The 57,158-nt window shown below is 38.2% G+C and carries 66 protein-coding genes, 1 pseudogene and 1 other annotated feature (2 of these 68 running past the window's edge); of the genes and pseudogenes, 60 read left to right on the top strand and 7 right to left on the bottom strand.

Annotation, left to right across the window (positions count from 1 at the left end; genetic code table 11):
* From recD2 to ACY3XC_RS03345, 17 genes are all read left to right on the top strand, one after another.
* Nucleotides 1-605: the end of an SF1B family DNA helicase RecD2 gene (recD2, locus tag ACY3XC_RS03425; RefSeq protein WP_464867262.1), read on the top strand. 1,810 nt of this gene lie to the left of the window's left edge; 605 of the gene's 2,415 nt are visible here — the last part of the coding sequence; its start codon lies beyond the left edge, outside the window; it ends in the stop codon at nt 603-605.
* Nucleotides 598-1,113, top strand: a complete 516-nt coding sequence (locus ACY3XC_RS03420; RefSeq protein WP_464867261.1) for a PRC-barrel domain-containing protein — start codon at nt 598-600, stop codon at nt 1,111-1,113. The genes recD2 and ACY3XC_RS03420 overlap by 8 nt, the downstream gene beginning before the upstream one ends.
* 12 nt (nt 1,114-1,125) lie before the next feature.
* Nucleotides 1,126-1,317: a hypothetical protein gene (locus ACY3XC_RS03415; protein WP_045517826.1), complete on the top strand. Its 192-nt coding sequence runs from the start codon at nt 1,126-1,128 to the stop codon at nt 1,315-1,317.
* A gap of 81 nt (nt 1,318-1,398) precedes the next feature.
* Nucleotides 1,399-1,533 carry a YrzQ family protein gene (locus ACY3XC_RS03410; protein ID WP_464867260.1) on the top strand — a complete coding sequence of 45 codons (135 nt, stop codon included), beginning with the start codon at nt 1,399-1,401 and terminating at the stop codon, nt 1,531-1,533.
* Nucleotides 1,534-1,628: 95 nt separating this feature from the next.
* Nucleotides 1,629-2,714: an AI-2E family transporter gene (locus tag ACY3XC_RS03405; RefSeq protein ID WP_464867259.1), complete on the top strand. Its 1,086-nt coding sequence runs from the start codon at nt 1,629-1,631 to the stop codon at nt 2,712-2,714.
* Between the two features lie 45 nt (nt 2,715-2,759).
* Nucleotides 2,760-2,977 (top strand) — a binding site (T-box leader).
* Nucleotides 2,978-3,043: 66 nt separating this feature from the next.
* On the top strand, nt 3,044-5,677 hold the full coding sequence (alaS, locus tag ACY3XC_RS03400) for an alanine--tRNA ligase (RefSeq protein ID WP_464867258.1): 2,634 nt from the start codon (nt 3,044-3,046) through the stop codon (nt 5,675-5,677).
* A 224-nt stretch (nt 5,678-5,901) separates the two neighbouring features.
* Nucleotides 5,902-6,168 carry an IreB family regulatory phosphoprotein gene (locus ACY3XC_RS03395; protein ID WP_095250076.1) on the top strand — a complete coding sequence of 89 codons (267 nt, stop codon included), beginning with the start codon at nt 5,902-5,904 and terminating at the stop codon, nt 6,166-6,168.
* Between the two features lie 3 nt (nt 6,169-6,171).
* Nucleotides 6,172-6,588 carry a Holliday junction resolvase RuvX gene (gene ruvX / locus ACY3XC_RS03390; RefSeq protein ID WP_179157219.1) on the top strand — a complete coding sequence of 139 codons (417 nt, stop codon included), beginning with the start codon at nt 6,172-6,174 and terminating at the stop codon, nt 6,586-6,588.
* Nucleotides 6,589-6,600: 12 nt separating this feature from the next.
* Complete coding sequence (locus tag ACY3XC_RS03385; protein WP_179157218.1) at nt 6,601-6,891, top strand: DUF1292 domain-containing protein; 291 nt, start codon at nt 6,601-6,603, stop codon at nt 6,889-6,891.
* Between the two features lie 343 nt (nt 6,892-7,234).
* Nucleotides 7,235-8,371: an endolytic transglycosylase MltG gene (gene mltG / locus ACY3XC_RS03380; protein WP_464867257.1), complete on the top strand. Its 1,137-nt coding sequence runs from the start codon at nt 7,235-7,237 to the stop codon at nt 8,369-8,371.
* A gap of 165 nt (nt 8,372-8,536) precedes the next feature.
* Entirely contained in the window at nt 8,537-9,178 is a 642-nt protein-coding gene (locus tag ACY3XC_RS03375; RefSeq protein WP_464867256.1) for an O-methyltransferase, read from the top strand.
* Nucleotides 9,179-9,183: 5 nt separating this feature from the next.
* The gene (locus ACY3XC_RS03370) at nt 9,184-10,113 is read left to right on the top strand and encodes a peptidase U32 family protein (protein WP_464867255.1); all 930 of its coding nucleotides are present in this window, start codon (nt 9,184-9,186) and stop codon (nt 10,111-10,113) included.
* A 17-nt stretch (nt 10,114-10,130) separates the two neighbouring features.
* Entirely contained in the window at nt 10,131-11,402 is a 1,272-nt protein-coding gene (locus tag ACY3XC_RS03365) for a peptidase U32 family protein (RefSeq protein ID WP_464867254.1), read from the top strand.
* A gap of 1 nt (nt 11,403) precedes the next feature.
* Nucleotides 11,404-12,039, top strand: coding sequence for a uridine kinase (gene udk / locus ACY3XC_RS03360; protein WP_464867253.1), 636 nt, complete (start codon nt 11,404-11,406; stop codon nt 12,037-12,039).
* A 161-nt stretch (nt 12,040-12,200) separates the two neighbouring features.
* Complete coding sequence (greA, locus tag ACY3XC_RS03355) at nt 12,201-12,677, top strand: transcription elongation factor GreA (protein ID WP_179157213.1); 477 nt, start codon at nt 12,201-12,203, stop codon at nt 12,675-12,677.
* Nucleotides 12,678-12,743: 66 nt separating this feature from the next.
* Complete coding sequence (locus ACY3XC_RS03350; protein WP_464867252.1) at nt 12,744-14,504, top strand: peptidoglycan D,D-transpeptidase FtsI family protein; 1,761 nt, start codon at nt 12,744-12,746, stop codon at nt 14,502-14,504.
* Between the two features lie 111 nt (nt 14,505-14,615).
* Nucleotides 14,616-15,278, top strand: coding sequence for a YrrS family protein (locus ACY3XC_RS03345; protein WP_464867251.1), 663 nt, complete (start codon nt 14,616-14,618; stop codon nt 15,276-15,278).
* Nucleotides 15,279-15,307: 29 nt separating this feature from the next.
* Here the strand turns inward: ACY3XC_RS03345 and ACY3XC_RS03340 are convergent, their stop codons facing one another.
* Nucleotides 15,308-15,514, bottom strand: a complete 207-nt coding sequence (locus tag ACY3XC_RS03340) for a DUF2536 family protein (protein ID WP_179157210.1) — start codon at nt 15,512-15,514, stop codon at nt 15,308-15,310.
* Between the two features lie 215 nt (nt 15,515-15,729).
* Here ACY3XC_RS03340 and mtnN point away from each other — a divergent pair, with 215 nt between their 5' ends.
* The 8 genes from mtnN (at nt 15,730) to ACY3XC_RS03300 (ending at nt 21,149) form a co-directional block, all read left to right on the top strand.
* Nucleotides 15,730-16,425 (top strand): 5'-methylthioadenosine/S-adenosylhomocysteine nucleosidase, encoded by a 696-nt coding sequence (mtnN, locus tag ACY3XC_RS03335; RefSeq protein WP_464867463.1) that lies wholly within the window; start codon nt 15,730-15,732, stop codon nt 16,423-16,425.
* Nucleotides 16,426-16,550: 125 nt separating this feature from the next.
* Complete coding sequence (locus ACY3XC_RS03330) at nt 16,551-16,799, top strand: YrhC family protein (protein WP_464867250.1); 249 nt, start codon at nt 16,551-16,553, stop codon at nt 16,797-16,799.
* Nucleotides 16,800-17,217: 418 nt separating this feature from the next.
* Nucleotides 17,218-17,358 (top strand): YrzI family small protein, encoded by a 141-nt coding sequence (locus ACY3XC_RS03325; RefSeq protein WP_179157208.1) that lies wholly within the window; start codon nt 17,218-17,220, stop codon nt 17,356-17,358.
* 30 nt (nt 17,359-17,388) lie between these two features.
* A complete protein-coding gene (locus ACY3XC_RS03320) occupies nt 17,389-17,529 on the top strand; it encodes a YrzI family small protein (RefSeq protein WP_179157207.1) in 141 nt (46 codons plus the stop codon).
* A 26-nt stretch (nt 17,530-17,555) separates the two neighbouring features.
* Entirely contained in the window at nt 17,556-17,699 is a 144-nt protein-coding gene (locus ACY3XC_RS03315; RefSeq protein WP_179157206.1) for a YrzI family small protein, read from the top strand.
* 539 nt (nt 17,700-18,238) lie between these two features.
* Nucleotides 18,239-18,955 (top strand): RNA polymerase sporulation sigma factor SigK, encoded by a 717-nt coding sequence (gene sigK / locus ACY3XC_RS03310; RefSeq protein ID WP_179157205.1) that lies wholly within the window; start codon nt 18,239-18,241, stop codon nt 18,953-18,955.
* Nucleotides 18,956-19,068: 113 nt separating this feature from the next.
* Nucleotides 19,069-19,230 (top strand): hypothetical protein, encoded by a 162-nt coding sequence (locus ACY3XC_RS03305; RefSeq protein WP_179157204.1) that lies wholly within the window; start codon nt 19,069-19,071, stop codon nt 19,228-19,230.
* A gap of 119 nt (nt 19,231-19,349) precedes the next feature.
* Nucleotides 19,350-21,149: a M3 family oligoendopeptidase gene (locus ACY3XC_RS03300; protein WP_464867249.1), complete on the top strand. Its 1,800-nt coding sequence runs from the start codon at nt 19,350-19,352 to the stop codon at nt 21,147-21,149.
* A gap of 75 nt (nt 21,150-21,224) precedes the next feature.
* On the opposite strand, the gene pssA is transcribed toward ACY3XC_RS03300, so the two are convergent.
* A complete protein-coding gene (gene pssA, locus ACY3XC_RS03295; RefSeq protein ID WP_179157202.1) occupies nt 21,225-21,764 on the bottom strand; it encodes a CDP-diacylglycerol--serine O-phosphatidyltransferase in 540 nt (179 codons plus the stop codon).
* Between the two features lie 134 nt (nt 21,765-21,898).
* On the opposite strand from pssA, the gene ACY3XC_RS03290 reads away from it, so the two are divergent.
* Nucleotides 21,899-22,699, top strand: a complete 801-nt coding sequence (locus ACY3XC_RS03290; protein WP_464867248.1) for a phosphatidylserine decarboxylase — start codon at nt 21,899-21,901, stop codon at nt 22,697-22,699.
* Nucleotides 22,700-22,752: 53 nt separating this feature from the next.
* On the opposite strand, the gene ACY3XC_RS03285 is transcribed toward ACY3XC_RS03290, so the two are convergent.
* Nucleotides 22,753-22,893 (bottom strand): sporulation histidine kinase inhibitor Sda, encoded by a 141-nt coding sequence (locus ACY3XC_RS03285; protein WP_045517793.1) that lies wholly within the window; start codon nt 22,891-22,893, stop codon nt 22,753-22,755.
* 399 nt (nt 22,894-23,292) lie between these two features.
* On the opposite strand from ACY3XC_RS03285, the gene ACY3XC_RS03280 reads away from it, so the two are divergent.
* Genes ACY3XC_RS03280 through ACY3XC_RS03245 form a run of 8 tightly spaced genes read left to right on the top strand, consistent with a single transcriptional unit; the run spans nt 23,293 to nt 28,327 of the window.
* Complete coding sequence (locus tag ACY3XC_RS03280; RefSeq protein WP_464867247.1) at nt 23,293-23,808, top strand: YqeG family HAD IIIA-type phosphatase; 516 nt, start codon at nt 23,293-23,295, stop codon at nt 23,806-23,808.
* 30 nt (nt 23,809-23,838) lie between these two features.
* Nucleotides 23,839-24,921: a ribosome biogenesis GTPase YqeH gene (gene yqeH, locus ACY3XC_RS03275; RefSeq protein ID WP_464867462.1), complete on the top strand. Its 1,083-nt coding sequence runs from the start codon at nt 23,839-23,841 to the stop codon at nt 24,919-24,921.
* Nucleotides 24,922-24,949: 28 nt separating this feature from the next.
* A complete protein-coding gene (aroE, locus tag ACY3XC_RS03270; RefSeq protein ID WP_464867246.1) occupies nt 24,950-25,789 on the top strand; it encodes a shikimate dehydrogenase in 840 nt (279 codons plus the stop codon).
* Nucleotides 25,783-26,073, top strand: a complete 291-nt coding sequence (yhbY, locus tag ACY3XC_RS03265; RefSeq protein WP_464867245.1) for a ribosome assembly RNA-binding protein YhbY — start codon at nt 25,783-25,785, stop codon at nt 26,071-26,073. The genes aroE and yhbY overlap by 7 nt, the downstream gene beginning before the upstream one ends.
* Before the next feature lie 17 nt (nt 26,074-26,090).
* On the top strand, nt 26,091-26,660 hold the full coding sequence (locus tag ACY3XC_RS03260; RefSeq protein WP_179157196.1) for a nicotinate-nucleotide adenylyltransferase: 570 nt from the start codon (nt 26,091-26,093) through the stop codon (nt 26,658-26,660).
* Complete coding sequence (gene yqeK, locus ACY3XC_RS03255; protein ID WP_464867244.1) at nt 26,650-27,219, top strand: bis(5'-nucleosyl)-tetraphosphatase (symmetrical) YqeK; 570 nt, start codon at nt 26,650-26,652, stop codon at nt 27,217-27,219. The genes ACY3XC_RS03260 and yqeK overlap by 11 nt, the downstream gene beginning before the upstream one ends.
* Entirely contained in the window at nt 27,219-27,575 is a 357-nt protein-coding gene (rsfS, locus tag ACY3XC_RS03250) for a ribosome silencing factor (protein ID WP_179157194.1), read from the top strand. Before yqeK ends, rsfS begins: the two co-directional genes overlap by 1 nt.
* Nucleotides 27,572-28,327: a class I SAM-dependent DNA methyltransferase gene (locus tag ACY3XC_RS03245; protein WP_464867243.1), complete on the top strand. Its 756-nt coding sequence runs from the start codon at nt 27,572-27,574 to the stop codon at nt 28,325-28,327. The genes rsfS and ACY3XC_RS03245 overlap by 4 nt, the downstream gene beginning before the upstream one ends.
* 61 nt (nt 28,328-28,388) lie before the next feature.
* Here ACY3XC_RS03245 and comER read toward each other — a convergent pair whose 3' ends face one another.
* The gene (gene comER / locus ACY3XC_RS03240; protein ID WP_179157192.1) at nt 28,389-29,213 is read right to left on the bottom strand and encodes a late competence protein ComER; all 825 of its coding nucleotides are present in this window, start codon (nt 29,211-29,213) and stop codon (nt 28,389-28,391) included.
* A gap of 87 nt (nt 29,214-29,300) precedes the next feature.
* Between comER and ACY3XC_RS03235 the strand changes: the two genes are divergently transcribed.
* The 3 genes and pseudogenes from ACY3XC_RS03235 (at nt 29,301) to ACY3XC_RS03225 (ending at nt 32,874) form a co-directional block, all read left to right on the top strand.
* Nucleotides 29,301-29,936 carry a helix-hairpin-helix domain-containing protein gene (locus tag ACY3XC_RS03235; protein WP_464867242.1) on the top strand — a complete coding sequence of 212 codons (636 nt, stop codon included), beginning with the start codon at nt 29,301-29,303 and terminating at the stop codon, nt 29,934-29,936.
* A gap of 79 nt (nt 29,937-30,015) precedes the next feature.
* A pseudogene (locus ACY3XC_RS03230) lies at nt 30,016-30,474 on the top strand (ComE operon protein 2); the annotation flags it as partial.
* A gap of 66 nt (nt 30,475-30,540) precedes the next feature.
* Complete coding sequence (locus ACY3XC_RS03225; protein ID WP_464867241.1) at nt 30,541-32,874, top strand: DNA internalization-related competence protein ComEC/Rec2; 2,334 nt, start codon at nt 30,541-30,543, stop codon at nt 32,872-32,874.
* A gap of 71 nt (nt 32,875-32,945) precedes the next feature.
* Here ACY3XC_RS03225 and ACY3XC_RS03220 read toward each other — a convergent pair whose 3' ends face one another.
* On the bottom strand, nt 32,946-33,080 hold the full coding sequence (locus ACY3XC_RS03220) for a YqzM family protein (RefSeq protein ID WP_179157188.1): 135 nt from the start codon (nt 33,078-33,080) through the stop codon (nt 32,946-32,948).
* 308 nt (nt 33,081-33,388) lie between these two features.
* Between ACY3XC_RS03220 and holA the strand changes: the two genes are divergently transcribed.
* The gene (gene holA, locus ACY3XC_RS03215) at nt 33,389-34,405 is read left to right on the top strand and encodes a DNA polymerase III subunit delta (protein ID WP_464867240.1); all 1,017 of its coding nucleotides are present in this window, start codon (nt 33,389-33,391) and stop codon (nt 34,403-34,405) included.
* A 172-nt stretch (nt 34,406-34,577) separates the two neighbouring features.
* Here the strand turns inward: holA and rpsT are convergent, their stop codons facing one another.
* Nucleotides 34,578-34,838, bottom strand: coding sequence for a 30S ribosomal protein S20 (rpsT, locus tag ACY3XC_RS03210; RefSeq protein WP_179157186.1), 261 nt, complete (start codon nt 34,836-34,838; stop codon nt 34,578-34,580).
* Nucleotides 34,839-35,051: 213 nt separating this feature from the next.
* Here rpsT and gpr point away from each other — a divergent pair, with 213 nt between their 5' ends.
* From gpr to deoC, 13 genes are all read left to right on the top strand, one after another.
* A complete protein-coding gene (gene gpr / locus ACY3XC_RS03205; protein WP_464867239.1) occupies nt 35,052-36,188 on the top strand; it encodes a GPR endopeptidase in 1,137 nt (378 codons plus the stop codon).
* Nucleotides 36,189-36,282: 94 nt separating this feature from the next.
* A complete protein-coding gene (spoIIP, locus tag ACY3XC_RS03200; RefSeq protein WP_464867238.1) occupies nt 36,283-37,473 on the top strand; it encodes a stage II sporulation protein P in 1,191 nt (396 codons plus the stop codon).
* A gap of 19 nt (nt 37,474-37,492) precedes the next feature.
* Nucleotides 37,493-37,819, top strand: a complete 327-nt coding sequence (locus ACY3XC_RS03195; RefSeq protein ID WP_179157184.1) for a YqxA family protein — start codon at nt 37,493-37,495, stop codon at nt 37,817-37,819.
* Between the two features lie 130 nt (nt 37,820-37,949).
* On the top strand, nt 37,950-39,785 hold the full coding sequence (gene lepA, locus ACY3XC_RS03190) for a translation elongation factor 4 (RefSeq protein WP_464867237.1): 1,836 nt from the start codon (nt 37,950-37,952) through the stop codon (nt 39,783-39,785).
* A gap of 75 nt (nt 39,786-39,860) precedes the next feature.
* The gene (hemW, locus tag ACY3XC_RS03185; protein WP_464867236.1) at nt 39,861-41,003 is read left to right on the top strand and encodes a radical SAM family heme chaperone HemW; all 1,143 of its coding nucleotides are present in this window, start codon (nt 39,861-39,863) and stop codon (nt 41,001-41,003) included.
* A 124-nt stretch (nt 41,004-41,127) separates the two neighbouring features.
* On the top strand, nt 41,128-42,159 hold the full coding sequence (hrcA, locus tag ACY3XC_RS03180; protein WP_464867235.1) for a heat-inducible transcriptional repressor HrcA: 1,032 nt from the start codon (nt 41,128-41,130) through the stop codon (nt 42,157-42,159).
* Nucleotides 42,160-42,255: 96 nt separating this feature from the next.
* Nucleotides 42,256-42,846: a nucleotide exchange factor GrpE gene (grpE, locus tag ACY3XC_RS03175; RefSeq protein WP_464867234.1), complete on the top strand. Its 591-nt coding sequence runs from the start codon at nt 42,256-42,258 to the stop codon at nt 42,844-42,846.
* Nucleotides 42,847-42,879: 33 nt separating this feature from the next.
* A complete protein-coding gene (gene dnaK, locus ACY3XC_RS03170; protein ID WP_464867233.1) occupies nt 42,880-44,712 on the top strand; it encodes a molecular chaperone DnaK in 1,833 nt (610 codons plus the stop codon).
* A gap of 188 nt (nt 44,713-44,900) precedes the next feature.
* Nucleotides 44,901-46,031: a molecular chaperone DnaJ gene (gene dnaJ, locus ACY3XC_RS03165; protein WP_464867232.1), complete on the top strand. Its 1,131-nt coding sequence runs from the start codon at nt 44,901-44,903 to the stop codon at nt 46,029-46,031.
* A 17-nt stretch (nt 46,032-46,048) separates the two neighbouring features.
* Nucleotides 46,049-46,990 carry a 50S ribosomal protein L11 methyltransferase gene (gene prmA / locus ACY3XC_RS03160; RefSeq protein ID WP_464867231.1) on the top strand — a complete coding sequence of 314 codons (942 nt, stop codon included), beginning with the start codon at nt 46,049-46,051 and terminating at the stop codon, nt 46,988-46,990.
* A gap of 104 nt (nt 46,991-47,094) precedes the next feature.
* Nucleotides 47,095-47,847: a 16S rRNA (uracil(1498)-N(3))-methyltransferase gene (locus tag ACY3XC_RS03155; RefSeq protein ID WP_464867230.1), complete on the top strand. Its 753-nt coding sequence runs from the start codon at nt 47,095-47,097 to the stop codon at nt 47,845-47,847.
* A gap of 5 nt (nt 47,848-47,852) precedes the next feature.
* Nucleotides 47,853-49,211, top strand: coding sequence for a tRNA (N(6)-L-threonylcarbamoyladenosine(37)-C(2))-methylthiotransferase MtaB (mtaB, locus tag ACY3XC_RS03150; RefSeq protein WP_464867229.1), 1,359 nt, complete (start codon nt 47,853-47,855; stop codon nt 49,209-49,211).
* A 95-nt stretch (nt 49,212-49,306) separates the two neighbouring features.
* Nucleotides 49,307-49,981, top strand: a complete 675-nt coding sequence (deoC, locus tag ACY3XC_RS03145) for a deoxyribose-phosphate aldolase (protein ID WP_464867228.1) — start codon at nt 49,307-49,309, stop codon at nt 49,979-49,981.
* Nucleotides 49,982-50,012: 31 nt separating this feature from the next.
* Here the strand turns inward: deoC and ACY3XC_RS03140 are convergent, their stop codons facing one another.
* Nucleotides 50,013-50,942 (bottom strand): Na/Pi symporter, encoded by a 930-nt coding sequence (locus ACY3XC_RS03140; RefSeq protein WP_179157174.1) that lies wholly within the window; start codon nt 50,940-50,942, stop codon nt 50,013-50,015.
* A 211-nt stretch (nt 50,943-51,153) separates the two neighbouring features.
* On the opposite strand from ACY3XC_RS03140, the gene rpsU reads away from it, so the two are divergent.
* The 9 genes from rpsU to ACY3XC_RS03095 form a co-directional block, all read left to right on the top strand.
* Nucleotides 51,154-51,327 (top strand): 30S ribosomal protein S21, encoded by a 174-nt coding sequence (rpsU, locus tag ACY3XC_RS03135; protein ID WP_007087607.1) that lies wholly within the window; start codon nt 51,154-51,156, stop codon nt 51,325-51,327.
* A 15-nt stretch (nt 51,328-51,342) separates the two neighbouring features.
* Nucleotides 51,343-51,789, top strand: coding sequence for a GatB/YqeY domain-containing protein (locus ACY3XC_RS03130; protein WP_095250131.1), 447 nt, complete (start codon nt 51,343-51,345; stop codon nt 51,787-51,789).
* A gap of 114 nt (nt 51,790-51,903) precedes the next feature.
* A complete protein-coding gene (locus ACY3XC_RS03125) occupies nt 51,904-52,536 on the top strand; it encodes an NfeD family protein (RefSeq protein ID WP_464867227.1) in 633 nt (210 codons plus the stop codon).
* Nucleotides 52,537-52,589: 53 nt separating this feature from the next.
* Nucleotides 52,590-53,555, top strand: a complete 966-nt coding sequence (gene floA, locus ACY3XC_RS03120) for a flotillin-like protein FloA (RefSeq protein WP_133367663.1) — start codon at nt 52,590-52,592, stop codon at nt 53,553-53,555.
* Nucleotides 53,556-53,588: 33 nt separating this feature from the next.
* Entirely contained in the window at nt 53,589-54,020 is a 432-nt protein-coding gene (locus tag ACY3XC_RS03115; protein WP_464867226.1) for a hypothetical protein, read from the top strand.
* Nucleotides 54,021-54,115: 95 nt separating this feature from the next.
* On the top strand, nt 54,116-54,418 hold the full coding sequence (yqfC, locus tag ACY3XC_RS03110; protein ID WP_179157171.1) for a sporulation protein YqfC: 303 nt from the start codon (nt 54,116-54,118) through the stop codon (nt 54,416-54,418).
* On the top strand, nt 54,415-55,608 hold the full coding sequence (gene yqfD / locus ACY3XC_RS03105) for a sporulation protein YqfD (RefSeq protein ID WP_464867225.1): 1,194 nt from the start codon (nt 54,415-54,417) through the stop codon (nt 55,606-55,608). The genes yqfC and yqfD overlap by 4 nt, the downstream gene beginning before the upstream one ends.
* Complete coding sequence (locus tag ACY3XC_RS03100; protein WP_179157169.1) at nt 55,605-56,573, top strand: PhoH family protein; 969 nt, start codon at nt 55,605-55,607, stop codon at nt 56,571-56,573. The genes yqfD and ACY3XC_RS03100 overlap by 4 nt, the downstream gene beginning before the upstream one ends.
* A gap of 188 nt (nt 56,574-56,761) precedes the next feature.
* Nucleotides 56,762-57,158, top strand: partial view of an HD family phosphohydrolase gene (locus ACY3XC_RS03095; protein WP_464867224.1) — the 5' portion only. Its footprint extends 1,772 nt past the window's final position; the window shows 397 of its 2,169 coding nt (coding positions 1-397); the start codon lies at nt 56,762-56,764; its stop codon lies off the right edge, out of view.

Genomic DNA, 57,158 nt, shown 5'->3' with positions numbered 1-57,158 from the left:
CAAACCCAGATGGTACTCGGAAGGAAATTGCATTTGGGGAAGTGAAATACCGCATCGGTGATAAGGTCCTCCAGCTTGTAAATCAGCCAGAAAGTAATGTTTTCAACGGAGATATTGGAGAAATTATTTCCATTATTTATGCCAAGGAAAATACGGAAAAACAAGATATGGTCTACGTTTCCTTTGAGGGAAATGAAGTCGAGTATACACGACAGGACTTGAATCAAATTACTCATGCCTATTGCTGTTCGGTACATAAATCACAGGGAAGTGAATTCCCGATTGTGATCCTTCCCATCACAAGAAGCTATTTTCGAATGTTACGCAGGAATCTCATCTATACAGCGATAACACGGAGTAAACAGTCTTTAATCCTTTGTGGTGAAGAGGAAGCACTAAGGATGGGTGTGGAAAGGGCAGATGAACTAAGCAGACAAACCACATTATCCCAAAAGCTTCAGGAGATGATCTCAGTTAATGATTCCCCGGAAGTTGAAGAAACGGAAGAGGAACCAGGCTTAACAGCTGAGGAAAGATTTATGCAGGTTAACCCAATGATTGGCATGGAAAACCTTACACCTTATGATTTCATGGTAAATGACTAAAGCTATAAATGTTCACAGGAGGTGGGACACTCTGCGAACATTTTCTTTATTAAAGGGACAGCCAGTCTTTGAATACAATACTGGAGCAAAAATTGGTGAAGTTACTGATTTGTGTATCACAAACGAAGGGGTCGTAAAAGGCCTTATGGTCAAGAAAGGCGCTTTCTTCAAACAAACCTATTTTCTGGACATTCAAAATGTAACATCTTTTGGCTGGGATGGGGTCATGATTGAAGATGATGGCAGCCTTGAAAGACTAAAAACAACTCCAGAATATACCCTTAACCATCAACACTCTCTAAACGGAAAAATGATGATTTCAAAAAGCGGAGAGTCACTAGGATTGTTACAGGATGTATATTTTCATGAAGAATTGGGCACAATCGTAGGGTACGAAATTACGGATGGTTTCTTTTCGGATATCACAGACGGGAAACAGATTATACATTCCGAGAAGCCCCCTGCGATCGGAAAGGATGCCATCATCGTAGACGTTAATCATACGTGAGGTGTTCTTTCCATGTTCAAATGTCCCAATTGTCAGAGCAAGGATATCGGCAAAATCGGAATAAACCAATATTATTGCTGGAGTTGTTTTATTGAATTGTCTCTTGCTAAAGGTATTATCAATACCCATCAAGTCGAAGAAGATGGTACACTCAGCTCCTTAGATGACTTGTTTGAAGAAGAAGAGCGTCGCTACACCATATAAAGTGGGAACACTTATGTACTGAAGGTAGACAGGAAGCACAAAACAAAAGAGCACTGTCAAACTACAGAAGAGGTGAGACGTATGAATAAAGTGATGACTTCCGTTGTTGCATTTGGAGTTGGAATGGCAGCCTACAATGTTGCACAGCGAAACAACATGATGTCTGGCCGTCAAATGAAACGAATGTCCAGAAAGGTAAAACGAGCTTTATTCTAAAATGAATCCCCCTCATTTGTGAGGGGGATTTTTGCCTTATGTATAAATCCAGTATTTGTCTCTAAGAATAATGGTAATAAGGAGGCATAGTATCGGTGGAAATTCGGGTTAAATGGTTTTATCGGATCGGTTTCTTGCTTCTTTTACTCATTGCCCTTTACGTGTTTTTAAAAATTCGATTTGTCTGGCTGCCAATTGTAAGAGTGGCGTTAGTGATTATCCTGCCTTTCTTTATTGGGGGATTTATTACCTATTTGCTTCACCCCATTGTTGAGAAGCTCCATGAAAAAGGCTTACATCGCGGACTTGCGGTTTTTCTGATTTATTTTCTATTTTTTGGCGGTATTGGATTAGCGCTCTACAAAGGAATTCCTATATTTATTTCACAGGTAAGAGATCTTGCTGATAGTGCTCCTATCCTAGCAGAGCAATACCGAAATTGGATAAAGGACCTTCAGCTGCATACACGTGAATGGCCGGATGGTCTTCAGGAGCAATTAAACCAAGGGATAATTGGTTTTGAAAAAAGACTAAATTCTCTGTTGAACGTTATCGTAGATTCCATGCTGAACTTCTTGAATTTTGCTTTTGCCATCATGATTATCCCTTTTATTGCTTTTTATATGCTAAAGGATTTCACACTTATTAAACGAGCGGTTTGGTATATTACACCTAAAAGATGGCGAAGGAAGGGAACTCGTTTTCTAAAGGATATCGATGAATCACTTGGAAGCTACATTAGAGGGCAGCTTCTTGTTTGTCTCATTATCGGAAGTCTTTCCTCGATTTTATTTTGGATTTTCCATCTAAAGTATCCGCTGCTTTTAGGTATGATTATTGGGGTCACAAATGTTATCCCCTATTTTGGTCCCGTTATTGGGGCTGTTCCTGCTGTGATTATCGCTGCCACGGGCTCAGTTAAATTAGTGCTAATAACAATCGTAATCGTTTTTGGCCTGCAATTCTTAGAAGGAAATATATTGTCTCCCTATATCGTCGGAAAAAGTCTGCATATGCACCCATTGATGATTATGATGGCTTTAACGGCAGGAGGAGAAATAGGCGGAATCCTTGGAATGATAGTAGCTGTACCTGTTCTTGTTGTCCTTAAAGTAAGTATAATTCATGCGAAAAATCATTTCATGCATGAAAAAGTAAAGGAACCTGCGCCATCAGATTGACAAACGTTTTTTGTGTAGCTATAATCCCTTTATAGAATATTATGGATTAACATGTTGAAGGACCTTATTATGTTGTAGTCCATCTTTAAGAGAGGAGCTTCCTTGGCTGTGAGAAGCTCTAGATGAAGGATAACAGAAGCTAGTCTGGAGTGCAGCTAACCACTGCCGTTGTTGCCGCGTTAAGGCATTATTTGAGAGATGAACACCTAAAGATTTTGTGTTCATAATCAGGGTGGTACCGCGAGTTAGCTCTCGTCCCTGTTAGGGATGAGGGCTTTTTTGTGTTCTTTTTTAACTTATATTGGCTAACCTAAAGGAGGGTAAAAAATATGAAATACTTGACTGGTTCAGAAATTCGTAAAATGTATTTAGATTTTTTCCAGGAGAAAGGACATACTGTTGAACCCAGTGCGTCGCTTGTTCCTCATGAAGATCCAACATTATTATGGATTAATAGTGGTGTTGCCACATTAAAAAAATACTTCGATGGCCGTGTTATTCCAGCAAATCCAAGGATTACAAATGCTCAAAAGTCAATCCGCACCAACGACATCGAAAACGTTGGGAAAACTGCACGTCATCATACCTTTTTCGAAATGCTTGGTAACTTTTCCATTGGCGAATATTTCAAAGAAGAAGCTATTGAGTGGGCATGGGAGTTTTTAACAGATGAAAAATGGATTGGCTGGGATCCGGAACTTCTTTCTGTTACGATTCATCCAGAGGACCATGAAGCATTTGAACTTTGGAATAAAAAAATTGGTATACCTGAAGAGCGAATCATTCGTCTTGAAGGGAACTTCTGGGATATTGGTGAAGGTCCAAGCGGCCCGAATACCGAAATTTTCTATGATCGCGGTCCAGAGTATGGAGATGACCCAACAGATCCAGAATTATATCCAGGCGGCGAGAACGAACGCTATCTTGAGGTTTGGAATCTGGTATTTTCTCAGTTTAATCATAATCCGGACGGTACGTATACACCGCTGCCAAAGAAAAACATTGATACAGGCATGGGCTTAGAAAGAATGGCTTCTGTTGTCCAAAATGTACCAACTAACTTTGATACTGATTTGTTTATCCCGATTATCAGAGCAACCGAAGAGATTTCCGGTGTGAAATATGGCGAGGATAAAGAAAAGGATACTGCGTTTAAAGTGGTTGCCGACCACATTCGTACAGTTGCCTTTGCTGTAGGTGATGGGGCATTGCCATCAAATGAGGGACGTGGATATGTATTACGACGCTTACTTCGCCGAGCAGTCCGCTATGCAAAACAAATTAATATCAATCGTCCTTTTATGTATGAACTTGTACCAGTAGTAGGGGAAATCATGGATGATTTCTACCCAGAGGTAAAAGACAAGACTGATTTTATTCAAAAAGTGATTAAAAATGAAGAAGAACGCTTCCATGAAACCTTGCATGAAGGCTTATCTATACTTGGCAATGTAATCAAAAAAGAAAAGGAAAAAGGAAGCGATATGGTTTCTGGAAGTGATATTTTCCGACTCTATGACACCTATGGTTTTCCAGTTGAATTAACCGAAGAGTATGCAGAAGAAGAGGGAATGAAGGTAGACCACGCTGGTTTTGAAACAGAAATGGAATTACAGCGAGAGCGTGCTCGTGCTGCTCGCCAGGATGTCGATAGTATGCAGGTTCAAGGCGGTGTACTTGGAGACATTAAGGTAGCAAGTGAATTTATTGGATATGACCAGCTTCAAACAAGCTCTACGGTTGTGGCAATCATTAAAAATGGTGAATTGATTGAAGAAGCATTCACTGGGGACGAGGTTCAATTAATTCTTGATGTAACACCATTCTATGCAGAAAGCGGCGGGCAGATTGCAGACCGTGGAATGATTTATACAGAAGGTGTTGCCGTCGCTGTTAAGGACGTACAAAAAGCGCCAAATGGTCAAAATCTTCATAAAGCTGTGGTAGAGTCAGGTATATTAAAGACAGATGCAAAAGTGACAGCAAGCGTAAATCAAGATAATCGCGTCCAAATTATCAAAAATCATACGGCTACCCACTTGCTTCATCAAGCATTAAAGGATGTACTTGGTACGCATGTAAACCAAGCAGGTTCACTAGTAGAACCAGACCGTCTCCGTTTTGATTTCTCACACTTTGGTCAAGTGAAACCAGAGGAACTAGAGGAAATTGAGAAAATCGTTAACGAGCAAATTTGGAAAAATATCGAAGTAAATATTAGTCTCAAACCGATTGCTGAAGCAAAAGAAATGGGTGCAATGGCTCTTTTCGGTGAAAAGTATGGTGATATCGTACGTGTTGTTAAAGTGGGCGATTATAGCTTAGAGCTTTGCGGCGGCTGTCATGTACCGAACACATCTGTAATAGGGCTATTTAAAATCGTTTCTGAAGGCGGAATTGGCGCAGGTACAAGGAGAATTGAAGCCGTTACAGGTGAGTCGGCATACCAATTGATGAATGATCAAGTGAGTTTATTAAAGGATGCAGCTGATAAGTTGAAAACCAATCCTAAAGAAGTCGTTAATCGAATAGAAGTCTTAATGGCTGAAATCAAACAGCTTCAGCGTGAAAATGAATCACTTTCTGCTAAATTAGGAAATATCGAAGCTGGCAGCCTTGTATCGAAAGTAAAGGTCATTGATGGTATTACGGTATTGGCTGCAAAGGTTCAAGCATCTGATATGAACAACTTGCGTAATATGGCAGATGATTTGAAGCAAAAAGTCGGATCAGCTGTAATCCTTCTTGGAAGTGTAAATGAAGGAAAAGTTAATTTAATCGCCGCTGTCACAAAGGATTTAATTGACAAGGGATACCATGCGGGTAAATTAATCAAAGAAGTTGCCACACGCTGCGGCGGGGGAGGCGGCGGCCGGCCTGATATGGCACAAGCTGGCGGAAAAGATCCAGAAAAACTAGACTCTGCCCTGCAATTCGTAGACGAATGGGTGAAATCAATTTGATAATGAGACAAAGTAGTGTAAAATATAGGTAACTAGAAAAGCGGAAGTGCCTTGCCCAGGGGCGACAGGCATAAGACGAGCCGGCGAGAAGGTTGTTCTTTAACCTTCTTGTCGGATTGGCTTATGACCCCGAGCCCCTAGGCACTGTAGCTAGACACTAAGGCTAAAATTAGCAACGTGTACAAGTTAGTTATCTCCTCTACTAAAAATGCGAGGTGCAAGTGATGAGCTCATTTGATAAAACGATGAGATTTAATTTTCCTGAAGAGCCTTTTGAACATGACGTTAATGATGTTCTTCTTCAAGTTTATGAGGCCTTACAGGAAAAGGGGTATAACCCAATTAATCAAATCGTCGGATATTTACTTTCCGGGGATCCTGCCTATATTCCCCGTCATCGGGATGCTAGGAATATCATTCGTAAACTTGAACGGGATGAGATTATTGAGGAATTGGTTAAATCCTATTTAAATCAACGACGTGAGGGTTAAGAAATGCGGATTATGGGATTAGATGTAGGCTCTAAGACAGTTGGGATTGCTATTAGTGATGAGCTTGGCTGGACTGCACAGGGCCTCAAAACCCTCAAAATCGACGAGGAAAAAAATAAGTTTGGTTTTGAAGAAATTGGTCAATTAATAAAAGAGTATGGAATCAGTCAAGTTGTTATTGGGCTGCCAAAGAATATGAATGGTTCCATTGGACCTCGTGGTGAAGCCAGTAAGCGATACGCAGAGGAAATTGAAAATCAATTTTCAGTTTCAACCATTTTATGGGACGAGCGTTTAACGACAATGGCAGCAGAACGGGTTTTGCTTGAAGCGGATGTCAGCCGAAAAAAGCGAAAGAAAGTTATTGATAAAATGGCAGCCATGATGATCTTACAAGGCTATCTTGATAGCAAAAATTAATGAGGTGAAGATATGGAACACGGAGAAAATCAAATTACAATTGTAGATGAAAAAGGAAACGAACAACTATGTGAAGTACTTTTTACATTTGAATCAGAGGATTTTGGCAAGTCATATGTTTTGTTTCAACAAGTAGGCGGAGCGGAAGACGATGAAGAGGGTCCTGAGATTCATGCCTATGCCTTCAATCCCAATGATGAAGATGGCGAAGGTGAATTAATTCCTATTGAAACCGAAGAAGAATGGGACATGGTAGAAGAAATGCTCAATACCTTCTACGACGAACAAGAAGACGAAGAATAATACTTTAGAAAGCGGTCCTGAAGAGGGGTCGCTTTTTTTTGTGATGTCTTTGAAGGCGCTTCCGCTTTTCGTGTTGTCCAGCTCCAGCGCCTAGGGGCTCGGGGTCATAAGCCAATCCGTCAGAAAGGTTAAAGAGCAACCTTCCCGCCGGCTCGTCTTATGCCTGTCGCCCCTAGGAAAAATTGAACTGCATTTTTCCCTGTTCAAGGCGCTTCCGCTTTTCGAGAAAAATTGACATTTTTCGCATAATATGCTGAAATAATATCTGATACGCTATTCCTTATTGAGAAAAAAAGAGTTTGAAAGATATATGTTTCACTGGCTATATGGGAGGGGCAATTAGATGTCAACAGAAGAGACAAACTCGAAAAAAGAGGTAATTCGAAAGAAAATGCTTGAGCACCAAAGCGAAGCAAGAATCGTTCGTAGAATTGTTTTAATTATTTCAATCTTAGCTGTTTTTATCCTCGTCTTCATCGGTGGTGGAGGTTATCTCTACATCAAGTCGGCACTGCAGCCGGTTGACAAAGATAGTAAAGTACAAAAAACGGTAGAAATCCCAATAGGATCATCGGTAACGGGAATATCAGAGAAATTAGAAGCAAATGGAATCATTAAAAACGCTAAAGTCTTTAAATACTATGTTAAATTTAAAAATGAAGCAGGTTTTATGGCCGGAGAATATGAACTGAGTCCGTCAATGGAGATACCAGAAATTATTAATCGCCTCAAAACCGGGAAAGTATTGCAAAAGGCTGCTTTCCAGCTAACGATTCCAGAAGGTAAACAGTTAAAGGAAATCGCCCAAATTATTGCGAAAACAGTAAATTTACCGGAAGAAGAAGTGTTTAATCAAATAAACGATCGAACCTTCATCCAAAAAATGATGGGGAAATATCCTGATTTATTAACAACAGATATACTGAACCCTAATATTAAATATCCGCTTGAGGGCTATTTGTTTCCGGCAACTTATCCATTCTACAAGCCAAATCCAACTGTAGAAGAAATAGTCGTTACGATGCTCGACCAGACTAAAAAAGTGATATCACCGTATTTAGCAGAACTTAGTGAAGAAGAATTTACGGCACACCAGTTGTTGACCATGTCTTCCTTAATTGAAGAAGAGGCAACGCAAAAAGCTGATCGTAAAGATATCTCGAGTGTGTTTTATAATCGAATCGAACAAGAGATGCCTTTGCAAACAGATCCAACAGTTCTTTACGCGCAAGGTAAACACAAGGAAAGAGTCTTATACGAGGATTTAGAAGTAGATTCACCTTATAATACTTATAAACATAAGGGACTTCCACCTGGTCCTATTGCAAATGCAGGTAAAGATTCAATTGAAGCAGCTATTAACCCATCTGAAACGAAGTATTTATATTTCCTTGCTACACCAGGAGGGGATGTTATTTTTACCAATACTTTAGATGAACATAATGCTGCAAAAGCAGAGCATATTACCAATAATAATTAATTAAGACACTAGGGGGAATGGTTTTCTTTCCTCCTTGTTTGTGTTAAAATAGTTCAAGTGTTTTATGAGCAGGTAATAGCGTTTCTTAGAACGCTATTTTTTCATGTCTAAAGAGCATTATATTGGTTACAATGCTTTTATTAGCTAGAGGCAGGTGATGGCAGTTTGTTAAATGATAAACTGCATTCTTATATTGAGGAACTGATTCCAGGACGTGAACCATTGTTTATCGAAATGGAAAATTACGCATTAGAAAATAAGGTACCAATTATGGAACTTGTAGGAATTGAGGCTTTACTTCAACTTTTAAGAATTCAAAACTCTAAAAAAGTTCTTGAGGTAGGTACTGCAATTGGTTATTCTGCCTTACGAATGGCCGAGGCTCTGCCAAATGCGAGCATTGTTACGATAGAAAGAGATTTAGAAAGAATACAGGCTGCAGAAGATTATATAGGTCGGTCGCCGCATGGAAAACAGATTATATTGATTAAAGGTGATGCCCTTGAGGTTGAGGAGCTTGTCCGTGAACAAGCCCCATACGACACCATTTTTGTTGATGCTGCAAAAGGTCAATATCAAAAATTTTTTGAGATGTATTCCAAATACTTAAAAGATGATGGCATCATCATCACAGATAATGTTTTATTTAAAGGCCTTGTTACACAATCAGAGATTGAATCAAAAAGGATTCGTAATCTTGTCAGGAAAATAGATAACTTCAATCAATGGCTGATGAATCACCCTGATTATCATACAGTCATTCTCCCTGTTGGTGATGGTATTGCTATTAGTAAAAAGAAGAGGTGACTAAAATGAAAAGAACGGAATTATTAGTTACTCCACTGTCAGTTAACGATATATTGCCACTGGTTGAAGCTGGTGCCGATGCGTTTGTTGTTGGAGAACAAAGATATGGACTGCGCTTAGCAGGTGAATTTAACCGAGAACAGGTAAAGCAGGCAATCGAATTGGCACATTCTAAAGAGAAAAAAGTCTATGTTGCCATGAATGCTATTTTTCATAATGAAAAAATGGATGAATTAAGTGATTATATTAAATTTGCAGCAGAAGCAAATGCTGATGCTATTATTTTCGGTGATCCTGCTGTCTTAATGACTGCACGAGAGGCAGCCCCTGAGATGAAGCTGCATTGGAGCACGGAAACTCTTGGGACAAATTGGTTTTCATGTAACTATTGGGGTAAAAAAGGTGCAAAAAGAGCAGTCCTTGCACGTGAAATTAATATGGACTCCATTGTAGAAATCAAAGAAAACGCAGAGGTTGAAATAGAAGTACAGGTCCATGGCATGAGCTGTATGTTCCAATCAAAACGTTCACTTCTTGGTAATTATTATGAGTACCAAGGAAAAGTAATGGAAATCGAAAACCGTAAAATGGAAAAAAATATGTTCATACATGATAAAGAAAGAGAAAATAAATATCCGATTTTCGAGGATGAGAATGGAACTCACATTATGAGTCCTAATGATATTTGTATCATAGATGAGCTGCAGGAATTGCTAGAAGCCGGTGTAGATTCTTTTAAAATTGATGGAATCTTAAAGTCTTCCGACTATCTTATTGCAGTTACTAAGGCATATCGTGAAGCGGTTGACTTATTTTTTGAGGACCCAGATCAATACGACGATAAAAAAGACGAGCTTTTAGAAGCTATTGAGGCTGTGCAGCCAGAAAATCGCAAACTAGATACAGGATTCTTTTTCAAGGAGACAGTCTACTAAAAAGGAGGAGTTCATTCGTGAATACAGTTAAGGATAATATTTCTGAAATCATCGATGGAAAACGTGTGATTGTGAAAAAACCAGAACTCCTAGCGCCTGCAGGAAATCTTGAAAAGTTAAAAATTGCTGTTCAATATGGAGCGGATGCCGTATTTATTGGCGGTCAGGAATATGGTTTACGTTCAAACGCTGATAACTTTACATTTGAAGAAATGAAAGAAGGCGTAGAATTTGCCAAAAAATTCGGGGCTAGAATTTACGTAACAACCAATATTTTTGCTCACAATGAGAATATTGATGGATTAGAAGACTATATCCTTGGGTTAAAGGAAACAGGAATAGCAGGGATTATCGTTGCAGACCCATTAATTATTGAAACTTGCCGCAGGCTGGCACCGGAAATTGAAATTCACATCAGCACGCAGCAATCCATTTCAAACTGGAAAACAGCTCAGTTCTGGAAAGAAAGCGGTGCAGAGCGCGTTGTTTTAGCACGTGAAACGAGTGCAGAAGAAATAAGAGAAATGAAAGAAAAAGTCGATGTCGAAATTGAAATCTTTATCCATGGTGCAATGTGTATTGCTTATTCTGGACGTTGTACATTAAGTAATCACATGACCGCCAGGGATTCAAACCGAGGAGGCTGCTGTCAGTCTTGCCGTTGGGATTATGATTTATATCAACTAGAAGGCAGTACAGATGAAGTTCCTCTTTATGGTGAGAATGACGCACCATTTGCCATGAGCCCTAAGGACCTTAACCTGATTCAAAACATTCCTCAAATGATTGAGCTTGGAATTGATAGCTTAAAAATTGAAGGCCGAATGAAGTCGATTCACTATATTGCGACGGTAGTCAGCGTGTATCGAAAAGTTATTGACGCTTATTGTGCCGACCCTGACCATTTCGTCATTAAGCGTGAGTGGCTAGAGGAACTGGACAAATGTGCGAATCGTGAAACAGCTCCTGCATTTTTTGAAGGAGTTCCGGGGTATAAAGAGCAAATGTTTGGTAATCATAGCAACAAGACAAAGTTTGAATTTGTCGGTTTAGTACTGAGTTATAACGAAGAGAGTCAAATCGTTACACTGCAGCAGCGAAACCACTTTAAACCGGGTCAGGAAGTTGAATTCTTTGGACCGGAAATTCAAAACTTTACACATGTGATTGATAAAATTTGGGATGAAAAAGGTAATGAACTGGATGCAGCAAGACATCCACTTCAAATTGTACAATTTAAATTGGACAAACCGGTTTACCCTAACAACATGATGCGAAAGGAGAACTAGGTTGATGCGCAAACCGGTTGTTATTGGTGTTGCCGGAGGGTCCGGCTCAGGAAAAACAAGTGTAACTAAGGCAGTCTATGAAAGCTTTAAAGGGCATTCCATAACTATGCTTCAACAGGATTATTATTATAAAGACCAAAGTGATGTACCCTTTCCGGAACGGTTAAAGACGAATTACGACCATCCACTGGCTTTTGACAATGATTTGCTTATCGCGCATATTGAAAAGCTGTTACGATATGAGCCAATTCAGAAACCTGTCTATGATTATTCGCTTCATACCCGATCAAAAGAAATTATTGAAGTTGAACCGAAAGATGTTATTATTTTAGAAGGTATACTTGTTCTTGAAGATGAGCGTTTGAGAAATTTGATGGACATCAAGTTATTTGTTGATACTGACGCAGATATTCGAATTATTCGAAGGTTATCACGCGATATTAAAGAGCGCGGACGAACATTGGATTCTGTGATCGATCAATATACCAATGTTGTCCGTCCGATGCACAACCAATTTATTGAACCGACCAAGAGATATGCGGATGTCATTATCCCTGAAGGCGGTCAAAATCATGTAGCGATTGATTTAATGGTCACAAAAATTCAAACAATTCTTGAACAAAAGTCATTTTTATGAAACAATAGCCTAAAGATTAGGTTAAAATGAATCCATATTGGATAAATACAAGCTGCGCGCCCTTTAATGAGGACGCGCTCCTATGTATTTATGTAATACCTACATAACATTATCAAACACAATCTATGGGGGATTGTGAAGACTAGAAGGAGTGAGAAGTTTTGGCGATCGAAAAAGTATTTCCAATGACACAGGCTGGCAAAGACAAACTTATCCAGGAGCTTGAACATTTAAAATCTGTAAAGCGTAAAGAGGTTGTTGAAAGAATTAAAATTGCAAGAAGTTTCGGGGATTTATCTGAAAACTCTGAATACGATTCTGCAAAAGAAGAACAAGCATTTGTAGAAGGTCGGATTACAACTTTAGAAAATATGATTCGCAACGCTAAGATTATTGAAGAAGGCGACATGGCTAGTGATTCTGTTACATTAGGCAGATCTGTTACATTTGTAGAACTTCCCAATGGTGATGAAGAAACTTATACCATCGTGGGCAGTGCAGAGGCAGATCCGTTTGAAGGAAAAATTTCAAACGATTCTCCAATAGCGAAAAGCCTAATCGGCAAAAAAGTAGGCGATCAAGTATCCGTTCAAACACCAGGCGGTGAAATGAGCGTCCGTATTGTCTCTATTAGTTAATTGATTTTTTTAACTTTATGTTTGAAATGGGAGCACCTCGTCAAAACTTTTGACGAGGTGTTTTTTATGATACGTAGACGAATTAAAGGTTTACTCGTCCTTTGTATAGCTGGGCTATTAATCCTCACTGGGCGATTAATTCAGATTCAGTTGGTTCAAACGGAGTCCTTTTCAATGCACAATGTAAATCTATTGGAAGAAAGTGTAAAGCAAAGAACGCAGGAACTAGTCATCGATAACGGGCGCGGTAATTTTCTAGATCGGAATGGAGAGCTGCTAACCCATAAAAAAGTATCTGTTCTTGTTCTCTTTCCTTTTTTAAATAATATGGATTGGGATATAGAAGCAGTATCAACTATTTCTGGTATTTCAGAATATAGTTTGAAAAATGCCTTAAAGGATGCAAATAAACCTTTTGCATATGGAGAACCACAGCCACTGGAATTAACACCTTCACAAATGGAAAAAATTAATAAACTTGAAATACCGGGTGTATTTGCTATTGAAAAGAAGTTTGAACGCACCGAAATACTCGCGGCGCAATTAATTGGTTTAACAGGGGAAAACGCCGAAGAATTAAAAAAGCGCTATTCAAATAAGGATCTCTCTGAGAAGACACTTATAGGTGTTTCTGGTCTTGAAGAAAGTTTTGATGAATTTTTACTTCCAGAAGGAAAGTCCAAACTTGTCTATCACGTAGATGGTGACGGGGCACCGTTATTCGGAATTAATGTAAAGTATGTCGATCCAGCTAATCCTTTTTACCCAGTAAATGTTCGAACAACGATTGATAAAGACCTGCAGCAGAAATCGGAGGAATTAGTAGACCAGCATGCAATAAAAAAGGGCGGGTTAGTGCTCCTTGATATTGAAAGCAATAGTGTCCTTGCATCGGTTTCGCGACCAGCTATCAATCAAAGTGATCCTTATAGCGGCTCTGGGATTACGAATCGAATGCTAAAGCAAGAAATAATGGGCTCAATCTTTAAAACCGTGGTGGCAGCTGCCGCCATTGATCAAAGTCTGGATGACCCAACAAGGCTATTTGATTGTAGTAAAAAAATTAATGGTGATCCGGAAAGCAAATATAATTATGGAATGCTCTCTTTTACAGATAGCTTTGCAAGAAGCTGTAACCGGACCTTTGGCGAGCTGGCAAAGGAACTTCAAAAAATAGATAAAAATATGTTGGAGGATTATGCGGAGAAATTGTCTTTAACAGGTACAGTAGGCTGGCAGGGTGAAGTTTACCATACCGATAATTTTAAACAACTTGTCGATGAAGATAAAGGCAGGGTGTTTTTAACTGAAGAGGCTAAGAAAGATCAAAACTATGCTGCCATGTCAGGGATTGGTCAGCATGAGGTTCGGGCAACGCCGCTGGCCATAGCCAATATGATGGCTACGATCGCAAGAGGTGGTAAAAAAGAAATGGTGAGTACCGCTTCGAAAATTGAGTATAAAAATGGGACGACGATGGTTACCTTTGATAATAAAGCGTTATCTGGCGATACTATTTCACCATATACGGCAATGAAGCTTCAGAAATTATTAAGAGAAGTTGTTGTAAATCCGAATGGAACTGGGAAATGGTTTCAAGACCTTCCCTATGAGGTTGCAGGGAAGTCAGGAACCGCGGAGACAGGGAAATACGAGAATGAAAAGCAATTGCATAACAAGTGGTTTGCGGGCTATTTTCCTTATCAAAATCCCAAATACGCGCTAGTCGCTGTTAATCTAGATGTTCTAGATACAGAAGGCGGTGTAAATTTATTATTTGCCGATATGGTAAAAATGTTATATGAATATGACAAAGGATTACAATAGTATTAACTTAAGGGAAAATCCTTCAAGTTCTTTTCAATTCATGTTAGAATGTTGACAGCCATAATAATTGTTTGGCGGCGCTTTCGCTTTTCTATTTGGAGGGATTTTTGTATGAGTAACGATTTCCAATCTGGCTCACGTTCTGGTTATCGGGCTAAAAGGAAAAAAACAAACATTATCTTGAATAGTCTTATTGTCATTGTGCTAGCACTCATTTTCTTTGTAGCCTATACGATCTTTTTATCAGGTGACGATAAAGCAGCTCCTGAAAAGGAAGATACAAAAACAGCAAATCAAGCCTCAGAAAAAGAGGATAAAGATACTGAAAAAAATGACGCTGCCCAGGAAACTGAGGAAGATACTGATACTGAAGAAGTTACGGATGAAGAAAGTGAAGAAGCTGCAGCACCTGAACAGGAAGATGATTCACAAGCAGTTATAACAGAAGGCGATGGAACTACCAATGTAGTTAGAACCATCGAGAACCCTGCTTGGAAGCCTGTAGGTACCGTGCAAACAGGTGAACATACCCCAGTTTATGATAAATCACATGTTGATTGGCAGGAAATGCTAAAAGCTATTTCATATGCAACAGGCCTTGAAGAAAGTAATATGACTTTATATTGGTTAGGTCGGGATAAAACAACAGGTGCTGGATCATTCAGTACCGTGGCCTCTAAAGACAAACAGCAAAAATACAATGTTTACCTTGAATGGGTAGATGGCGAAGGCTGGAAACCTGTAAAGGTTGAAGAGCTTTCTGTAATTCAATAGAAACATAAAAATAGGATGGGCTTTCCATCCTATTTTTTGCGTTTAAAGTGAACGACTGCAGTAAAATATGTCTGACCCTTTTCATTAGCAAACATTTGATGAGAGACTGAATGAACTCCTAATAATATCGCTTTGTTTTCCTCGATTTTTACTTCGATTTTTTTTTCCAATACTTTAAGATCTGTTGCATCAAAGAATTCTACTTTATCCTCAATAAAATCAAGTTGGAAATTCATCATTTTGACCACCCTTTCCCTATGTACATTCTAGTTAATTCCTGCTGGTGAATCAATGAAATAATACCAACTTCTCAGAAAGGATAGTGAGGTTTTAACCTCTCCTATTGGAAGATTTCTGTCGAATGATGGTAGAATAGTGTTTGCGGATATGATGGTTCAATCCGAGGAAGATTATTATGAAAGAAGTAAAACAAAAAGAAAGAGGTTTAAATATGAAAATTGCCATAATTGGAGCAATGGAAGAAGAAGTCAAGCTGTTAAGGGATAATATTGACGGACAAAGTCAGGAAACAGTTGCAGGATGTGAGTTTACTTTTGGCCAAATGAAAGGGGCAGAGGTGATATTATTGCGTTCTGGAATTGGCAAAGTAAATGCTGCTATGTCAACAACCATTTTGCTTGAAAAATATAAGCCAGATTATATCATTAATACAGGCTCTGCAGGCGGCTTTAATCCTGATTTAAATGTAGGTGATGCCGTTATCTCTACGGAAGTACGTCATCATGATGTGGATGTAACAGCCTTCGGTTATGAATATGGTCAGGTGCCACAGCTTCCAGCAGCTTTTACAGCAGATGAAAAGCTAGTACAATTAGCTGAAAATGCGGCAAAGGAACTAGATAAATTTCAAGTGGCGAAAGGGCTGATTGTTACTGGGGATTCATTTATGGAGGATCCAGAGCGTGTTAAATTTGTCCAATCAAAATTTGATAAATTACAGGCAGTTGAAATGGAAGCAGCAGCGATTGCACAAGTGGCACATCGTTTTGGTGTACCTTTCGTTATCATTCGCTCCCTATCTGATATTGCAGGAAAGGAATCAGAAATCTCCTTTGATCAATTTATTGACACAGCAGCAACTCATTCCGCTACGCTGGTCATGAAAATAGTCGCTGCAATAGGGTAGACTGTTCATAGAAGAGTCCGGTGGAAAAATCGGACTTTTTGTTTTTCTAAAATTTACATACTCTTTTAGGCTGTTTTTTATGTTAAAGTAGCTTAGTAGATTTTAAGAAAAGCAGGTGACCAACAGTGGACAAACAAACAAAAAGTCTTTATGAAAAAATGGTGGATTTTAAACAATTTGCTGTCGTATTACTCGCTGTCGGTGTATTTTTCTTTTTAGGCGTAATTATTCCATCAGACTCTAAGAGTGAAATGGATGTAAATATAATGATGATCTCCTCTATGTCCTTTTTAGCTATTTCGATTTTACTTTTTATTCAATCGAAACAGTGCCAGCTTAAACTTATGGATATGGAAGACGGCAACCAGAGATAAACGTTCCTTAGGGACGTTTATTTTTTTTGGAATAAACCAGGCCATTTAATTATTTTTCTGAAAAATTTTCAAAAAGTGGTTTACAAAGGGTATGTTGATGGATATAATTACCGTAGTTAGTAAAAAATTCCGAAGGAGGTCGAAGAAAATGATGAAGAATTTAATGGTTGCTATCACTGGTAATGCTATTTGGATGACAACTGCATATGTAAATAATTTGCATTCGACCGACAGGAATGGATTGCTTAACTAATTTATTAGTTACCTAACATATCCATGCCGCAGGGAGAGTGCTGCCCTGCGGTATTTTTGTGCCTAAAATTTTGGCCGCAAGGGAGTAATTTCTTGCGGCCTTTTTGTGTTCATTAAATGGATATTACTTACAAATTTGGTCATAAAGGGAAGAGAGGTGATAGTTATGACACTAAATATATTTTTTATCTCGATTACATTAAAAAAACGTAAAGAAAGTCTACAAGAAGCAACTCGAAATGAAATGGTTGAAAAACTTTTTGAGCAAAACAAGGAACGTCAATTGTCAGTTTATCATTTACTATAAATTAACCCTAAAGAAAGGAAGTGTATTTAAATGACTCTTAATATATTGTTTTTTTCGATTACAGTTAAGAAACGTGAAGAAAGTCTGCAAGAAGCAATTCAAAATGAAATGGTTGAAAAGTTATATGATCAGCACAAAGACCGTCAAGCTACTGCTTATCATTTAATGTAATAAACCCTTTATGGGAGGTGATAGTCATGACCTTAAATATTTTATTCTTATCCATTACCATCAATAAACGTGAGATCAGTATCGAAGAAGCAGCACACCAAGAACAAATTAAGAAAATATATGAAGCAACGAAGGATCGTCAGATATCCGTTCATCGCATTATGTATTAAGGCTATAAATGACAAAAAAAAGGTGGGTTTACAATGATATATTTAATTCAAAAACGCGGAGCAAGCTTATGGAGTATGAAAGATACCACCTAGTTAGCCTATTAAGGAGGTAGTTGAAAAATGCCGGTGCATACCTTTTTATTGTTTCTTTTCGTGAAAGCAAAGAAGAAAAATAAAAAATGAAATCATAAATAACAATAACTGTTTAACGATAAATGTTTGTTAACAAAATGTTCACATCCCCTTAAGTTAGATACTGTGAAAATGTGATAAATTCGAAGTAGATAAAAGGATCTATCTTAAGGGGTGGAGAATATGTTCATGATCGTGATGGCTTTGGTCTTAACTGCTGCGATTGGTTGTGTAATTACAGCGGAGATAAGTGTAGAATAAAAAGAAGCATTGACCTTTTCAAAGGTCAGTGCTTTTTTTGTAGTGTGATAAAAGCCTTTATTTTCTTTGGACAGACACAATCCCCCAGTTTATAACATAGGAATTAGTTATAGGCAAAGCCCAAAAAAGCACGGGGGTGGATGTGCATGGCAGGGATTCTCACAGCACTTGGTTATCTCATAAAGGAATTTTTATTTCTTGTCTCTTATGTTAAAAACAATGCTTTTCCGCAGCCCCTATCTGCTGCAGATGAAAGGAAATATTTACGATTGATGGCGGAAGGGGATTCACATGCGCGTAATATGTTAATTGAACATAATTTACGGCTTGTAGCACATATTGTAAAAAAGTTTGAAAATACTGGTGAGGATGCAGAGGATCTAATCTCAATAGGAACAATTGGTTTAATAAAAGCCATTGAGAGCTATTCTGAAGGGAAAGGAACAAAGCTTGCGACGTATGCAGCACGTTGTATTGAAAACGAAATCCTCATGCATCTTCGAGCACTGAAGAAGACCAAAAAGGATGTCTCTTTGCACGACCCAATTGGACAGGATAAAGAAGGAAATGAAATCTCTCTCATTGATGTACTCAAATCGGAATCAGAAGACGTTATTGATACCATTCAGTTGAACATGGAGCTCGAAAAAATCCGAAAATATATTGATGTCCTGGACGACAGAGAAAAAGAAGTCATTGTTGGCCGTTTTGGCCTTGACCTGCAAAAGGAAAAAACCCAGCGAGAAATTGCGAAGGAATTGGGGATTTCAAGAAGCTATGTCTCTAGGATTGAAAAACGAGCCCTAATGAAAATGTTCCATGAATTTTATCGTGCTGAAAAAGAGCGAAAGAAAAAGAACTAAGGAACAGAGCCGGAACCTTTCCGACTCTGTTTTTTTAATTAAAACGGCAGTTGCCTATACATAAAAGTATACAGGCACATAACCTAGTATTAAAAGGGAAAGGGGGTATTTACGTGTCATATGGCTACCCAAATCCATGTTGTTACCCAGCCCCTTATCCAGTTTATCCTGTTCCTTATTCAACTGGAGGAGGCGGATGGTACGCACTCTTCATCGTGTTATTAATACTAGTCCTAATCTTTGGCGGCTGGTGGTATTATACAACCTGCTGTTAAGAGGGATAAATGCTTGTGCACTCCTTGCACAAGCAATTTTTTATGCTAAAAGGCAAATAATAGAGTTTTTCAGATAATATATTTATAATGGTAAGGTACATAGACAAGGGGGTAATTGGATGACAGCCACTACATATTCAGATGTTTGGAATCTTGAAGTACTTTTTAAAGGCGGGAGCGATTCTACAGAACTAGCGGACCACTTAAAGGTAACAAAGGAATTAATTGTGCTATTTGAAACAAAAGTAAAAACCTGGTCCCCGCTCAATACAGCTGAGGATATGACTTTTTTAAAAGAGTTATTATCAGACTTTGAAAGCGCTGGTAAAAAGCTTCGTCAGGCAGCGGCATTTGTGGGATGCCTTCAAGCACAAAATACTGATGATAAAAAGGCTTACACACTTGAGGCAACCGTAACAGGGCTTAGCGCTGCTTTTCAATCCGCACTTGGTGCATTTGACAACTTATTATCATCCATCAATGATGATGTTTGGGCACTAGTGTTGGAAGATGATTACTTGCAAGAATTGACGTTTTCACTTTCTGAACGCCGTGAACGAGCAAAAGAAAAGCTTTCCATTGAAGAAGAATCGCTAATTAGTTCACTAGGTGTGGATGGTTACCATAGCTGGGGACAATTGTATGATCTCATTGTTAGTAAAATAAAGGTTCCTGTTGAGGAAAATGGTGAGGTAAAACAGCTATCTGTAGGGCAGGCATCAAATAGATTTGCTAGCTCCGAAAGAGACGTCCGTAAAGCAGTCTTTAAAAGCTGGGAAAACTCATGGAATGAACAAAGTGATTACTTAGCGAAAACATTAAATCATCTATCTGGATTCCGTTTAAATGTTTATAAAAAACGTGGTTGGGATGATGTATTAAAAGAACCATTAAGTATTAATCGAATGAAAAAAGAAACATTAGAAACCATGTGGGCAGTCATTTCTGAAAACAAACAGCCCCTTGTTGAATATATGAATCGTAAAGCGAAACTCTTAGGTATTGAAAAATTAAGTTGGTTTGATTTAGATGCTCCATATGGAAAAACAGAGTCAAAGGTTTCTTACCAAGAGGGTGCAGAATTTATTGAGCAGAACTTTGGCCAATTTGGTGAAAAAATGTCAGCTTATGCTAAGATGGCATTTGAGAATCAATGGATTGAAGCCGAAGACCGTCCTGGAAAAGCACCTGGTGGTTTTTGTACAGGATTCCCGGAAAGTGAAGAATCTCGAATTTTTATGACGTATTCTGGCACACCTTCCAATGTTTCCACACTTGCCCATGAACTAGGGCATGGCTTTCACTCCTATGCAATGAAAGGAGTCCATTATCTTAATCGCGGATACGCCATGAATGTTGCGGAAACCGCTTCCACTTTTGCGGAAATGATTGTGGCAGATGCAGCTGTGAAAAATGCTAAGGATGAAGAAGAAAAGCTCTCCCTGCTAGATGATAAAATCCAGAGAACGGTTGCTCTGCTAATGAACATCCACGCTCGCTTTCTATTCGAAACTCGTTTTTATGAGGAGAGAAAACGGGGACCAGTATCAGTTGAAACGTTAAATGAACTGATGGAAGGAGCACAAAAGGAAGCTTATTGTGAGGCTTTAGACGAATATCATCCATTATTTTGGGCATCCAAGCTTCATTTCTTTATCACTGGAGTACCGTTTTACAACTTCCCCTATACATTTGGCTATTTATTCTCACTTGGCATATATGTGCAGGCACTTGAAGAAGGTAAAGGCTATGAAGAAAAGTATATTGCCTTATTAAGAGATACCGCTTCCATGACTGTTGAAGATTTAGCAGCTAAACATTTACAAGTTGATTTAGATCAAAAAGATTTCTGGGAAAAGGCAGTCAAAATCTGTATTGATGATATTGAAGAGTTCCTTGAATTAACGGAAAATAAATAAAAAATAGAGCCCAGCAGATACCTGCTGGGCTTTACTTGTCTAGCTCTAGCGCCTAGGCGCTAGAGCTTTTCTTTGTTACATCTTTCTAAGTTTAAATGGGCTAACCATTAGGAATGATAAAATGATGATGATGAATAAAAACGTCTGAGCGGGCAGGTACGGGATAGCTAAAAAGCTTAATGTTGCCAAGCACCCAGCTGCTGTAATCGGAAGACCAGTAAAATAGCCATTACTTTCCGTGATATTAAAGCGAGCCAATCTAAAGGCACCACAGCCGATATAGAATACGGCGAAGAAGGATCCAGGTCCCCCAAATTCATTTAAGATTCCTTGATATAGTAATAGTGCAGGCGCCACTCCAAATGATATAATATCACTCATGGAATCTAATTGTTTGCCCAGCTCTGATTCAATATTAAATTTTCTAGCGGCCATGCCATCAAAACGGTCGGCTAATGCGGCGATAAAAATTAGTAATAAACTTAATCGTAAATTTCCTTCCATGGCGAAAATAATTGCAAATCCACCAAAAGATAAATTGGTTAACGTAATAACATTTGCAGTTTGAGACTTAAGCTTCTTAATTGTAGAATCAAAAACGTCTAATAAAAACATTTTGCTCCACCACTCCTTTTCAACAAGCCGGAAGAGAACTTTAATTTTTTTTGTTTGTTTATCTATTATATTTCATATTAAGCTTTTTAAGAAGTTTCGTAAAGAGTATTTTTACACTTTTTGGGGGTCATGTAATGTTTAAGCACGTATATCGACTAATGATAGAACTTACCAATGGGAAGTGGACATCGGTCATATTACAGGGTTTTGCCCGTTCTAGGATCAGCAGATTTGTTGTCCCATCGTTTGCGAAGATTTATAAATTAAATCAGGAAGATATGGAAAGATCGCTGGATGAGTATCCGACACTTCATGATTTATTTATTAGGACACTGCGAAAAGAAGCTAGAAAAATTGATACAAATGAAAACTCGGTGGTCAGCCCTGTAGACGCAGTTATTGAGGATGTCGGTTCTATTAATCAAACAAGTGAAATGGTTGTTAAAGGTAAGACTTATTCCATACAAGAAATGTTAGGCAGTCAGGAAACAGTAAATAAATATTTACAGGGTACTTATATGATTCTATATTTAAGTCCAAGTCATTACCATCGGATCCATAGCCCTATAGAGGGTACCATTGTTAAACAGTGGACACTTGGCTCAAAATCATATCCTGTTAATAAAATGGGCTTAAAATATGGAGTTAGAACTTTAGCAAAAAACTATCGGATGATTACAGAATTGAAAACAGCAAGTGGCCATATTGCTATCGTGAAAGTGGGAGCCATGTTTGTCAATTCCATTGAAAAAACGCATAAAGGAATGACACTTCAAAAAGGCGAGGAAATGGCCTATTTTAGTTTCGGGTCTACTGTTGTATTGTTATTCCAAAAAGAAACTTTTCAACTAGATCCTTCTATTCATACACCTAAGGACATTAGGATTGGCGAGAAAATTGGAGTCATGGCAACCCAAAATGGCGGCGCTAAATAGTGCCGTTGATTTTTTTGCAAAAGAAAAGACCCTCCAGGGTCATAAGTAAAATATTAAGATGAAATTTTCATTTTGTTGAATAAGGACCGACGATGAATTTCTGTTTCGATAAGATGAATAAACTCGGGACTTAGATTTAATTCTCTTGCTTTATAATAAGATTCAATTAATAACTCATCTGACAGTTTACGCAAGTGAGAAGCACCTCCATATAATAAATAAATGGTACTAAATGATAGTAAAGAAGCATAAAATGGTAGGTTCAATTGGTGTAACCTAAATCTACCAAATTAAGTTGAATTGGACAACCTTTCCAATTATTCACAATTATCAGTGGATAACTTGTGACTAATTTGTTTATAAAGTATAAAAATGGTACTGAAACAATGGGTATAATGTTAATAACTTTATCCACAGATGTGTAAAAACTGAGATTTTGTCGAAAAATATTTTTTATTTCGTTTTTACAGCAAAAATGTTTGGGTTTGACAAATAATAAATCCATACAGCTATAATAGTTATATTTTGATACTAAGGTTAAAATTGGTTATGATGGTACAGATAAACAGATGAATTAATGAGGTGTAAGCTGAGTGTTAAAGAAATTTTTGCCTGATGAGCATGTAAAAAGCATATTAGATATTCATCCCGAGGACTTGAAAAAAAGAGGGATTAAGGGAATCATTACTGATTTGGATAATACGCTTGTGGAATGGGATCGACCAAATGCCACACCTGAACTAATAAAATGGTTCGAACAAATAAAAAAGCACAATATACTCGTTACAATTGTTTCTAATAATAATGAAATACGGGTAAAGGAGTTCTCTGACCCATTACAAATACCGTTTATATTTCAAGCGCGCAAACCATTGGTGCGTGCATTTAATAAGGCACTATCCCAAATGGGAATCAAAAAGGAAGAAGCGGTTGTCATTGGGGACCAATTATTAACGGATGTTTTAGGTGGAAATCGAAGCGGGTTTCATACAATTCTTGTGGTACCAGTCGCCCAAACAGACGGGTTTGTTACTAAATTTAACCGCTTTGCTGAACGAAGAATTTTGAATTGGTTCAGGAAAAAAGGGATGATTCAATGGGAGGACTAAAGTGTGAGTGAACAAGAGCAATATTTATGTATGGGGTGCGGGGTCAAGGTTCAGACTGAAAACCCAGAGGAATTAGGTTATGCACCATCATCTGCACTCGAAAAGGAAAGTATCATTTGTCAGCGATGTTTTCGACTAAAGCATTACAACGAAGTCCAGGATGTCAGTTTAACCGATGATGACTTCTTGAAAATATTGAATGGCATTGGCCAGACTGATGCCCTGATCGTTATGATTGTTGATATTTTTGATTTTAATGGAAGCTGGCTTCCAGGATTACACCGTTTCGTAGGAAACAATAAGGTTCTGCTTGTGGGTAATAAGGTAGATTTATTGCCGAAATCAGTTAAACATAACAAATTGATTAATTGGATGAAACATGAGTCAAAAGAGCTTGGGTTAAGACCTGAAGAAGTATTTTTAGTCAGTGCAGAAAAAGGAAAGTACATTAGAGAAACAGCCGCTGCCATCGATGAGATGCGAAATGGAAAAGATGTCTATGTCGTAGGATGTACAAATGTAGGGAAATCTACATTTATAAATAGAATTATTAAAGAAGTTACTGGGGAAGGGGATATTATTACCACATCACATTTTCCAGGAACTACTCTAGATATCATCAAAATTCCACTTGAGGATGGCAAAGCACTAATTGATTCACCAGGAATTATTAATCATCACCAAATGGCACACTTTGTAGATAAGAAGGATCTAAAAGTAATTACACCGAAAAAGGAAATTAAGCCAAAGGTGTTTCAATTAAATGAGGGTCAAACCTTATTTTTTGGTGGATTAGCAAGATTTGACTATATAAGCGGGGGCAGGAGTTCCTTTGTTTGCCATGTCTCAAATGAAATAAATATCCATCGGACAAAAACAGATAATGCAGATGAGTTGTATGAAAATCATCTTGGGGAAATGCTGGCTCCACCTCGAAAAGATGAATTAGGAACATTTCCTGAGTTAGTAAAACAAGAATTTACGATTAAGGATGCCAAAACAGATGTAGTCTTTTCTGGACTTGGCTGGATAACCATAAACGAACCGGGAGTAAAGGTAGCGGCATACGTGCCTAAGGGTGTACAAACCTTAACCCGTAAATCTTTAATCTAAAAAGACAGGGAAATGGGGGAGAAACAGGGTGAAGAAACTTTTTGCGGTGTTGGGGGATCCAATTGGCCACTCAATGTCACCAATCATGCTCAATGATATCTTATCCTATTATGAAATCGATGCTCACTATCATCCTTTTCATGTAAGAAGAGATGAATTAGAAACTGCTGTTAAGGGATTAAAGGCGATCGGTATTTCGGGTTTTAATATAACGATACCTCATAAAAGCACGATCATTCCTTTTTTAGATGAAATCGATGAATTAGCTTTAAGTATTGGTGCCGTCAATACGGTTGTAAATGAAAACGGAAAATTTGTCGGCTATAATACGGATGGATATGGGTTTATTAAAGGATTGGAGCCTTATATCTCATCTTTTTCTGACAAGAAAGTATTAGTCATTGGTGCTGGAGGGGCGGCAAGAGCAATTTACTTTACCATGGCGAAAATGAAGCCATTGGCAATAGATATTGCGAATCGAACTGTCCTTAAGGGCCAAGAGCTCATTGAGTCATGTCCATATATATCAAACTCTAAAGCCTTATCTTTAGAGGAGGCAGATCTTCATTTGAATGAATATGATGTGGTGATTCAGACTACGATGATAGGGATGTACCCGAAAATTTCGGAAATGCCAATTAGCCTGAAGCGTTTAAAGTCCCAATCGTTGGTTTGTGATATTATTTACAACCCGTTAGAGACCCAATTTTTAATGGAAGCAAGACAAAAGGGTGCAACTGTTCAAAATGGCGTTGAAATGTTTGTTTATCAAGGTGCGCTTGCTTTTGAGAAATGGACAGGAATATTCCCAGACGTAAACAGAATGCGAGAAAATGTACTACAACAGCTTGGAGGCGTGAAATGTTAACAGGAAAACAAAAAAGATATCTACGATCAAAGGCCCATCATTTAGATCCCATTTTCCAAGTAGGAAAAGGCGGGGTAAATGAAAATATGGTTAAGCAAGTGTCGGAAGCGCTAGAGGCAAGAGAACTTTTTAAAATAAGTGTTTTGCAAAATTGTGAAGAAGATAAAAACGTTGTTGCAGAGCAGCTTTCTGAGGGAACAGGTGCAGATATTGTCCAAATAATTGGTAATACAATTGTTTTATATAAGGAATCAGTGGAAAAGAAACAAATAACACTTCCATAAGTAAAGGAGGTTTCATCATGCCGAAGGTTGGGATATTGGGAGGGACTTTTGACCCGCCTCATTACGGCCACTTGTTAATCGCTAATGAGGTACTCTCCAAACTTAATCTTGATGAAGTATGGTTTATGCCAAACCAAGAGCCTCCTCATAAGAAGAAATCGGAATCAATTGAAAATCATGACCGCTTGCAAATGCTGGAGCTTTCAATTAAAGGAAATGAAGCATTTAAAATTGAAAAAATTGAGTTAGAAAGATCGGGTCCTTCTTTTACTGTCGATACCATGAGGATATTAAATGAAATGTATCCAAATCATCAATTTTATTTTATCATCGGTGCAGATATGATTGAGTATCTGCCTAAATGGCATAAAATAGATGAACTGATTGAACTTGTCCAATTTGTTGGTGTTGAAAGACCTGAATACAGCTTGAAAACGGATTATCCAATCACCTACGTGGATGTTCCGGCAATCGATGTCTCTTCAAGTATGATTAGAGAGAGAGTACAACAAGGCATGACAGTTCGTTATTTGTTACCCGACCCGGTTATTGATTTTATTAGGGAGAATCATTTATATGGAACGTGAAGAGGCGTTAAAGATTGTAAAAGAACAGTTAACTGACCATAGATATCAGCACACCTTAGGAGTCATGGAAACTGCTATTGCTTTAGCGAAGCAATATGGTGCTGATGAAAAAAAAGCTGAATTGGCTGCAATCTTTCATGATTATGCAAAATTTCGGCCTAAAGATGAAATGAAACAAATTATTTTATCGCAAAAGTTCCCTCAAGACTTACTTCACTACCATGCTGAGTTGTGGCATGCTCCAGCAGGGGCTTACTTAGTTGAAAAAGAAGCCGGGATAAAGGATAAGGAAGTACTGGATGCGATCCGGTACCATACATCAGGAAGGCCAGGAATGACTCTGCTGGAAAAAGTAATTTATTTAGGAGATTATATTGAACCAGGCCGCCATTTTCCTGGGGTGGATGAAGTCAGAGCTTTAGCAAAGAAAAATTTGGACACTGCATTAATACAAGCAGTTAAAAATACAATACTATTCTTAATGAAAAAGAATCAAAGTGTTTATCCGGATAGCTTTCAAACATATAATGATTTAGTAATGAATCGGAGGATTGATTAATGTCTAATCAAGAGTTATTAAAAATTGCAGTAAAGGCTGCAGATGATAAAAGAGCTGAAGATATTCTAGCACTCAATATGCAGGGAATTTCCTTAATTGCCGATTATTTTATTATTTGTCACGGAAACTCTGACAAACAAGTACAGGCGATTGCAAGAGGAATTAAAGAAAAGGCAGAAGAAAGCGGATATAATGTGCGAAGAATGGAAGGCTTTGATGAAGCGACATGGATCCTAATAGACCTTGGTGATGTGGTTGCACATGTATTCCATCGTGATGAAAGAAGTTACTACAAGTTAGAACGCTTATGGGGCGATGCGCCATTAGAGGATATTCGCAGTGAGTTGACAACATGAGCTATGAGCAGTTTGCCTATTTATATGACGAGCTCATGCAAGATGCTCCATATGATGAATGGGTAAGATTTGTAAAAGAAAAATTGTATAAATATCAAGTGGATGGTAAAAGTCTACTTGATTTGGCATGTGGTACAGGAGAGCTCTCCGTTCGTTTTGCTAAGGAGGGCTTTTCCGTTACTGGTGTCGATCTATCCGCTGATATGCTTAGTGTTGCACAGGCAAAAGCACAGGATGAAGGATTGAATATTCCTTTTTTTGAGCAGGATATGGCCAATTTAGAAGGACATGAAGAGTTTAATATTATTGGGATATTTTGTGATTCCTTAAATTATTTGAAATCTGAAGAAGACGTGATACATACTTTTACCAGTGCCAATAGGCATCTTAAAGATAACGGCATATTCTTTTTTGATGTCCATTCTATTTATAAGATTTCTGAGCTTTTTATCAATCAAACCTTTACGTTAGCAGATGATCCTTTATCCTATATTTGGAATAGCTTTGCCGGTGAATTACCAAATAGTGTAGAACATGAACTAAGTTTTTTTGTTTTAGATGAACAGTCTGGAAAATATGATCGTTTTGATGAAATTCATAACCAAAGAACATACCCTATTCAACAGTATTCCGAATGGTTAAAGGATGCAGGCTTTGAAATCCTTGAGATTTGTGCGGATTTTGAGGACACTGAACCACAGGAACAATCAGAAAGAATATTTTTCATCGCAAGAAAAAGGCCATCAATTTAAAATTGATGGCCTTTTTTAAATTTTTTAAAATAAATAAAGGAATTTGACTAAACTTGGCGAATTAATGTTTATAGAACTGCAAGTTGACTTTTTCAATGTCTTCATTAAACTTTGTATGTGTCGCTTGGAAAATATGTTCAAAGAGATCTCCAAGCTCTTCCTCCATCACCTTAATGCCTTCACCAGTAATACCACCCTTAACACAAACTTTTTCTTGTAACGAAGGTAATGTATAATGACCCTGTTTTAATAACTCTCCGAGGCCAACAATCATTTCACTAGCCATCACTGTAGCTGTATCTTGATCAATTTCCGTTTCTTTCACAGCAGCAAGGATAAAACGCTGCAATAAATAACTGAAAAATGCTGGACCGCAGCTAACGATATCAGAAGCCACTCTTGTGATATTCTCCTCAATACTTACTGGTATCGAAATCTTCGCAAACATACTCTCCACTTTTGTTTTCCAATTTTCACTGCAATGTTCACCGTAAGTTATCAGCGAAACTCCCGCTAATGCACGGTTTGTAATGCTCGGAATAACCCTGATTACTGAACAAGCTGTTTTTGCTTCAAGTTGACTTGTTTCGATAGGACTTGTGATGGAAATAACACATTTTCTATTATTTAAATGTGGGTTAATTTCATTAATAATGGTATAAACATCTAAGGGTTTAACACAAATAAACACTAAATCGGATTGAGATGCTACTTCAGCTGCATTTTCCCCAACCCTTATTCCCTTATATTTATCTTTAAGCAGCTTCGCTTTAGTTTTTGATCTATTTGTAATTACCATTGAAGAAGGGGAAACTGCTCTTCCATCGATTAAGGCCTCAACCAAAATTGTCCCCATATTACCGGTACCAATGATACCAATTTTCATTATTCCGACCCTCCTTCGCATGCAGATTCTCTAATAACAATATGAAATATGATAGTGAAATATACCAATTGAAAGGATGGATTACTTATGAAGGACTGGATGTATGAGCATAAGATGTATGTGATTATTACTGCCATAATAGCTTTTGCTGCCATTTTTTATTTCTTAGAAGAAAGTAAATCTTCTGTTAGTAATGTAGAAAATATTGTCCCGCAAGAAATAAAGGATGAAAAGGATCATCCACCAGTACAAGAAGAAATTCAGGAACCGGAAATCATTATGGTTGACGTAAAGGGGCAGGTTGCCATGCCGGGTGTTTATTCATCAAGTCAGGGTGAAAGGGTAATAGACGTGATCCAACGTGCTGGAGGGCTAACTGAAAATGCCGATGAAAGTCAGGTGAACTTTGCTGAGCATGTTCAGGATGCAATGGTTATTTATATCCCTGCAAAGGGCGAGGAAGGAGTAACTGTACCTGCAGGAACAAGTGTTAATCCTTCAAGCACTGGCGGTGGTTCTGGTAATCAAGCAAAAATTAATCTAAATAAAGCAGATGAAACACAGTTGCAAAACCTTCCGGGAATTGGTCCCTCAAAAGCGGCTGCGATTACGGAATACAGGGAAACAAGCGGTCCGTTTAAGAGTGTCGAGGATTTGAAAAATATTAGCGGGATTGGTGATAAAACATTTGAGAAACTAAAGGATCTAATTACAGTTCAATAAGAAAACTCATTGACCATTTAAAGTCTTAGATATTACACTAAAGAGAGAAATATATCGAAATTTGGAGGAGTTGGAGAAAGTGGAACGCATTCCATGGGATCAATATTTTATGGCTCAAAGTCATTTGCTTGCCTTAAGAAGTACCTGCACACGGCTGACAGTGGGTGCGACAATCGTCAGAGATAAGAGAATTATTGCCGGTGGTTACAACGGTTCTATCGCTGGTGGAGACCACTGTATTGATAAAGGCTGTTATGTCATAGATAATCATTGCGTAAGGACGATACATGCCGAAATGAATGCCCTCCTGCAGTGTGCTAAATTTGGTGTCCCTACAGCTGAAGCTGAAATTTATGTTACTCATTTTCCGTGCCTACAGTGCTGTAAAGCGATAATTCAAGCAGGGATTAAGACAGTCTATTATGCAGAGGATTATAAGAATCACCCTCATGCAGTGGAGTTATTCCAACAAGCAAATGTGAAAACCGAAAAGGTAGAATTAAAAGAATCAGTGATTGATTTTCGTAAGATAAGTAAATAATCCCCCAAAAATAACGCCGGTTTATCCGGCGTTATAATACTCCCCAAAAAATTGGAGAAATCAATGAATAGTAAATGCTTCTATTTTGCAATGGCAGCCATATTAGGAGTTTTAACCTCTTTTTTCTTTTTTCTGCCTATCTTACTTTGTTCCATTATTTATTTTTATCTGCTTCATACGTATAAGAAATATTCAAAACAACAATTGTTCATCATCATCTGCCTCTTTATAACTTTTTTCCTCACCGGTCAACATACGATTACACATAATAAAACTAAGCTGCACGATTCGCTGACAACCTTTTATCTACAATATACTGAAAATACCAAAGTTGATGGCGATTTATTCCAGGTTATTGCATTTGATATAAAGAATAAAGAAAGGCTTTTAATACGTTATAAAATAAAAACAGAGGCTGAGAAAGAGGCTCTAAAAGATACGAATTTTTACGGACGTTTATGTTATGTAACAGGAGTATTAAAAGAAGCTTCAATTGCCAAAAATCCAAATGCCTTTAACTACCAGAAATATTTAGCTGCAAAACAGATTTATAAGATAGTTGAATTAGAAAATAACCCTCTAAGTAAATGTGCTGAAGTTAAATCAACTCCATTAACCATAATTAAAGAGATCCGTTTTACTGGTATTAAATATCTCGAAAAACATTTCCCCGCAGAAATTGCCGCCCTATCAGCTGCATTAATATTTGGAGATAGAAGTATGTTTGATCCTGAGGTGCTGATAAATTATCAAAAAACGGGCATTGTTCATTTACTAGCAATATCTGGACTTCATGTTTCCTTATTAATCGGGATGGTTTTTTATTTAGGAATAAGAATCGGATTGACTAAGCAGTTTATGATGAATTTTCTTCTCGTCCTTCTGCCTATATATGCGATTTTGACAGGTGCTTCACCTTCTGTTATTCGTGCGGTTTTAATGCTTTTTATTGTTTTATTTGTTTTACGTTGGAAGAAACAAATAAAATTGTCACCAATTGATGCCATAAGCCTTACCCTAATGATTTATGTATTTTTTTCTCCCTTGATTATTTTAGATGCAGGCTTTCAGTTATCGTTTTCAGTTAGCTATGCGATTATTTTATCTGTTCCTGGTATTTTACCTCGGTATCAAGAAACGATTTCATCGATGGTTGTTATCTCCGTTATTGCTCAGCTCGCAGCTTTACCGATTTTACTGTATCATTTTTTCGAAATTTCATTTATAAGCATTGCAGCTAACCTTCTCTATATTCCTCTCTTCTCGTTTGTATTTCTCCCTGGGTTATATATCTTGTATCTCATTCAGCTCATATTTGGCGATACTCCGTCATTTCTTATTAACTTATTTATGAAAATTATTACCTTAGCCAATGGACTTATTGAAAAACTTGCAGATCTATCTTTTGCCCAGCTTGTGACAGGAAGACCCAATTTACTTCTCTTCATCATTTACATGGTGATCATCGTCTTCATTTTTTTAATATGGGAATCGGGTTTTCATCAAAAGAGGAAACTAAAGGTCATTTTTTTAGCGTTTGCCTTGATTACATTCCAGAATATCTGGAATTGGGTAAATCCATTTGGGGAAGTCACAATGATTGATGTTGGGCAGGGAGATAGTATTTTAATCCATTACCCATTCGGTAAGGGTACCTATTTAATTGATACGGGAGGAACCATCCAATTTGAAGAAGAAGAATGGAAAAAGTCTGCAAAACCATTTGAAGTAGGGAGAGATGTTGTGGTCCCTTTTTTGAAAGGAAAGGGGATAACAAAATTAGATAAACTTATTCTTACTCATGGTGATGCTGATCATATTGGCGGCGCCCTTGCTGTTTTAAAAGAAATAGAAGTTACACAAATTTTAATGCCATCAGTTGCTGAACCATCAAAATCAGAGTTATCCATTATTCAGGAAGCAAAAAAAAGAGGTATTCAGATTGTTATGGTCGCCGATGGGAGCCAATGGAAAACTGAAATGGGTTTATTCTATGTTCTAAGTCCTGAAGAAAATTATCAAGGTGAGCGGAATAGTGGATCGATTGCAATTATGGCGAATATTGGAGGGCTTAATTGGTTTTTTGGCGGCGATCTTGATCAAGCGGGAGAGGAAAGGATAATAAAGAAATATCCTAATTTGCAGATAGATGTACTAAAGGCAGGACACCATGGAAGTAAAACATCAACAAGTGAGCAATTTATAAATAAAATAAAACCTGCTATCTCATGGATATCAGTTGGTGAACATAATCGTTATGGCCATCCTCATACCGAGGTGTTAGAACATCTCGAGAATACAACTGTATACAGGACCGATGTCCATGGTGCGATTACCTATAGGTTTTATCAGGAGAGTGGAACCTTTTCTTCCGTTTTACATAAGATAAAGCAATAACTTAACTGAAAACGAAAAAGAGACTGTATGATTACAGCCTCCAAGAACTGATTATGTAGCAGTGCATAAGATTAGGACCCGACAACTTTAATAACTGTTGCAATAATAAACATTACAGCAAAAACACCAAAAGAAACAACAAAACCTATTCCAGAATCAATTGCGTCGTTGCCTTTACTTTGTACATTCTTTTCAAATTCATTCACAATATACCCCTCCTATTTCACATAATAGTATAAGCTTTTTTACTTGAAAAATCCAGCATGCTTTGAATATCTACTTCCTTTATTGACAAGAGTTGACACAAATACTTTATCCCAAAAAGGTGACACTAAATTTACACAAGGAACTCCGCCAGGCAATAAAAGATCCTAGGGCTTTAATTGCAGGCGTTCATCATAGATCGGGAATTGGCGCTTTCCAAGAAAGCTGTCAATTCCCTTTTAACACTTGTCAAAATGTCCAAGCTTCATTACGATAGATAATGAAAGTGAATCGAAGGGGAGCTTGGAAAATGGTATTAGATATTTGGAAACAAATTAAACAACGGGAAATTGCTCCCATTTATTTATTATATGGTACGGAGGCCTTTTTAATCAATGAAACAAAGCAATTGCTGCTTAATCAGGTTTTAGATGAAGAGGATAAGGATTTTAATTTTACTGCGTATGATTTAGATGAAACACCAATTGAAACGGCGCTAGAAGACGCAGAAACCTTTCCTTTTCTAGGTGAGAAAAAAGTAATCTTTTTACATAATCCTAAGTTTTTAACGGCTGAGAAGACAAAAGATAAAATGGAACATAATTTAGCGCGGCTTGAGTTGTATTTAAAAGAACCTGCACCCTATACCGTCTTAGTGATATCAGCGCCATATGAAAAGCTCGATGAACGGAAAAAAATCACCAAAGAGCTAAAAAGGACGGCAGTTACAGTTGAAGCAAAGAAGTTGAATGAGTACGAATTGAAAAATTGGGTGAAAGAAAGAGCAAAAATAAATGGAATTGTTTTCGACCCAGATGCACTTGAACTCCTGATTACACTTGTGGGTACAAATATGTTTATGATAACAAGTGAAGTTGATAAATTAGCTTTGTATGCTGCCGAAGAAAAACAAATTAATGCTTCTATGGTTGAGAAATTAGTGTCGAGATCGCTTGAACAAAATATTTTTACATTAATTGAGAAGGTAGTGCAAAGAAAACCCGAAGATGCACTTAGAATTTATTACGATTTATTAAAGCAAAATGAGGAACCGATTAAGATATTAGCCTTGCTCGCGGGCCAATTCAGGCTTATTTATCAGGTGAAGGAGCTTTCAAGGAGAGGTTATGGACAACAGCAAATGGCGGGTTATTTAAAGACTCATCCATTCCGGGTAAAGTTAGCCGCTGGGCAAGCTAATCAATTTACGGATGAAGAATTAACTAACCTTATGAGCATGCTGGCGAATGCTGACCTTCAGATGAAAACGGGCGGCATGAATAAATCATTACTAATTGAGATGTTATTGTTCAAAATAAAACGGTAGACATAAAAAAACGATTCCAATCAGGAATCGTTTTTTATGCTCTCTTATTATTGTCTAGCTCCAGCGCCTAGGGGCTCGGGTCATAAGCCAATCCGTCAAAAAGGCTAAAGAACAGCCTTCTCGCCGGCTTGTCTTATGCCTGTCGCCCCTGAGCAAGGCGCTTCCGCTTTTATTATAAAGAGTTAGCTTTTTTAGCAAGACGTGATTTTTTACGGGCAGCAGCATTTTTATGGATAAGTCCTTTAGCAGCAGCCTTGTCTAGTTTGCTAGCAGCAGCAGTGAATGCTTCTTTAGCTACAGGAGCATCGTTAAGTGTAACAGCAGCTTCTACTTTCTTAACAGCAGTACGCATTGCAGATTTAACAGTTGTATTTTGAGCATTACGAGCTTCGCTTGTTTTTACACGCTTAATAGCAGATTTAATGTTAGGCATTACTTTCACCTCCTACAAAGAATCGAGATTATATGAACTCGACTTTACCTTCATTCACAATTAATCAGAACAAGAGATATTTTATCAAACCAAACCTTATTTTGCAATACTAGAATTATCTACATATAAGAATAACCTGAATGTTTTAGCCGAAAAGGGGTAAAAATAGGGAATAGTTTCTAGTTTAGAACTTAAGGATAGGAGCGAGACATATTGCAGGAGAATAAAAACACCAATATCGATCTAAGCCAGTATTCAATTCGAACGGATTTAGCTATTGAAGCGAGAGAAATGGTTATTGCTGACAGGGAAGGCTCAGTTCAACAGGGAGAGAACCTCTCGCAAATTGAAGGAGTCATTATTAAAGAAAAAGATATAGATGATATAAAAATCTCTTTAGTAGAGATCACAGATGCAGGTGCAACACAGCTGGGTAAAAAAGCAGGACGCTATTTAACCCTTGAAGTACAAGGAATTAGACAGCAGGACACCCCTTTACAACAAAAAGTGGAAGAAATATTTGCTAAAGAATTTGCTCACTTTCTAGAAGGAACAGGGATTAAGAAAGATGCCTCCTGTCTCGTAGTAGGTTTAGGAAATTGGAATGTTACCCCAGATGCACTTGGTCCAATGGTCTGTGAGAACCTATTAATCACCAGACACTTGTTTCAATTACAGCCAGAAAATGTTGAGGAAGGTTACCGTCCAGTTAGTTCTTTAGTTCCTGGAGTAATGGGATTAACAGGGATTGAGACGAGCGATATTATTTTTGGCGTAGTCGAAAAAACAAAACCAGATTTTGTTATAGCTATTGATGCATTAGCAGCAAGATCGATTGATAGGGTCAATTCTACCATACAAGTTTCGGATACAGGCATTCACCCAGGATCAGGAGTAGGAAATAAAAGAAAAGAATTAAGTAAAGAAACAATAGGAGTTCCGGTTATCGCTATTGGTGTTCCGACTGTTGTTGATGCCGTTTCGATTACAAGTGACACGATTGATTATATCCTGAAGCATTTTGGTAAGGAGCTTAAGGAAGGAAATCGTCCATCAAGAGCCCTCGCACCAGCGGGTATGACATTTGGGAAACGAAAAAAACTTACCGATGATGATCTTCCAGAAGAAAAGCACCGTCAGACCTTCCTGGGGATGATTGGAACCTTAGAAGAAGAAGAAAAACGTAAATTAATATACGAGGTCCTTTCCCCTTTAGGACATAATCTAATGGTTACTCCTAAGGAAGTAGATGTATTTATTGAAGATATGGCCAACCTGATTGCGAGCGGATTGAATGCATCGCTTCACAGTAATGTAGATCAGGGAAATACTGGTTACTATACGCGATAAAGTTTAAGCGACCACCTCTCAATTGCGATTAATGGTTCTAGCAATTCTAGTAATGTCATAAGTATTTACTAGAATCAAATTGAGAGGTGGAACCATGAAATCTACTAGGAATTCTGGATTGTTTTTGACGGTGCAAGGGACGAATCTAATAAAAGTAACCTCTTTTATCTTGCTGTTTATGCTTTTGGTGTTTTCCATCAGTGGGCTGTTAACATCATTAAAGCCCCAGTTTAGACCTATGTCTAATTCTGTTAATACAGCAACAAATCAAGTAAATGGGAAAATGCTCTATCAGCTTATGGCTTGGGAGAATCACCATTTTTTATCCATTGAAGATGATTTAACCGCAAGCCCCAAGCTGACTAACTTAATTTTTAAGCTTTCAAGTAATATTAATTTAAATGATCCAAGGAGCCTTCTAGGCAGAGAGCTTCCAGGCTTTGAACAGTTTGATGGGAAAATACTTGTTGCTGGGGAAGGATCAAATTATACGAACATGCCATTTGAATCCTCACCCCCATTAGAAATAATGAAAGCAGAACGCGAAGCATCACTGCAAAATATTGAAGGTATTGACAAAGGAAACGAGGATGAAATTCCTTCGAATCCCTCACTTACAACAGGTGAGAAAAAGGTGGTACATCTTTACTTTACTCATAATCGCGAGTCATACCTTCCTTATTTACAAGGGGTAACAGATCCGAATCTTGCTTATCATTCACAATTAAATGTCACCAAGATAGGCGATCAGTTGAAGGAAAGCTTAGAGGCTAGAGGTATTGGAACCTCAATTGATAAATCTGATATTATGGGGTCCGTGAAAATGGCTAGTACTTATCAGAAATCTGGTGAATTAGTTCAGACGGCAATGGCCTCAAACTCTGAATTGGAATATTTTATTGATATCCATAGAGATGCACGACGTAAAGATAAAACGACGGTTATGATAAATGGTAAGGCATATGCACAGTTGGCTTTTGTTATTGGCGGGAAAAATCCAAATCATGAAAAAAATGAAAAGTTAGCAAGTGACCTGCATAAACTCCTTGAAGAGAAATATAAGGGATTGAGCTGGGGAATCCACATGAATCAGGGTGCTGGGCAAAACGGTGTCTATAATCAAAATTTGTCTGAGAATGTAATATTAGTGGAATTTGGCGGTGTTGACAATACTTTTGAGGAGTTAAACCGTTCAGCTGACGCACTTGCTGATGTTTTTAGTGAATATTTCTGGCAAGCAGAAAAAGTGAATCAAGATGTTGAGCAATCCACTGATAAAGAATAGAGGTAAAGGAGCATGTCATATGAAAATGTTCATGCTGAAGTTTTTCTGTATTATAGCCATTATGTTTATATCGGTACTAGCTGGGATGCAGCTGGCGAATGACGGCATTCATAAAATGAAGGGCTACGATGACCCGAATTTTCAAAATGCTGTTGGTATTAATGACAATGGCGAGCATGTACAAGCTACTTTTTTGGGAAATGAAATATCGAGTCATGATATTGATGAAAAGAAAAAGAAACTTGAGGAAATAAGTGCCTTTAATTTATTTTCTTCGATGGGAAAGAAGATTTCTGAAGGTGTCTCCTCTGCTTCGGAAAAACTGATTAGTCTAATAACCGAATAAATATTCCTAGCGGTTCCTTCTCTTGGATGCCGCTTTTTTTGTGTGATTTCAGTTTTAATTGAATCTTATTTCCCGTACTGATATAATCAAAAATAGTGTAATTGTGCGAGTTATAGTAGGAGTGAAACACATGAACAGAGAAGAAAAATTAAAAAGACAATCTAAGATAAGAAATTTCTCGATTATTGCCCATATTGACCATGGGAAATCAACATTAGCTGACCGTATTTTAGAAAAAACCAATGCATTAACATCCCGTGAAATGAAAGATCAACTTTTAGATTCGATGGATTTAGAAAGAGAACGCGGGATTACGATTAAGTTAAATGCTGTACAATTAAAATACAAGGCAAAAGATGGTGAAGAATACATCTTCCATTTGATTGATACGCCAGGACACGTCGATTTTACGTATGAGGTTTCTCGTTCCCTTGCTGCCTGTGAAGGTGCTGTGTTAGTTGTTGACGCGGCTCAGGGAATTGAAGCGCAAACCTTGGCGAACGTTTACCTCGCACTAGATAATAACCTTGAAATAGTACCAGTTATTAATAAAATTGATCTGCCAAGTGCTGAACCTGAAAGGGTTCGTAATGAAATCGAAGAGGTTATTGGATTAGATGCCTCTGAAGCGGTACTAGCCTCTGCTAAAGCAGGTATTGGGATTGAAGATATCCTTGAACAGGTAGTTAAAACTGTTCCTGCTCCAACTGGTGACCCTGAAGCCCCATTAAAAGCTTTGATTTTTGATTCCCTTTATGATGCCTATCGTGGTGTAGTTGCCTACATTCGTGTAGTTGATGGAAGTATAAAAGTGGGCGACAAAATTAAAATGATGGCAACAGGTGCAGAATTTGAAGTGAATGAGGTAGGAGTATTTACACCAAAATCGACCCAGTTAAACGAACTAACTGTTGGGGATGTTGGTTTCCTTTCAGCAGCGATTAAAAATGTTGGAGATACTCGTGTCGGGGATACGATTACCAATGCAAAAAATGGTGCGACCGAACCGCTGCCAGGTTATCGTAAATTAAATCCAATGGTGTATTGCGGATTATATCCAATCGATACTGCGAAATTTAATGATTTACGTGAAGCACTTGAGAAGCTGCAGTTAAATGACTCAGCACTTCAATTCGAGCCTGAAACTTCCCAGGCACTGGGCTTTGGTTTTCGCTGCGGGTTCTTAGGTCTTCTTCATATGGAGATTATTCAAGAGCGGATTGAGCGTGAATTCAAAATTGATTTGATTACAACAGCTCCAAGTGTTATCTATAATGTACACATGACAGATGGCAATCAAATAAAAGTGGATAACCCTTCCAATCTTCCAGAACCACAGAAAATTGACCATGTTGAAGAGCCTTACGTTAAAGCAACGATGATGGCTCCGAATGAATATGTTGGAGCGATTATGGAGCTGTGTCAGCAAAAGCGCGGTATATTTATTGATATGCAATACCAAGGTGAAAACCGTGTAAGCATCATCTATGAAATTCCGTTAGCAGAAATTGTTTATGATTTCTTTGATCAACTTAAGTCCAGCACCCGAGGCTATGCATCATTCGATTATGAATTAATTGGCTACAAACATTCTAGCTTGGTAAAGATGGATATATTGTTAAACTCTGAAAAGGTGGATGCCTTAAGCTTTATCGTTCATAAAGATTTTGCCTATGAACGCGGCAAAGTCATTGTTGAGAAGCTAAAGGAATTAATCCCAAGGCAGCAATTCGAAGTTCCTGTCCAAGCCGCTATTGGCCAAAAAATTGTTGCTCGTTCAACCATTAAATCCATGGGTAAAAACGTATTGGCTAAATGTTATGGGGGAGATATTTCCCGTAAACGAAAGCTGCTCGAGAAACAAAAAGAAGGTAAAAAACGGATGAAACAGGTTGGTTCTGTCGAGGTCCCACAAGAAGCCTTCATGGCTGTCCTAAAAATGGATGATAACAATTCAAAAAAATAAAAAAGAAACGGGAGGTTAGGAAAAGTCTAATATAGGCGAAATCCTGCCTCTTTTTTTACAGAGGTGAAAGTATGTATGATTAAAGCTGCCTATCTCCATATACCCTTTTGTGAGCATATTTGCCATTACTGTGATTTTAATAAAGTTTTTCTAAAAGGGCAGCCGGTTGATGAATATTTACAGGCGCTAGAGCAAGAAATGGTCTTAACATTTAACAAATATCCAACTGACAAATTGCAAACCATTTTTGTGGGTGGAGGGACGCCTACTTCACTAAATGAAAAGCAGCTTGAACGGTTTTGCGATAGTATAAATAGGAACTTACCTATGAGCAGTAATCTTGAATTTACATTCGAAGCAAATCCGGGTGATTTAACAAAAGGCAAGTTGCAGATATTAAAAGATGCAGGTGTAAACCGGCTCAGTCTTGGTGTCCAAACCTTTAATGATGAATTATTAAAGAAAATTGGCCGTGTCCATCGTGCCAAGGATGTTTACCAAACAGTGGAGAATGCAAAGTCTCTCGGCTTCGAAAACATCAGCATTGATTTAATCTTCAGTCTGCCAACCCAAACAATAACTGATTTTAAAGAGTCATTATCAGAGGCTTTCACTCTTGATATTCAACATTACTCTGGGTATTCATTAATTATTGAACCGAAGACGGTCTTTTATAATCTTTTGCAAAAAGGTAAACTTCCTACTCCGGGTGAAGATATTGAAGCAGAAATGTATGAACTATTAATGGAGGAAATGGAAAAGCATGGATTTAACCAGTATGAAATTAGTAATTTTTCAAAGCCTGGCTATGAAAGTAAACATAACCTAACATACTGGAATAACGATTACTATTTTGGGTTCGGTGCAGGTGCTCATAGCTATGTGAATGGCTGGAGACGCTCGAATGCAGGACCATTGAAAAAATATATGGATTTAATTGCTGACGGAAGTCTCCCTATCTTTCAAGAAAACCAAACTTCAAAAGCAGAACAAATAGAAGAAGAAATGTTTTTAGGTCTGCGAAAAACAGCTGGAGTATCTATCTCTCATTTCATCGGAAAGTTTGATGTGGATCCTATGCAATTATTTGAAAAAGAGATAGCAGATTTAATTACTAAAAAGTGGATAGAAATAAAAGAAGGTAATATATATTTAACAAAAACAGGGCGGCTATTAGGAAATGAGGTTTTTCAATCCTTTTTAGGGGTTATCAACTAACCCGCTATCTAGGTGCTTTTGTAATTTCTTAATGCCAAATGATTGACACCATCCCCCTATTTTTGATAATTTATTAATATAATTAGCACTCGACTTCAATGAGTGCTAACAGAGGTGATGAAAGGTGTTAACAGATCGTCAATTATTGATTCTTCAGGTTATTGTTGATGATTTTATTCGGTCTGCACAACCTGTCGGCTCAAGGAGTTTGTCGAAAAAGGATGAAATATCATTTAGTTCGGCGACTATTCGGAATGAAATGGCTGATCTTGAAGAACTAGGCTATATTGAAAAAACGCATACTTCTTCTGGTCGTGTTCCTTCTGAAAAAGGCTATCGGTATTATGTAGATCATTTGCTGTCGCCTCAAGCATTAAACAAGCAGGATATAACGATTATTCAATCAATCTTTGCTGAGAGAATTTTTGAATTTGAAAAAATCATTCAAAAGTCGGCAAGGATATTATCTGAGCTAACCAATTATACTTCTATCGTTTTAGGTCCTGCGGCCAGCTTTAATAAACTTAAACGGATACAAATCATTCCTCTAAACAAGGAAAGTGCAGTAGCAATCTTTGTAACGGATTCGGGCCATGTTGAAAACCGAACATTTTATTTGCCTCCAACCGTGGATGCAAGTGATTTAGAAAAGACAGTCAATATTCTAAATGAGCGTTTGACTGGGGTTGCGCTTGAAGATTTAAATGATAAAATCTACAAAGAAGTGGCAATGTTACTAAGGCAGCATATCCGAAATTACGATTTAATGATGCATACCATTGCTGATTCGCTAAAAATGCCGGTTAATGAAAAACTCTTCTTTGGCGGAAAGACAAATATGTTAAGTCAGCCAGAGTTTCATGATATCAGTAAAATACGTGAACTATTACAAATGATTGAACACGAAGAATGGATCTACCCCTTAATTAAAAATGACTCAGCGGGTCTTCATGTGAAAATCGGCAGGGAAAACAATAATAGCGCTATGGAAAATTGCAGTCTTATTACCGCAACCTATTCTGTTGGGGCGGAGAAATTGGGAACCATCGCGATTCTTGGACCAACGAGAATGGAATATTCACGTGTTATCGGCTTGCTGCAGTTTTTGAGTAAGGATCTGACCGCAGTATTAACAAAGCTGTATCAAAAATATTAGTGCTGGAAATATTGAGTAAGTGAAATACTGCGTATTTCAACTAGGTGAAAATAATTATTCAATATATGTTACCAAACCTTTAAGGAGGTGAGTAAGTTGACAGAAGAAAAGAACAACACGCTTAATGAGGAAGTTGAATCTGAAATGAATGAACAAGTGGAACTTACCAACGAGGAAGTTGAAACTGTTTTTGATGAAGCAGGGGATTCCAATGAAGATTCAACGGATGTAGACTATGCTGCTGAGATTCAAAACCTCACCAGTAAATTAGAAGAAGCAGATAATCGTTACCTGCGTCTTCAAGCGGATTTTGATAACTTCCGCCGTCGAACTCGATTAGATATTGAGGCGGGTGAAAAATATAAAGCACAAAAGTTAGTAACTGAACTGCTTCCAGCTTTGGACAATTTTGAAAGAGCCTTGCAAATAGAAGCAGACAATGAGCAATCTCGTTCCTTGCTTCAAGGGATGGAAATGGTCTATCGCAGTTTAGTAGATGCCTTAAAAAAAGAAGGCGTTGAAGCAATAGAAGCAGTTGGGAAAGAGTTTGATCCAAATTTCCATCAAGCAGTAATGCAGGGAGAAGATGAGAATTTTGGCTCTAATATCGTAAGTGCTGAATTCCAAAAAGGGTACATGTTAAAGGATCGGGTTATCCGCCCATCAATGGTTCAGGTAAATCAATAACCCTACATATTAATACTTAGGAGGAAAAGGGAAATGAGTAAAATTATCGGTATTGACCTTGGTACAACAAACTCATGTGTTGCTGTTCTTGAAGGCGGCGAACCAAAGGTTATTCCAAATCCAGAAGGAAACCGCACAACACCATCTGTAGTAGCGTTTAAAAATGGCGAACGTCAAGTAGGGGAAGTAGCAAAGCGTCAAGCAATCACTAACCCAAATACCATTATGTCTATTAAACGCCATATGGGTACAGATTATAAGGTAGAAGCTGAAGGGAAAAATTATACTCCACAAGAAATGTCAGCCATTATCCTTCAATATTTAAAATCTTATGCTGAAGATTATTTAGGGGAGCCAGTTACAAAAGCGGTTATTACCGTACCAGCTTACTTTAATGATGCAGAGCGTCAAGCAACTAAGGATGCAGGTAAAATTGCTGGCTTAGAAGTTGAACGTATTATCAATGAGCCGACAGCTGCAGCACTTGCATTCGGTCTAGATAAAACAGATCAGGACCAAACCGTTCTTGTTTACGATCTTGGCGGCGGTACATTCGACGTATCCATCCTTGAACTTGGAGATGGCGTATTCGAAGTAAAATCAACAGCTGGTGACAATCGTCTCGGCGGAGATGACTTTGACCAAGTAATTATTGATTACTTAGTAGAACAATTCAAAAAAGAAAATGGCATTGACCTTTCTAAAGATAAAATGGCATTACAACGCTTAAAGGACGCAGCAGAAAAAGCGAAAAAGGATTTATCAGGTGTTACTACTACTCAAATTTCCTTACCGTTTATCACTGCTGGAGCAGCTGGACCACTTCACCTTGAAGTGACAATGTCTAGAGCCAAATTTGATGAGCTATCTGCTCACCTTGTTGAGCGGACAATGGGACCAACTCGCCAAGCATTAAGTGATGCTGGTTTATCTCCATCACAACTTGATAAAGTTATTCTCGTTGGTGGGTCAACTCGTATTCCTGCTGTTCAGGAAGCAATCAAAAAAGCAACTGGTCAAGAGCCACACCGTGGGGTTAACCCAGATGAAGTAGTAGCAATGGGTGCTGCCATTCAAGGGGGCGTAATCACAGGTGATGTTAAAGATGTAGTATTACTTGACGTTACACCACTTTCACTTGGTATTGAAACAATGGGCGGTGTATTCACAAAGTTGATTGACCGTAATACAACAATCCCAACGTCAAAATCACAAGTGTTCTCAACTGCTGCTGATAATCAAACAGCGGTTGATATCCACGTTCTTCAAGGGGAACGTCCAATGGCGAATCTGAATAAAACATTAGGTCGCTTCCAATTATCTGATATTCCACCAGCACCACGTGGAATTCCACAAGTTGAAGTAACTTTTGATATCGATAAGAACGGTATCGTTAATGTACGTGCTAAAGACCTTGGCACAAATAAAGAGCAGCAAATTACAATTAAATCTTCAACGGGTCTTTCTGATGAGGAAATTCAAAAAATGGTTAGAGAAGCAGAAGAAAATGCTGAAGCTGACAAACAGCGTAAAGAAGAAGTGGAACTTCGCAATGAAGCAGACCAATTAGTGTTTACGACTGAAAAAACGTTAAAAGACTTAGAAGATAAAGTGGATGCTTCTGAAGTTGCAAAAGCGAACGAAGCAAAAGATGCTTTAAAAGAAGCAATTGAGAAAAACGACCTTGAAGAAATCCGTGCTAAAAAAGACGCTTTACAAGAAATTGTTCAAGCGTTAACTGTTAAGCTTTATGAACAAGCGGCTCAGGCAGCACAAGGAGCACAAGGTGCAGAAGGCGGAAACGCTAGTCCTAAGGATGACAATGTAGTCGACGCTGAATTTGAAGAAGTCAAGGACGAAAAATAGAATTGGCTATGTAATTTTTGAAAAAGTCAAAGTCAGCAAAGGGGCTTTGGCTTTTTCTTTGTTAAGGGTATAGACAAATTATTGTTCAGCTACAGCCGATGAGCAAGCGCCTTGCGCTTTTCTTATTGCAATCATCTTCTTATAGATGTTAAAATAATCTTTATGTGAAAGATTCGGGAGTGGTAATCATGAGTAAACGGGATTACTATGAGGTGCTAGGTGTCAGTAAGAGCGCCTCTAAGGATGAACTTAAAAAAGCATATCGGAAGCTCTCCAAACAATATCATCCTGATATTAATAAAGAGCCCGATGCTGCAGATAAATTTAAAGAAATTGCTGAAGCTTATGAGGTTTTAAGCGATGATCAAAAAAAGGCACATTATGATCAATTTGGTCATACCGATCCAAACCAAGGCTTTGGGGGCGGTGCTGATTTCGGCGGCGGCTTCGGTGGTTTTGAGGATATCTTTAATACGTTTTTCGGTGGTGGCGGCGGATCACGCAGGCGTGATCCTAATGCCCCTAGACAAGGTGCTGACTTACAGTACACGATGACAGTTTCGTTTGAGGAAGCAGCATTTGGAAAAGAAACAGATATTGAAATTCCACGTGAAGAAACCTGCGGTACATGCAGCGGGTCTGGTGCTAAAAAAGGAACAAAAGCTGAAACATGTCAGCACTGTCATGGAACAGGACAGTTAAATGTTGAACAGAACACACCTTTTGGCAGAGTGGTTAATCGCCGTATTTGTCACCATTGTAATGGCACAGGAAAAGAAATTAAGCATAAATGTGCTACCTGTGGCGGTAGTGGTAAGGTGAAAAAACGCAAAAAGATTCATGTGAAAATTCCTGCAGGTATTGACGATGGACAACAGTTAAGGATTTCTGGACAAGGTGAGGCCGGTATAAACGGAGGTCCATCTGGTGATCTTTATATAGTTTTCCACGTAAGAGAGCATGAGTTTTTTGAAAGAGATGGCGACGATGTATATTGTGAAATGCCTATCACCTTTGTTCAAGCATCGCTCGGAGATGAAATTGAAGTCCCAACCTTGCATGGCAAAGTAAAAGTTAAGGTCCCATCTGGTACGCAGACAGGAACAAAGTTCCGACTCAAAGGTAAGGGAATCCCAAATGTACGCGGATATGGAACCGGGGATCAGCACATAATCGTCCGTATTATTACTCCAACTAAGTTAACGGATAAACAAAAGCATCTTCTTCGTGAATTTGCTGAACTTAGTGGAAATTCACCAATTGGTGAACATGAAGAAGGTTTTTTCTCAAAAGTAAAACGAGCCTTTAAAGGCGAGTAAGGATTGGAGCTGGTAGAATGAAGTGGTCTGAATTTAGTATTCACACTACAAACGAAGCGATTGAACCAATATCACATATTTTACACGAGGCCGGTGCCAGCGGTGTAGTTATTGAAGATCCTTTTGAACTAACAAAGGAAAGGCAAGATCAGTTCGGGGAAATCTACCAACTCAATCCAGATGATTACCCTGAAGAAGGTGTTATCGTTAAAGCATATTTACCTGTTAACAGTTTCTTAGGTGAAACAGTTGATGCAATTAAAGAATCAATTAATAATCTCATTATCCACAATATCGATATTGGGAAGAACCAAGTGACCATTAGTGAAGTGAACGAAGAGGAATGGGCAACAGCATGGAAGAAATATTATCATCCTGTTAAAATTTCAGAGAAGTTTACGATTGTTCCTACTTGGGAGATATACACCCCGGTCAGCAGTGATGAATTAATCATTGAACTGGATCCTGGGATGGCTTTCGGAACTGGAACGCATCCGACTACGGTCATGTGTATTCAAGCATTAGAAAGATTTGTCAGGCCGGGTGACAGGGTAATAGATGTTGGTACTGGCTCGGGTGTCCTTAGTATTGTTGCTGCCATGTTAGGCGCAGAGGATGTTCGTGCCTATGATTTAGATGAAGTTGCTGTAACTTCAGCGCGACTCAACATCAAGCTTAATAAAGTAAGCGACAAAGTAGCCACTTCGCAAAATAATCTATTAGATGGTGTAGAAGAGAATTCTGCTGACGTTGTCGTTGCCAATATTTTAGCGGAAGTTATTCTACGTTTCACAGATGATGTAGCACGTGTTGTTAAGCCTGGAGGAACTTTTATTGCCTCAGGAATTATTCAGCAGAAGAAAGATCAAGTAAAAGAAGGACTCGTTCAGTCTGGATTTGAAATCATTGAAACCATCTTGATGGAAGATTGGGTTGCAATTATCGCTAAAAGGACATAATTTTTAAAAAAGGGGATAAACCCCCTTTTTTCTATTTCACTGCTTTAAAAGTGAGATTTAATGCAGTACAATAAAGAGTAAAATGTTTTAGAGGGGTGCATCGTGTGCAACGCTACTTTGTTAAACTACGAGCAACTGAAAATAGTTTTGTGATTGATGGTGATGACCGCCACCATATTATCAAGGTTATGCGTATGGAAATCGGAGACAAAATCATTTGTGTTGATCCAAATGGGAATGGTGCAGTGTGTGAAATTGCAAAAATTACCGATGAACAAGTCGTTGCAGACGTTGTACAATGGAAAGATGAGAAGTCAGAGCTTCCTATTTCGATTACGATTGCCAGCGGACTTCCAAAAGGGGACAAACTTGAATGGATTATTCAAAAAGGCACTGAACTTGGTGCCAGCGAATTTATTCCTTTTTCTGCCCGTCGTTCCGTCGTAAAATGGGATGATAAAAAAGCCGGTAAAAAAGTAGAGAGATGGCAAAAAATTGCCAAAGAGGCAGCAGAACAATCCCATCGTGGATTTATCCCTGAAATTATCAGCCCAATGAATTTTAAAGCTTTGATAGAGAAAAGCAAAAATTTTCATTATAAATTAGCTGCTTTTGAAGAAGAGAGCAGAAATGGTGAAACATCTGTTTTTTCAGCAACATTACAAAAAATGAAACCAGGGGAATCGCTGTTTTTGGTATTTGGTCCTGAGGGTGGACTAGCTGAAGAAGAGGTTAACGTACTACGGGACAATGATTTTGTCCTTTGCGGCTTAGGTCCGCGTATATTAAGAACGGAAACTGCGCCACTGTATGCTCTAGCGGCGATTTCCTACCATTTTGAATTAATGAGGAGATGAATACAATGCCAACAGTCGCTTTTCATACACTTGGATGTAAAGTGAATCATTATGAGACTGAAGCAATCTGGCAATTGTTCAAGCAAGAAGGCTACGAACGAGTTGATTTTGAATCAATCTCTGATGTATATATCATTAATACTTGTACGGTTACAAATACAGGCGATAAAAAAAGCCGTCAAGTAATTCGCCGTGCGGTCCGCAAAAACCCTGACGCCGTTATTTGTGTGACAGGATGTTATGCGCAGACATCACCTGCGGAAATTATGGCAATACCTGGCGTTGATATCGTAGTTGGGACACAGGACCGGGTAAAAATGCTTGAATATATTGAACAGTATAAAACAGAACGCCAGCCAATAAATGGTGTCGGTAATATCATGAAGAATCGTGTCTATGAAGAGCTTGATGTTCCTGCATTTACCGATCGTACACGTGCTTCATTGAAAATTCAAGAAGGCTGTAACAACTTCTGTACTTTTTGTATAATCCCATGGGCACGCGGGCTAATGAGATCTCGTGATCCAAAGGAAGTCATTCGCCAAGCACAGCAGCTTGTGGATGCTGGTTACAAAGAAATTGTATTAACCGGAATTCATACAGGTGGATATGGAGAGGATATGAAGGATTACAACCTAGCCTTGCTGCTTCGTGATTTAGAAGCTCAGGTAAAGGGACTTGCACGTCTCCGAATTTCTTCTATTGAAGCAAGTCAAATCAGTGATGAAGTAATTGAAGTAATTAAACACTCAAATATTATTGTTCGTCATTTGCATATCCCAATTCAATCTGGTTCAAATACAGTATTAAAAAGAATGCGTCGTAAATATACGATGGAATTCTTTGGCGAAAGATTAGACCGCCTTAAAGAAGTACTTCCTGGTCTTGCTGTAACATCAGACGTAATTGTTGGTTTTCCTGGTGAAACGGAAGAAGAATTTATGGAAACATATAATTTTATTAATGAACATAAATTTTCTGAACTACATGTTTTCCCTTATTCTAAGCGCACAGGAACACCCGCTGCCAGAATGGAAGACCAAGTGGACGAAGAGATTAAAAATGAGCGAGTGCACCGCTTAATTGCTCTTTCTGATCAATTAGCTAAGGAATATGCTTCGCAATTTGAAAGTGACGTATTAGAAGTGATACCGGAAGAAGAATTCAGCGAGGGACAGTATGTAGGATATACAGATAATTATTTGAAAGTGGTATTCCCTGCAACAGAAGAAATGATTGGTAAACTTGTTAAAGTGAAGATTTCAAAAGCCGGCTATCCTTATAATGAAGGACAATTTGTCCGAATTGTTGAAGATGAACCAGTTAAATTTGAAGTATTTACAGAAGAAGAAGCTGCCATTTAAGGACCTATTTTGGTCCTTTTTTTTATCTTGATTTGGGTATTCTATTGTTAGTATCAACTTTCTTTCAACTACAGATTTGAAAAGGGGCTAAGAAAATGGCTACTGCCAATGTTGCTTCGATGATCGACCATACTTTGTTAAAAGCAGATGCTACGCGTCAACAAATTGAGACCCTTTGCCAAGAAGCTAAGGAGCACAAATTTTTCTCGGTTTGTGTAAACCCTGCTTGGGTTAGCACTGCGAGAGGCTTATTGAGTGGAAGTGGCGTAAAGGTTTGTACTGTTATTGGGTTTCCACTCGGTGCTGTTACTCCGGAAACCAAAGCATTTGAGACAAAAAATGCAATAGAGAATGGTGCAGATGAAGTTGACATGGTAATCAATATCGGCGCCTTGAAGGATAAAAATGATGAGTTAGTGGAAAAGGATATTCGTGCAGTTGTTGAAGCTGCAAAGGGCAAAGCATTAACGAAGGTTATCATTGAAACAAGCTTGCTTACAAGGGAAGAAAAAATTCGCGCCTGCGAGCTAGCAGTAAAGGCAGGAACAGACTTTGTTAAAACATCGACTGGATTCTCGACTGGCGGTGCTACAGTTGAAGATATTAAGCTGATGAGAGAAACTGTGGGGCCTGATATTGGAGTTAAAGCCTCCGGAGGGGTTCGTAATACGGAAGATACCGAAAAAATGATTCAAGCGGGAGCGACGAGAATTGGCGCAAGTGCAGGAGTTGCCATTCTTCAAGGCTTAACTGTTACTTCAGATTACTAAAAAAGACGGCCATGGCCGTCTTTTTTGTGTTTTATTTTATTTTTTCACCATGGACTTTCAGGATCATTTCACCAAACTTTGTCGCAAAAGGCAGGACCATGATGGATGAAACGACGTTAAATATAACACTAATATGTGCTAGTTGAATCATTTTTTCATCCGCTAATAAATGAGCATTTTCGGACAAAGCGGGGATAAAGGGAGTAAAAAGTAAAACACCAGCTACATTGAGCCAAACGTGTGCAAAGGCAGCCAATCTTGATTCTTTCCCGCCTCCAATAGATGCGATCATTGCCGTTATACATGTCCCGATATTAGCGCCAAATACGATAGCGATACCTGCATCAAGGTGAAGAAGACCTGCGGTTAAAAAACCCATGGTGATACCGGTCATCGCTGTACTAGATTGAATGATAGCAGTAATAACTGCTCCAGTTACTATACTTAATAAAATATTATCGTTAATAGAGAGGATAAAATTATTGATAAATGGGAGGGCGGTTAATGGCTGAGCTAACAGCTCAAAACCTTTCATAGCTGTAAAAACTGAGGCGATACCAAAGGTGACCATACCGATGCTTCTAATCTTGATCGGTTTAAAAAAGGTAAGTAAGGCTCCAATAATAGCAAGGGGTACCAGAATTTTATCAAGATTGAAGGTAATCAGCTCTGTCTTAAAGGTTGTTCCGATATTTGTACCCAAAATAATCCCGATTGATTGGGGAAAAGTCATGATTTTTGCTGAAATTAAGCCAATCGTGATAACCATGACTGCAGAACTGCTCTGTAATAATGCCGTAACAAAGGTGCCTGTCACCATGCCTTTTAGTGGTGTGCTTGTTAGTTTGGTCAGCCATCCTTTTAATTTATTCCCCGACAAATTAAATAATCCAAACCTAATAATGGTCATCCCAAAAATAAATAATAAGATAAATAAGATAAATAATACTATGTATAGCATGTCTTCACCCCTCTCTTCATTGTATGCCTGAGGGAAGGGGACATGCCAGATTTATGGAGGTTGTTCAAAAAATTGTGGATTTATGAATAAAAATAGTAAAAGCTTGTTTCATCTCTATAAATACAGTTGACCTTGATTACAGGTTATATTATAATTGCAAGGTACATGGATTGAGTGTAAGTGTGTTGTGTTTCGGAGGGAGGGAAAGAGAATGTCTAAAACCGTCGTTCGTAAAAACGAATCGCTTGAAGATGCTCTTCGTCGCTTCAAACGTACAGTATCAAAAACTGGTACTTTGCAAGAGGCAAGAAAGCGCGAATTCTACGAAAAGCCAAGTGTAAAGCGTAAGAAAAAGTCTGAAGCAGCAAGAAAACGTAAGTTCTAAGAGAGGGTGTAATTTATGAGTCTTCTCGAGCGTTTAAATAGTGACATGAAACAAGCGATGAAAAATAAGGAAAAAGACAAACTCATAACAATTCGGATGGTCAAAGCTTCATTGCAAAATGAAGCGATTAAGCTTGGAACAAAAGAGCTTTCCGAAGAGGTTGAGTTAACTATCCTTTCTCGCGAAGTGAAGCAACGCAAAGAATCCCTCCATGAATTTGATAAAGCAGGTCGTCAAGACCTTGTTGATAAATTGCGTGCAGAATTGGCTATCGTCGAACTGTATTTACCGAAGCAGCTTTCCGAAGAAGAGTTGTCAGAAATTGTTAAAGAAACAGTCTCTGAAGTCGGTGCAAAATCAAAAGCGGATATGGGAAAAGTGATGGCTGCGATTATGCCTAAAGTAAAGGGTAAAGCAGACGGGTCACTTGTAAATAAATACGTACAACAACACCTTTCATAATTATTCTGACAACCAAAGCCGCAAGCGTTAAGCTTGCGGTTTTTCATTTTGGAAAGTTGAAACTTATTTGGATTTAAAACGTATACATAGTGTCGACATGAAGGGAGGATAAATATGGTTGAATTTCTAACAAACCCAGTCGTTGTAACGCTGCTATTAACGATTGCAGGGGCAGCTATTGTCTATGAGCTGTTTTCGTCAAAGTTTGGAATATCAGGATTCATCGGTTTATTTGCATTACTTCTTTTCTTTTATGGACATTTTCAAGCAGGTCTTGCTGGTTTCGGAACGATCATGTTATTTGCTGTAGGAATCATGCTTATTTTCTTAGAATTTTTTCTTCCAGGGGCCATTTCAGGAACACTAGGATTGGCAGCATTAATCGCAAGTCTTTTTCTAGCAGGAGAAAATCCATTGAGTATCGGAATATCCATTTTCATTTCTATTTGTGTATCGATTGCCATGCTTTTTATTATGGTTAAGGTTTTACGAAAAAAAATAGTTTTATTTAATCGTATGATTCTATTTGATACAGCAAAAAAAGAGGATGGCTATGTGTCTAATGTGAATCGTACAGATTTAATAGGAAAAGAAGGGATTGCACTGACAGTATTAAGACCGTCTGGAACAGCGGTTTTTAATAAAGAAAGAATTGATGTTGTGACTGAAGGCGATTTCATTGATCAAAATTCAAAAATCGCTGTAGTTAAGGTTGAAGGAGTTCGTATTGTAGTCAGGAAAGTATAATGAAGGACTAAAAGGAGGTAAGTGCTGTGGAATTAACAAGTGGAACTTTATTTATGATTGGTATTATCGTTGTGGCGTTAATTTTTCTCGGAATATTATTATCTTTTGTTCCGGTAATGCTTTGGGTTTCTGCTCTTGCTGCAGGAGTTCGAATCAGTATCTTTACACTAGTAGGGATGAGACTTAGACGGGTTACACCGAGCAGAGTAGTCAATCCACTCATTAAAGCGCATAAGGCAGGATTGAACGTAACAACAAATCAGCTCGAAAGTCACTACCTAGCAGGTGGGAATGTGGATAGAGTGGTGAATGCTTTAATCGCTGCCCATCGTGCAAACATTGAGTTATCATTCGAACGGTGTGCCGCAATTGACCTTGCAGGACGTGACGTCTTAGAAGCCGTGCAGATGAGTGTAAATCCAAAAGTAATCGAAACCCCATTCATAGCAGGTGTTGCCATGAACGGTATCGAAGTAAAAGCAAAAGCAAGAATTACCGTTCGTGCAAATATCGACCGTCTTGTCGGTGGCGCGGGTGAAGATACTGTCGTTGCACGTGTTGGTGAAGGTGTCATATCGACGATTGGTTCCTCACTGGATCATAGTAAAGTGCTAGAGAGCCCTGAACTGATTTCGCAAACAGTCTTAGCTAAAGGATTAGATTCTGGTACCGCTTTTGAAATTCTTTCGATTGATATTGCTGATGTTGATTTAGGCAGAAATATCGGTGCTGAGCTGCAAACGGAGCAGGCGGAGGCCGATAAGAAAATTGCCCAGGCAAAAGCAGAAGAGCGCAGGGCGATGGCTGTCGCAACTGAACAGGAAATGAAGGCAAAAGTAGAAGAAATGAGAGCAAAAGTTGTAGAGGCAGAGGCAGAGGTGCCGCTGGCTATGGCAGAAGCATTAAAATCCGGTAATATCAGTGTCATGGAATATATGAATTATAAAAATATTTCTGCTGATACCGATATGCGCGGTTCTATAGGCAAGATGACAGGTGATAAAAAAGACGACAAATAAACCACCAATTTTTCCTAAAGAAGGAGGGTGGATATGGAGACCATTTTATTTTTAATTATTGCTGGAATTCTCTCATCAATCTTTGGTAAAGCGAAGGGTAAAAGTAATCCGGGAAGAAGAACAAAGACATTTCCTGCAAAAGGGTTTGATGATTTTCGCACAAAGGTTGAACAACAAATGATGGGCATTCCAAGAAACAAAGGACAGATATCTACAGGACAGCCTGCAAAGCAATCTAATATGCAGAGTATGGAGGAGAAATATCAAGAGATAAAGCAGATCCCAGTTATCTCGAAAACGCAAGTAAAGCAAATGAAGCCTAGTAAACCAGCCAGAATCGAAGTGGAATCTGACGACATCCTATTTGAAAAACCAGATGATAAAACGATTATTAATGGAATTATTTGGGCTGAGATACTAGGTGAACCACGAGCTAAAAAGCCATACTTCCCGAGAAAAAGCTAAATAATTCATTTTGAAAGCCTTCTAATTCAATAGAAAAAGGTGTGCTAGAACGCCTTTTCATTTCATATTATGAGATGAAAGGGGGTTCTTTTTTTATGGCAAAAAAATGGGGCCTGCGTGTCCGGAACTGGATGGCACAAAAAATGGATCTTCCTCAAGATGTCATGATGGATTTACCCCGGATCACCATGATTGGGCAAATCCATATATACATTGAGAACCATAGAGGATTGATTACTTTTACAGATAAAGAATTGCGTCTGTTGTTAAAACAGGGTCAATTGCAAATAAGAGGGAATTCTTTCGTGATTAAAACCATATTACCTGAAGAGATTTTGCTTGAGGGGAAAATTGATCAGGTCATTTATATAAATGAAAATCCAGGAGGAGCAAAATGAAAAACCAATGGATCGAATTTTTTTCTGGCAAAGTAACGGTTAAAGTTTCGGGAAGGGGAATAGAAAGATTTTTAAATGTTCTTACTAGAAACGGACTATTGATTTGGAATGTGAAACGACATGGGACTGAAACGATTACTTTCACAATGAGACTCGGTGATGCTTTAAAAATCAGACATTATGCAAGAGAAAAAGAATGCTCCATTACATTCTTAAGGAGGGCAGGGCTGCCTTTTTTATTTAAGCGATTATTGAAAAATAGCGGGTTTGTTGGTGGAGCTATTCTTTTCCTCATGATTATTATGTTTTTATCTAATGTTATATGGGGCATTGAAATTAAGGGGGCTAAACCTGCAACGGAGTATCAGATTCGCAAAGAATTGGACAAGATGGGTGTAAAAATCGGAAAGATTCAGTTTTTTGTGGATAATGTAGAGGGAATTCAAAGGAAATTAACTAATAATATTGGTAACCTTACCTGGGTTGGTGTGGAGTTAAAGGGGACAACCTATCATCTTCAAGTGGTCGAGAAAAAGGAACCAGAAAAGCCAGAGCAGCTTCCGCCAAGAAACCTTGTTGCAAAAAAGAAAGCCATCATAGCATCTATGTATGTAGAGACCGGACAGAAAGTGGTTGATCTCCATGATCATGTGGAAGCAGGGGATTTACTTGTATCCGGTGTAATTGGAAAGGAAGGTCAAACGCAGCAAGTTGCAGCAGTCGGTGAGGTTTGGGGGGAAACGTGGTATAGAAGCCATGTTGAACTGCCATTGAATACGTATTTCTTTGTATTTAATGGACAAGAAAAGCAAAAGCACTCATTAATCCTAGGAAATTTAGAGATTCCTATTTGGGGATTTGGTGAACCGGAATTTAAGGAATATGAGGCAGAAAAAAATGTTAAGAGTATTCATTTTCTCAAATGGGAGCTGCCAATTTCCGTCGGGAATGAAACACTAAGAGCCAGAGAACAGATGACCCGAACTTATAATAAAGAGGAAGCTGAAAATATTGCAATTGAATTAGCAAAAAATAAAATAAAAAGTGGGTTGGATGAAGAAGCTATTATAAAAGATGAAAAAATTTTACAAAAAGAGTTGAAAAATGGTAAAGTTATCCTAGATATCCACTTTAAAATTATCGAAAATATTGCGGTTGGACAACCAATACCCAAGGAGACTCCTGAATGACAGTAAAGTTAAAAACAATAAATGTACAACTTGAAAATCCAACTGAAGCGATTGCCCTTATTGGCAATGCGGATGCAAATCTAAAAATAATTGAAGAAGAACTCGAAGTATCGATTGTCACACGTGGAGAATCTGTCAGTCTTTCTGGAGATGAAGAAAGAGTGATGCTTGCTAGTCAAATTCTAGATAAGCTTATTTTTGTTATAAGAAAGGGTGTAACCATTAGCCAGAGGGATGTTTTGTCTGCCATCCAAATGGCTCAAAAAGGTACTCTCGATTACTTCGATAATCTCTATGATGAGGAAATCGCAAAGAATGTAAAAGGAAAGAGTATTCGTATCAAGACGCTGGGACAAAGACAATATATAATGGCGATCAGACAGAATGACCTTGTATTTGGAATTGGCCCAGCGGGTACCGGCAAAACGTATTTAGCCGTGGTAATGGCGGTAAATGCATTAAAAAATGGTCAGGTAAATAAAATTATTCTAACAAGACCTGCGGTAGAAGCTGGAGAAAGTCTTGGATTTTTACCTGGTGATTTAAAAGAAAAGGTGGATCCATACCTACGGCCTCTCTATGATGCACTGAATGACGTTTTAGGTACCGAACATACTCAAAGGTTAATCGAACGCGGGACCATTGAAATTGCGCCGTTAGCCTATATGAGGGGTCGGACACTAGACGATGCCTTCGTTATATTAGATGAGGCCCAAAATACCACTCATGCTCAAATGAAGATGTTCCTGACAAGGCTTGGATTCGGTTCAAAAATGGTTATAACCGGTGATACAACGCAAATCGATTTACCTAAAGGTGCAAAATCAGGGCTAATAGCTGCTGAAAAGATCTTGTTAGGTGTAAATGGAATTTCTTTTGTTTTCTTAGAACAAAGCGATGTTGTTCGTCACCCGCTTGTCGGCAGGATTATCGAGGCATACGAAAAGAAGCCCCTGCAAAGCTAAAGTACAGGTAAAGGGATAAACCGTCTAATGGTTTATCCCTTTTGCCATATAATCATAACAATTGGCTTGCAAAAATAACCTATCTTTTATTAGAGGATGAAACTTCAGGAAAAAACTGTTATCATTTTACATAAAGCGTGTTTACATACTTGACTACGGTTATTTTTGGTGCTTTTGGGGGGAGTTAGTTGAAAAAAATACAGCAATACTTAATTCAAATAAAAAAGCTTCTAGATTATACCTTCTTCAGAGTATTAGTGTTTGTTGTTTTAGGAGTCATTCTATTTACCTCTATGTATGGAAATGTAAAGCCTGAAAAACTCGATATTAGTCTATTAACAGTAGCTGAGAAAACCATTCGTTCCCCTGCAACGGTAGAGGATAAAATTAGTACAGAAAAAAAACGTCAAGAGGCATTGGACCAAGTTCAAGACGTATATACATTAAAAAAAGAATATTCATCCAATCAAGTAGATTTGATTTCATCCATTTTTGACTCAGCTGTAGAAGTAACTGAAGAAATAGAGGATGAAATGAAAAAACAGATTGCGACAGATGAAGAACCTTTAGATTTACAGCAGCCAA

The organism is Bacillus sp. CZDM1 (assembly GCF_055502545.1).
The sequence above is the reverse complement of the archived record's forward strand: the minus strand, read 5'-3'. Positions and strand labels throughout refer to the sequence as shown.

Excerpts from the sequence above, each read along its gene's own strand:
- ACY3XC_RS03420 (WP_464867261.1), top strand. The coding sequence starts at position 598 with ATGACTAAAGCTATAAATGTTCACAGGAGGTGGGACACTCTGCGAACA.
- ACY3XC_RS03415 (WP_045517826.1), top strand. The coding sequence starts at position 1,126 with ATGTTCAAATGTCCCAATTGTCAGAGCAAGGATATCGGCAAAATCGGA.
- ACY3XC_RS03410 (WP_464867260.1), top strand. The coding sequence starts at position 1,399 with ATGAATAAAGTGATGACTTCCGTTGTTGCATTTGGAGTTGGAATGGCA.
- alaS (WP_464867258.1), top strand. The coding sequence starts at position 3,044 with ATGAAATACTTGACTGGTTCAGAAATTCGTAAAATGTATTTAGATTTT.
- ACY3XC_RS03395 (WP_095250076.1), top strand. The coding sequence starts at position 5,902 with ATGAGCTCATTTGATAAAACGATGAGATTTAATTTTCCTGAAGAGCCT.
- ruvX (WP_179157219.1), top strand. The coding sequence starts at position 6,172 with ATGCGGATTATGGGATTAGATGTAGGCTCTAAGACAGTTGGGATTGCT.
- ACY3XC_RS03385 (WP_179157218.1), top strand. The coding sequence starts at position 6,601 with ATGGAACACGGAGAAAATCAAATTACAATTGTAGATGAAAAAGGAAAC.
- mltG (WP_464867257.1), top strand. The coding sequence starts at position 7,235 with ATGTCAACAGAAGAGACAAACTCGAAAAAAGAGGTAATTCGAAAGAAA.
- ACY3XC_RS03370 (WP_464867255.1), top strand. The coding sequence starts at position 9,184 with ATGAAAAGAACGGAATTATTAGTTACTCCACTGTCAGTTAACGATATA.
- ACY3XC_RS03350 (WP_464867252.1), top strand. The coding sequence starts at position 12,744 with ATGATACGTAGACGAATTAAAGGTTTACTCGTCCTTTGTATAGCTGGG.
- ACY3XC_RS03345 (WP_464867251.1), top strand. The coding sequence starts at position 14,616 with ATGAGTAACGATTTCCAATCTGGCTCACGTTCTGGTTATCGGGCTAAA.
- ACY3XC_RS03340 (WP_179157210.1), bottom strand. The coding sequence starts at position 15,514 with ATGAATTTCCAACTTGATTTTATTGAGGATAAAGTAGAATTCTTTGAT.
- mtnN (WP_464867463.1), top strand. The coding sequence starts at position 15,730 with ATGAAAATTGCCATAATTGGAGCAATGGAAGAAGAAGTCAAGCTGTTA.
- ACY3XC_RS03325 (WP_179157208.1), top strand. The coding sequence starts at position 17,218 with ATGACACTAAATATATTTTTTATCTCGATTACATTAAAAAAACGTAAA.
- ACY3XC_RS03320 (WP_179157207.1), top strand. The coding sequence starts at position 17,389 with ATGACTCTTAATATATTGTTTTTTTCGATTACAGTTAAGAAACGTGAA.
- ACY3XC_RS03315 (WP_179157206.1), top strand. The coding sequence starts at position 17,556 with ATGACCTTAAATATTTTATTCTTATCCATTACCATCAATAAACGTGAG.
- sigK (WP_179157205.1), top strand. The coding sequence starts at position 18,239 with ATGGCAGGGATTCTCACAGCACTTGGTTATCTCATAAAGGAATTTTTA.
- ACY3XC_RS03300 (WP_464867249.1), top strand. The coding sequence starts at position 19,350 with ATGACAGCCACTACATATTCAGATGTTTGGAATCTTGAAGTACTTTTT.
- pssA (WP_179157202.1), bottom strand. The coding sequence starts at position 21,764 with ATGTTTTTATTAGACGTTTTTGATTCTACAATTAAGAAGCTTAAGTCT.
- ACY3XC_RS03290 (WP_464867248.1), top strand. The coding sequence starts at position 21,899 with ATGTTTAAGCACGTATATCGACTAATGATAGAACTTACCAATGGGAAG.
- yqeH (WP_464867462.1), top strand. The coding sequence starts at position 23,839 with ATGGGGTGCGGGGTCAAGGTTCAGACTGAAAACCCAGAGGAATTAGGT.
- yhbY (WP_464867245.1), top strand. The coding sequence starts at position 25,783 with ATGTTAACAGGAAAACAAAAAAGATATCTACGATCAAAGGCCCATCAT.
- ACY3XC_RS03260 (WP_179157196.1), top strand. The coding sequence starts at position 26,091 with ATGCCGAAGGTTGGGATATTGGGAGGGACTTTTGACCCGCCTCATTAC.
- yqeK (WP_464867244.1), top strand. The coding sequence starts at position 26,650 with ATGGAACGTGAAGAGGCGTTAAAGATTGTAAAAGAACAGTTAACTGAC.
- rsfS (WP_179157194.1), top strand. The coding sequence starts at position 27,219 with ATGTCTAATCAAGAGTTATTAAAAATTGCAGTAAAGGCTGCAGATGAT.
- ACY3XC_RS03245 (WP_464867243.1), top strand. The coding sequence starts at position 27,572 with ATGAGCTATGAGCAGTTTGCCTATTTATATGACGAGCTCATGCAAGAT.
- comER (WP_179157192.1), bottom strand. The coding sequence starts at position 29,213 with ATGAAAATTGGTATCATTGGTACCGGTAATATGGGGACAATTTTGGTT.
- ACY3XC_RS03235 (WP_464867242.1), top strand. The coding sequence starts at position 29,301 with ATGAAGGACTGGATGTATGAGCATAAGATGTATGTGATTATTACTGCC.
- ACY3XC_RS03225 (WP_464867241.1), top strand. The coding sequence starts at position 30,541 with ATGAATAGTAAATGCTTCTATTTTGCAATGGCAGCCATATTAGGAGTT.
- holA (WP_464867240.1), top strand. The coding sequence starts at position 33,389 with ATGGTATTAGATATTTGGAAACAAATTAAACAACGGGAAATTGCTCCC.
- rpsT (WP_179157186.1), bottom strand. The coding sequence starts at position 34,838 with ATGCCTAACATTAAATCTGCTATTAAGCGTGTAAAAACAAGCGAAGCT.
- spoIIP (WP_464867238.1), top strand. The coding sequence starts at position 36,283 with ATGAAATCTACTAGGAATTCTGGATTGTTTTTGACGGTGCAAGGGACG.
- ACY3XC_RS03195 (WP_179157184.1), top strand. The coding sequence starts at position 37,493 with ATGAAAATGTTCATGCTGAAGTTTTTCTGTATTATAGCCATTATGTTT.
- lepA (WP_464867237.1), top strand. The coding sequence starts at position 37,950 with ATGAACAGAGAAGAAAAATTAAAAAGACAATCTAAGATAAGAAATTTC.
- hemW (WP_464867236.1), top strand. The coding sequence starts at position 39,861 with ATGATTAAAGCTGCCTATCTCCATATACCCTTTTGTGAGCATATTTGC.
- dnaK (WP_464867233.1), top strand. The coding sequence starts at position 42,880 with ATGAGTAAAATTATCGGTATTGACCTTGGTACAACAAACTCATGTGTT.
- dnaJ (WP_464867232.1), top strand. The coding sequence starts at position 44,901 with ATGAGTAAACGGGATTACTATGAGGTGCTAGGTGTCAGTAAGAGCGCC.
- prmA (WP_464867231.1), top strand. The coding sequence starts at position 46,049 with ATGAAGTGGTCTGAATTTAGTATTCACACTACAAACGAAGCGATTGAA.
- mtaB (WP_464867229.1), top strand. The coding sequence starts at position 47,853 with ATGCCAACAGTCGCTTTTCATACACTTGGATGTAAAGTGAATCATTAT.
- deoC (WP_464867228.1), top strand. The coding sequence starts at position 49,307 with ATGGCTACTGCCAATGTTGCTTCGATGATCGACCATACTTTGTTAAAA.
- ACY3XC_RS03140 (WP_179157174.1), bottom strand. The coding sequence starts at position 50,942 with ATGCTATACATAGTATTATTTATCTTATTTATCTTATTATTTATTTTT.
- rpsU (WP_007087607.1), top strand. The coding sequence starts at position 51,154 with ATGTCTAAAACCGTCGTTCGTAAAAACGAATCGCTTGAAGATGCTCTT.
- ACY3XC_RS03130 (WP_095250131.1), top strand. The coding sequence starts at position 51,343 with ATGAGTCTTCTCGAGCGTTTAAATAGTGACATGAAACAAGCGATGAAA.
- ACY3XC_RS03125 (WP_464867227.1), top strand. The coding sequence starts at position 51,904 with ATGGTTGAATTTCTAACAAACCCAGTCGTTGTAACGCTGCTATTAACG.
- floA (WP_133367663.1), top strand. The coding sequence starts at position 52,590 with ATGATTGGTATTATCGTTGTGGCGTTAATTTTTCTCGGAATATTATTA.
- ACY3XC_RS03115 (WP_464867226.1), top strand. The coding sequence starts at position 53,589 with ATGGAGACCATTTTATTTTTAATTATTGCTGGAATTCTCTCATCAATC.
- yqfC (WP_179157171.1), top strand. The coding sequence starts at position 54,116 with ATGGCAAAAAAATGGGGCCTGCGTGTCCGGAACTGGATGGCACAAAAA.
- yqfD (WP_464867225.1), top strand. The coding sequence starts at position 54,415 with ATGAAAAACCAATGGATCGAATTTTTTTCTGGCAAAGTAACGGTTAAA.
- ACY3XC_RS03100 (WP_179157169.1), top strand. The coding sequence starts at position 55,605 with ATGACAGTAAAGTTAAAAACAATAAATGTACAACTTGAAAATCCAACT.